We start from the raw sequence: 55,859 nt of genomic DNA, 5'->3' as shown, positions 1-55,859 counted from the left end.
CCAGCTCGGCCGGCGGCTCGGTGACCATGGTCATGAGCTCGGTGAAGGCGTAGGAGCCCGCGCCCAGGTGGAAGTCGTCGCAGGCGACCATCGGCCCGTAGAAGGTGCCCCAGCCGAGCTTGACGGCGATCGCCTCCAGCAGCGCGGTCACGTCGGAGTAGCCGACGACAACCTTGGGCGGCGACGACACCAAAGAGAAGTCGACCAGCTCCAGGGTGCGTTGCGCGCCGTACCCGCCGCCCGCGAAGAAGATCCCGGCGTACGACGGGTCGGACAGGGCGCGGGTGAGGTCGGCTGCGCGCAGCGCGTCGTCGCCCGCCAGGTAGTCGTACTCGGTGCCGGACGCCCGCGCGGAGTCGAGGACGTCCACCACGAAACCGGCGTCTTCCAGGACCTGAACGCCGCCGGCCAGCTTGGTCTGATTGCACGGGCTCGATGCGACGATCACCGCCAACCGGTCACCTCGGCGCAGGGGTCGCGGCTGGGCGAAGCGGATCACTGAACAACCTCCAGACAGGCCACGGAGTCGTCCGCGGGCAGAACAGGCAGATCGTGTACGGCGCAGCCGTCCACGCGGATGGGACAGCGCGGGTGGAACCGGCAGCCGCCGGGCACCCGGGTGGGGTCGGGCGGCTCGCCGCTGAGCACGATCCGCTCGGGCGAGGACGGCAGGACCGACAGCAGCGCCTTGGTGTAGGGGTGGCGCGGGCGCAGCAGGACCTCCTCGACGGTGCCGGTCTCGACGATCCTGCCGAGGTACATCACCGCGACCCGGTCGGCGATGTTCCACGCCAGCCCCAGGTCGTGGCTGACGACCAGCGCGGACAGTCCGAGCTCGTCGCGCAGGCCGAGCAGCAGCTTGAGTATCTCGCCGCGCACCGAGGCGTCGAGCGAGGCGACCGGCTCGTCGGCGACGATCACCGACGGGTTGAGCGCGAGCGCCCCGGCGATGACGACGCGTTGCTGCTGCCCGCCGGACAGCTCGTGCGGGTAGCGGCGGAAGTACTCCTCGGGCGGCCGCAGCCCGGCTTTGGCCAGCGAGCCCGCCACGTCGTGGGAGAGCCCGTGCAGCCGCGGCCCTTCGGCGACGGCGTCGAAGACGGTCTGGCGCGGGTTGAGCGCGCCGCCCGGGTCCTGGAGGACGAGCTGCACCTTGCGCCGGTGCTCCTTCATCCGCTTGGGGTCGAGCGGCGCGCCCTGGTGGAGGACCTGGCCGGAGGTGGGTTTCACCAGCCCGACCAGGGCGCGCGCGAGGGTGCTCTTGCCGCACCCCGACTCGCCGATCAGCGCGACGATCTCCCCTGGCCCGACGCGGAGGTTCACGCCGTCGACCGCTCGTGCCCCGCCCGGATACGTGACGTACAGGTCGCGGGTCTCAAGCATGCGGCTCTCCTTCCAATACGCGCAGGCAGGCGGCCGAGCGGGCGTCGCCGCTGGGCCACAACACGACCTCGTCGGTACGGCAGGCGTCGGCGGCGTGCGGGCAGCGCGGGGCGAAGGCGCACCCGGACCCCAGCTCCGACGGCCTGGGCGGATCGCCGGGCAGCCCGGAGGGCGCCAGCCGCGAGACCGGGTCCCCGATCACCGGGAAGGCCCCGGCGAGCGCCCGCGTGTAGGGGTGGTGCGGGTCGCCGATGACCTCGCGCGAGGGGCCGAGCTCCACGATCCGCCCGCCGTACATGACCGCGAGGCGGTCGCACATGCTCGCCAGCACCGACAGGTCGTGGCTGATCATGATGACGGCCACGCCGGAGGAGGCGACCAGCCCGGTCAGCAGGTCCATGATCTGCGCCTGGACCATCACGTCCAGCGCGGTCGTCGGCTCGTCGGCGATGATCAGGTCGGGGCGGCAGGCGAGCGCCATCGCGATCATGATGCGCTGCCGCTGCCCGCCGGAGAACTCGTGCGGGTAGGAGTCCATGCGCCTGGCCGGGATGCCGACGCTGTCCAGCAGCTCGGTCGCCCGCTTCCTGGCGCCCTTGGCCCGGTCGTGCAGGATGATCGGCTCGCACAGCTGGTCGGCGACGCTCATCACCGGGTTGAGCGCGCTCATCGCCCCCTGGAACACCACCGACGCCTTCGACCAGCGCACCGCGCGCAACCGCGACCAGCGCGCCGTGAGCAGGTCCTCGCCCTGGAAGAGCACCTGGCCGGTGACCCGCGCCGAAGGGGGCAGCAGGCGCAGCAGGCTGAGCGCCATCGTGGACTTGCCGCAGCCCGACTCCCCCGCCACGCCCAGCGTCTGGCCGCGTTCCAGGGTGAAGCTGACCCCGCGCACGGCCGGGGCCTCGCCGTACCTGACGTGTAGGTCGACGACCTCAAGCATGCGTCACCATCCTGCTCTCCACGGCGCGGCCGATGAGGGTGAAACCCAGCACGACGAGCAGGATCGCGATGCCGGGCGGCATCAGGTACCACCACGCGCCCGCGGTGACCGCGCCGCCGGAGAACGCGGTCTGCAACATCGAGCCCCAGGTCACGCTGGTCGGGTCGCCCAGGCCGAGGAAGGTCAGCGTCGCCTCCGACAGGATCGCCGAGGCGATCGTCAGCGTGCTGGAGACCAGCACCAGCGGCAGCACGTTGGGCAGCACGTGGCGCACCATGACCTGGCGGTCCCCGGCGCCGAGCGCCCTGGCCCGCTCGATGTACGGCCTGGCCTCCACGGCCAGCGTCTGGGCGCGCACCAACCTGGCGGTCGCCGTCCACGAGGTGACCGCGATCGCGATCGTGATGGAGGCGGCGCCCTGGCCGAGCACGGCCGACAGGGAGATGGCCAGCGGCAGGCTGGGCAGCGCGATGAACCAGTCGGTGACGTGCATGAGCGCCTGGCCGAGCCGTCCCTGGTAGTGACCGGCGACCAGCCCGACGGCGGTGCCGACCAGGACGGTCAGCACGGTCGCGATGACGCCGATCGCCAGCGACTCGCGGCTGCCCCAGATCACCAGGGCCAGGATGGAGCGCCCGGCCAGGTCGGTGCCGAGCGGGTAGTCGAGGCTGGGCGGCGCGAGGCGCGGCCCGTCGACCCTGACGACGTCGAGCTGGTCGGCGCCGATGAACAGCGGCGCGGTCACCGCGAGCACCGCGAAGGCGGCGAGAACCCCGATACCCCACTTCACTGGGCACGCACCCGGGGGTCGAGGAAGCGGTAGGCGACGTCGGCCAGCAGGTTCATGACGATCACGCTCGCGCTGAAGATGATGAAGGTGCCCTGGAGCAGCGGCAGGTCCGGGATCTTCAGCGCCTCGTAGGTGAGGTAGCCGAGCCCAGGCCAGGAGTAGACGGCCTCGACGGTGATCGCGCCGGTCACCAGCGTGCCGAGGTGCATGAAGATCACCGTCACGGACGGCAGCAGCGCGTTGGGGACGGCGTGCCTGCGCCGGACGACGGCGTCACTGAGGCCCTTGGCCCGCGCCGTGAGCAGGTAGGGGCTGCCGAGCTCGTCGATGATGGACGAGCGCATGACGCCCACGTACTGCGCGAAGACCACCAGCACCATGGTCAGCGCGGGCAGCACGAGGTGGCGGCTGACGTCCAGGAGGTGCTCCAGGCCCGAGGCGGCCAGGCTGGGGTCGCTCATGCCGCCGCTGGGCAGCACGCTGCTGAAGAAGATCAGCAGGATCATGCCGAGCCAGAACGTCGGCACCGACCACAGCGTCAGCGACACCCCGGACGACACCCGGTCGAACGGGCTGCCGTGCCGCCAGCCGCTGCGCACGCCCAGCCACAGGCCGAGCGCGATGGAGATCACCGCCGAGGCGCCCATGAGCAGCAGGGTCGGCCCGATCCGCTCGGCCACCAGCGACGACACCGACTGCTGGAACTGCCAGGAGAAGCCGAGCTTGCCCTGCACGGTGTCGCCGACGAAGCTCAGGAACCGGTACCAGATGGGCTCGTCGAGCCCGAGCTGCACGCGGATCTGGGCGAGCTGCGCCTCGTTGGTCGGGCGGCCCCTGGTGAGGGTGCGCACGGGGTCGGACGGCATCAGGCTGAAGATCACGAACCCGATGACGAGGGTGACGAGGAAGCTGACCAGCGCCGCGGCCAGCTTCCTCAGGAGGTACTTACTCACGGTCGTCCTTGGTACGGCGGCGCAGGACCACGGCCCCCGCGACCAGCACGATGAGCAGCCCACCGATCACCCAGATGAGGACATTTCTCGAGTCCTCCACCTTGGCCGACTTCACCACCGGAGCGGCCTTGAGGTAGCTCCAGAAGGCCGTCTGCGCCGGGTAGACGCCGCTCGCGTCCGGCTGCCCCAGCGTGAGGCCGTCGACGGTGTCCTTGCGCGCCACGTCGAGCCCGTTGCCGTAGTAGTAGATCTGGTTGACGTTCGCCTGGTAGAGGATCTCCTGCATCTGCGCGACGACCTTGGCCCGCTCACCCTGGTCGAACGTGGTGAGCTGCTGCTTGAACAGCCTGTCGTAGGCCTCGTCGCAGAAGAAGGAGTCGGTGTTGCCGCCCGTGCCGTCGTCCTTGGGCAGGGTGGCGCAGCTCTGGATGCCCAGCAGGTACGTCGGGTCCGGGCCGGTGGTCCAGGCGTCCATGAGCAGGTCCCAGTCGCCCTTGGCCAGGTCGCTGTTGAGCGCGCTCATGCTGAGCGACTGGATGGTGAGCTTGATCCCGATGTCCTTGAGCCAGCCGGCCAGGTAGCCGGAGATCGCGGCGTCGGCGGAGTCGTCGGAGTGGATGCCGAGGCGGAAGGCCAGCGGCTTGCCGCTCTTGGGGTCGGTGCGCACGCCGTCCGCGCCCTTGGTGTAGCCGGCCTCGTCGAGGACCTTGTTGGCCTGGGCCGGGTCGAACGGGGTGGGCTGCGCGGGCTTCCAGTTCCACTGCGGCCACGCGGGCGGCAGGTATCCGGCGCCGACCTGGCCGACGCCGTCGATCACCTTGGTGACCAGGGTCTGCTTGTCGGTGGCCAGCGCGATCGCCCTGCGCAGCACCGGGTCGGCGAGCGCGGGGTGGCCGGTGCCGATCTTCTTGCCGGTGCGGGTGCGGGCGTTGTGGTTGATCTCCAGGCCCATCCAGCCGTTGCCGACCGTCTGGACCGCCCTGATGTTCTTGTCCGCCTGCAGCGCCTTGAACTGGGTCGGGTTGACGCCCGGCTTGTAGTCGATCTGCCCGCTGCGCAGCGCGGCGACGGCGGCGTCGGCCGACTTGAAACTCTGCAGCACCAGGCGGTCGTAGACCGGCGCGCCGAGCACGAAGTCCTTGGTGGCCTCGAAGGTGGCGTACTGCTCCTGCTTGTAGTCGGTCAGCTTCCACGGCCCGTAGCCGACCAGCGGGAAGGTGTCGTTCTTGGCGTCCTTGAGGTTCTTGGCCAGCGGCTCCCACACGTGCTTGGGCACGATCGGGATGCCCGTGGTGGGGATGCTGACGTACGGCACGCTCGCCTGCGGCGCCTTGGTGGTGATGACGAGCGTCGTCGGGCTCGTCGCCTCGACCTTGGCGAAGTTGGAGACCAGCGAGCCGTTGGCGGTTCCCGCGACGGCGTCGTCCTTGATGAGGTTCAGCGTCCAGGCGGCGTCCTCAGCGGTGATCGGCTGGCCGTCGCTCCACTTCAGGCCGTCCCTGATGGTGAAGGTCCAGGTGTTGCCTTCGCTCTTCCACTCGGTGGCCAGGTAGGGTCCCGGCACGCCACTGGGGTCGAGGGAGTTGAGCGAGGGGTAGACCAGGCCGAACACGTCGAGCGCGCCGTTGAAGAAGGCGAGGAACGGGTTGAGGGTGTCCACGCCTGAGCCGTCCATCGCCGCCCTCAGCGTGGTGCCCTGGGCGGCCATGGACGGCCGTGGGTTCAGCGCCGTCGCGCAAAACACCAGGCTCAGCGCGCACACGATCGCGCCGATCCGCTTGCTCATGAGGGGGTGCTCCTTCCGGTCAGCTGTGAACGAATGCTGACCATGCGGAGTCACGACCCCAACATTCCTGACCGCTTGTGATCCTGAGCAACGAAAAGTTCGTTGCTAGGACAGCGGCTCCTTCGACACGTAGACCTCCTGGTCGTTGGCCGGGTCGGCGTTCGGCGCCGGCGCCGTGCAGACCGCGGGAGCGCACACGAACAGCGCCTTGGCGCGGGTGTCCGACCACACCGGGTAGGCGTGGGCCGCCGTGGCCTCGACGAAGATGTAGTCGCCGAAGAACGCGCCGCCGAACTGGCTGGCCGGGGGCATGCTCGAACTCGTCACGCGCCTGGTCGAGCCGCCCTTGACGGTCAGGGACACGTCGGAGAAGCCGGTCGCGTTGGCGTTGCCGTACTGGCGGTCGTAGTAGGCGGCCACGAGCCTGCCGGTCGGGCTGTAGTCGAGGCCGTGGAAGAACTGGTCGGTGGTGCGCTGGGCGGGCCGGTCGGACAGGCTCGGCAGGGTCCTGACGTCGGCGGCGGTGCCCGCGAAGCTCGCGCCGCCGTCGGACGACTCGGACAGGACGATGTCGTTGTTGCAGCCGCCCGCCTTCACTCCGTCGTACAGGTTGATGCCGGTGGTCGCCGAGAAGCCGGCGGGCGTGCAGCCCTTGCTCTCCTGGGAGTTGCGGTTGATGTAGGAGCCGTAGGCGACCGCGATCTGGGCGGGGTTCCTGGGGTTGACGGCGATGTAGGGGTAGTTGGCCGCGCGGAAGACGGAGTTCTGGGTGGCGCCCTTCTCCGGGACGCACGAGCGGAAGGCGTTGGCGTTCTGGTAGGTCAGGCAGTCCGGCAGCTCGTAGAAGTCACCCGCCTTGACCGGCGGCGAGAACGTGGCGCCGCCGTCGGTGGACTTCGACACCAGCATCTGGTTGCGGTTGTCCGTACCGGTGACGGCGTTGTTGAAGTTGGCCCAGACGACGTACAGGGTGCCGTCTGGCGCGGTCACCGGCTGGGAGAACTGGTTGACGTTGCACCGCCCAGCCGGGGTGGGCAGGCCCAGCGTGTTCTGGCACAGCGCGGAGTCCGTGCTGACCACGACGAGCGGGCTGAAGGTCTCGCCGGAGTCGGCGGAGTGCGAGCTGACGATGTAGGCGGTGCCGTCGGAGTCGAACTTGGTCCACGTCACGTAGACGCGGTCGCGGAACGGGCTCGACGTCGAGGCGTCGACGGTCATGAGCTGCTTGTCGTGCAGGAAGCCGTCGTCGCCCTCTGGGTCGGAGTGCTCGGCCGTCGGGCGACCGGTGAACGTCCATGACGCGCCGCCCGTGGCGGACCTGAACAGGTAGATGCCGCTGGACTGGTCGGCGTTGGGCGACACCGCGGTGCCGCGGTTGAACGACAGGCACGACAGGTAGGCGTTGCCCCTGGAGTCCCAGGCGACGGACGGGTCGCCGCCGCCCTGCCAGTACTGGCGCGGCTTGCCGAAGGCGGTGCCCCTGGTGAATCCGTTGGGGGTGGTGGCGTCCGCCCAGCGCGCGCCGCCGTCGCCGGAGTAGGAGACGCCGCAGGTGCCGTCGCCGCGCCGGTAGTCGTTGTAGGCGGCCAGCAGCTGGCGGGCGTCGCGCGGGTTGGCGGCGATCCAGGTCTCGTTCTGCGCCTGGCCGCGCCCGTGCAGGTCGGCGTCGGTGGGGTTCTGGCAGTTCTGGTTGACCTTGACGTTGTCGGCGATGCGGTTGTCGCAGTCCTGGGTGGCCGGGCGGCCGGCGCCCAGGCTTCTCCTGGCCGAGTGGTCGTCGCCGAGCGCCTCGGTGAGCGCGCCGGAGACGAGGCGCTTCTGCAGCGGGGTGAGGTCCTTGAAGGCGAAGCCCTCCGCCGGGGTCACCGAGAGTCCCGCAGTGACCAGGGCAGCGGCAGCGAGCACGTATAACGCACGTCTGAGGCGCATGACTCCTCCGTCACCGGCGTCATCGCCGGTCCGAGTCGGTTGAGGAATGGGCGCCCAACCTTGGACCATAAAACGGCTCGGAACTGCGGCAAAGGCCCAATAATCAGCAGTATGCGGATCTCGGTTTCAGCGGACAGCCTGGACGGCGTGGCCTCGACCCTCGTGCGAGCCCTGACCGAGCGCGGGCACGACGTGATCGCGCACGGCGCCCTCGGCGACGGCGAGCGGGACGACTGGGCCTGGGCCTCAGAGGCGGCCGCGCGCGACATCGCCTCGGGCAAGGCCGACCAGGCCGTGGTGTGCTGCTGGACGGGCACCGGCGCGTCGATCGCGGCCAACAAGGTGCGCGGCGTCCGCGCCGCGCTGTGCACGGACGCCTACACGGCCTCGGGCGCCCGCCGGTGGAACGACGCGAACGCCCTGGCCCTGAGCCTGCGGCTCACCTCGGAAGTGGTGCTGCACGAGATCCTCGACGCGTGGTTCGGCGGCGAGCCCGAGCACGACGCGAACCTCGACCACCTAGCCGAGATCGACGATCGCGGCGACGGGGCCGCCTCCTGACGGCCCCTGGTGGACCGCGGCGACGGAGACGAAGATCGCCGGGTCGCCGGTGACCGCCGCGGCCACGCCGCCCACGGCCGCCTTGATCTGGCGGTGCCACTGCACGTCGGAGTCGTCGAGCATGATGTTGCGCCGTCCGCGCACCCGGCCGGTCGGGTCGGCCTCGCACTTCATGAAGACGTTCACCAGCCGCCCCTGAAGGTCCGAAGGGTGCGGGCGATCGGGCAGGTCGAGGCCCGCCGAGCGGATCGCCGCCCAGATGCCGTCGGCGTCGATGGCGTCCTTCATCACCGAGTGGCCGACCCGGTAGCGCCCGCCGATGCCGCGCACGTTGCCGACGACCACGATCTGCGCCCGGTCCAGCTCCACGCCGGACGAGCACGAGGCGACGCTGCTGTAGAGCGACAGGTCCTTGTGGATCTGCCCGGCGCTCGGCATCTCGATCTCGCCCAGCGCGACGGCGATGCCCAGCGCGGTCGTGGAGTTCGACAGGTCCATCGACGGGCCGGTCTCCTCGATCGCGGTGTCCTTGCCCCGGCTCTTGGCGTCGGTGATGGTGGCCAGCGTGAGCAGCGGCGTCTTGGTCTGCACGTAGTGCACGTCCGCCGGGTCGTCGATGCCCGCGACCTTCATCGCCTCGCGCACCCCGGCCGCGACCTTCTCCACCATCGCCGGCCGGCCGATGTCCTCGGGCAGGATGACGTCGCTCATCGCGATGCCGACCGAGACGCGCGGCTCGTCCGTGCGCTCATAGGAAGCGGTGGTGGCGAAGATGGTGGCGTGCGGGCTGAGCACGCCGTCGGTGCCGCCCGACCAGACCAGCGGCACGCTGTCCGGCGCCGGGTGGCCGTGCCTGGCCAGCACCTCGCGGAAGGCCCGGTCGGCCAGGATGCGGGTGTAGTCGTTCACGCCGCCGTTGCCCTCGGTCTTGCCGATCACGGCGAGCACGCGGTGCGCTTCGATCTCCCCGTCCGTGATGAGCCGTTCCAGGCCCGACGCGTCGGTCACGCTCTCGATGGCCACTTTGCGCACGTCGATCGGCTCAGGCATCTACTTCTCCACTCTCGTCCCGCTGTCTCCGGAAATGCCGTTCAGTGAGGTGATCACGGCGCGCTCGCCGCCGCCGTGGACGAACCGCAGCGCCGCCTCCACCTTGGGTCCCATGCTGCCCCCGGCGAAGTGCCCCGCGGCGTGCAGGACACGCAGTTCCTGCGCGGTGATCCTGCCGATCGGGCGCGGGTCGGGCCCGCCGTACCCGACGACCGCGTTCTCGACGTCGGTCGCGATGATCAGGGTCGTGGCCCGTACGGCTCGCGCCAGCAGCGCGGCGGCGAGGTCCTTGTCGATGACGGCCTCGACCCCGGCGAGCGAGCCGTCCGCCTGCCGTACCACCGGCACTCCCCCGCCGCCCGCCGCCACCACCGTGTACGCGGCCCGCATCAGCACCAGCACGGCGGGGGCGTCGAGGATCTCCAGCGGCTCCGGCGAGGCCACCACCCGGCGCCAGCCGCGGTCGAAGCGGCGCCAGCTCTGCCCGAGCTTCTCGAACCTGCGCGCCTCCGCCTCGGTGAAGTAGCGTCCGATCGGCTTGACCGGGTCGGCGAAGGCCGGGTCGGCGGGGTCGACGAGCGTGCGGGTGACGATCGTGGCCGTCGTGTACGGCAGCGCGTTCATGATCAGCATGCCGATGGTCGCCTGCGTCTGCGCGCCGCACCAGTCGAGCGGGACCGGCGGCACCACGTCGGCCGCGAGCTGGTTCTTCAGCAGCAGGTTGCCCACCTGCGGCCCGTTGCCGTGAGTGAGGATCACCTCGTGCCCGGCGTCGACGAGGTGGCGCACCTGCGTCATGGCGCTCTCGACGGCCGCCCGTTGCTCCTCGGGAGCCGCGCTGCCGTCGGGGCCGGTCATGGCGTTGCCGCCGAGCGCGATCAGTACCCGTTCACCCACGGTCGCGACGCTACCGAGCGGTTACGCCCGGTTCATGGGCAATGTCTGCCCACTCGGCGAGGGTTCTTCGGCTACAGTCGCCTCGTGAACGGGATCAAGCTCGCCTATCGGACGGCTGGCGAGGGCCCGCCCCTCGTCCTCCTGCACGGCAGGACCGACTCCGGCCTCACCTGGGCGCCCTTCGTCGTGCACTTCGCCCGGCGCTTCCAGGTGATCAGACCGGACCTGCGCGGGCACGGCAAGAGCCCCTACCCGGGCTCCTACGCGCTGCCCGACATGGCAGAGGACGTCGCCCGGCTGCTCGACGACCTGGGTGTGGAGCGGGCGGCGGTGATCGGGCACTCGCTGGGCGGGATGGTCGCCTACCACCTGGCGATGCTGCACCCGTCGCGCGTCTCGCGGATGGTGCTGGAGGACCCGCCGCCCCCGCTGCCGATCATCCGGGCGGCGCCCGAGGTGGACCCCGGCGATCCCCAGGCCGAGATGCTGCTCGACACCGAGCGGCAGTTCGCCGCCCCGGACCCCGCGTGGGCCGAGGGGCTCGGGCGGGTCACCGTACCCACGATGGTTCTGTACGGCGGGCCGTCCACGCACGTGCCGGCCGACCGGACGGCCGCGCTGATCCCCGGGGCGAAGCTCGTCACGATCGACGTCGGCCACCTGATCCACGCCGACGCGCCGCAGGAGTTCCTAGCCGCCGTCGACGACTTCCTTCAGGACCCGCTCGAAGACGTCTGACCATGGCCTGGCCTCGACGACCGCGGCTCCAGCCGCCCTCGCGCGCCCGGCCAGCCAGTCGCCGTACATGCGGCTGACCAGCGCGCGCCCGCTCTGGTCGCCCGCTTCAGGCTCGCGTGCGAGGTAGTTGCGCGCGATCTGCGCCTCGTCCCGCTCGTGCAGGATGACGGTCTTCACCCCTGGGGTGGGCAGCAGGTAGTCGCCCTCGATGACCACCGGCGTGCCCGTTTCCAGGTGGTTGGCGATGACCGCGTCGACCGCGGGGACCAGCGCCTCGGCGATCGCGATCTGCAGCTCCACAATCTGCTGGGGGTCGGTGGGGTGCGGCTGGGTGTTCCAGTAGTGCAGGAGCGGCAGCTGCTCGGGCGTGGTCATCGCCTGGAGCGCCTCGACGATGTCGTCGACCTCGACCAGCGGGACCCCGAGATGGGCGGCGAGCCGGTAGGAGATCTGGCTCTTGCCGACCCCCGACGCTCCCCCGAGCAGAACGATCACCCGCCCCATGATGTCACGCCCGGCGTGGTCTGCTCCGTCTATGTGGTGACTCAGGAGGTTTCCCCATGCCCAGGATCTCGCTCACCCCGCCGCGCGGCCTGATGTACCGCCTCAGCGAGTGGTACTGCAGGCGCTCCTACGGAAAGGTGCCCGACCCGTTCAAGGTGGCCGGCCACAATACGGCGGTCTTCGTCACCTACGGCCTGTTCGAGATGGGCGTGCTGCGGTGGCGCAAGCTCGACCGCAAGCTCAAGGGCCTGGCCGTGCTGGCCTCGGCGGCGAGCATCGGGTGCGAGTGGTGCCTCGACTTCGGCTACTGGGAGCTGCACTCCCACGGGGTGCCCGTGGCGAAGATCGAGGCGATCGCCGGCTGGCGCTCCAGCGAGGTGTACACGCCGCTGGAGCGGCTGGTCATCGAGTACGCCGAGGCGATGACGGCCACCCCGCCGCAGGTCACCGACGCCATGGTCGACGGGCTCAAGGCGCACCTGAGCGAGGCGCAGCTGGTGGAGCTGACCGCGATCGTGGCGGTGGAGAACCTGCGCTCCCGCCTCAACAGCGCGGCCGGGCTCACGGGTCAGGGGTTCAAGGAGTCCTGCGCGCTCTAGCCCGTACGGCCCGGCCGAGGAGGAGGGCCAGCGCCACGAGCCAGGCGGCGACGAGGGCGCGGTTGAGCCCGGTGCCCAGGTCCAGCGCCTTGAAGGCCCACTGCTTGTCGAACCCGGACAGGACGAGCACGGACCACAGGAGGTTCTCCACGACCAGCCCCGCCCCGACCAGCAGCGCGATCGCGCCGCCGACCTTGCTCCAGCGCCACGTGAGCGCGCCGAGCGCGACGAACATGGCCGACTGGACGACGCCGCTCAGCACGCCCACGGCCATGCCGGGGAGCTCGGGGTTGGCATCGAAGACGTACGCCCATCCGGCGTGGAGGACCAGGGCGGGGACGGCGGCCAGCGCGACGAGGGCGGCGGCTCGTCGTGCCCGCCAGAGGGCGATGCACAGGGCGGTCGCGAACAGGCTCAGGGCGCCCAGGCGGACGGTCTCCCAGCCGTTCCAGTCGAGGAAGGCGGTGTAGTCGTCGGTGACCAGGCCGCGCAGGATGACGAGGACGTGGATGAGGCCGGCGAGTGCGGCCAGCCCGGCGAGGGCCATCGCGGCCACGGCGGGCCCGGACGGCACGGCCTCCAGAGCCTCGACCCCGGACGGCTTCCGCGTTGGCTGCCGATAGCCCGGCTGCTGATAGCCGGGTTGCTGATAGCCGGGCTGCTGGGGTCCCGACTGCTGGGGTCCCGACTGCTGGTAACCCGGCTGGTGGTGGCCTCCGCTCTGGCGGGGGTCGGTGGGGTGGTGGGGGCCGGAGTCGTGCCGGGTGTAGGCGCGGGTTTCCGGCGCGGTGCGGTTCTGCGCCGGCGGCGGGTGGTCGCCGGTCAGGGTGGCCAGGAGGCTGGCGGTCGTCGGCCGGTCGGCCGGCGCCTTGGCCAGGCAGGCCGCCAGCAGCTCACGCAGCTCCACCGGCACCCCCGACAGGTCGGGAGCGCGCGTCATGATGGCGTGCATCAACGCCGGCATGCTGTCCCCAGCGAACGCCGGACGCCCCGACGCCGCGAACACCATCGTGATCGCCCAGCTGAACACGTCGGCCGCCGCGCTGAGCTGCGCCCCCTCGAACTGCTCTGGCGCCATGAACGCGGGCGTCCCCAGCACCCCGTGCGTGGTCGTGTGGTCCAGCGCCCGCGCGATCCCGAAGTCGATCACCACCGGCCCCTCGGGACCCATGATCACGTTGCTCGGCTTGAAGTCCCGGTGCACGATCCCCGCCCGGTGGATCGCCGCCAGCGCGGTCAGCGTCGACACGGCCAGCCGTACCAGCCCGCTGCCCGACCGCGGCCCCTCGCGACGGACCAGCTCGTCCAGCGAAGGCCCCGAGATGAACTCGCTCACCAGGAACGGCCGCTCGTCGGCGATCCCGACGTCGAGCACCCGGGCGGTGCTGAACGGCGCGACCCGCCTGGCCGCGTCCGCCTCGCGCAGGAACCTGCGGTGCGCGTCCTGGCCGAGGGCGACCTGGTCGTGCAACATCTTGATGGCCACACGGGCGCCGTCCTGCGTCTCACCGAGGTAGACGGAGCCCTGCCCGCCCCTGCCGAGGACGCCCACCAGGCGGTGTCCGCCCAGCTGCGAGGGGTCCTGAGGTCCGAGCGATTGCACAGAAAAGACCCTATGGCCCGCTATGGTCCTGGGTCCATGACCTATCTGCTCACCGCGGGCCTGGCGGTGTTCGGCCTGCTGTTCTGCGGGGTCGGCGTGAATCATGTCCTGGGCGCGCGATGGCTGGCCGCGAACGGGGTCAGGGCGTACGCCGTGGTGACCCGGCTGCGCTGGCAGTCGAGCGACAACGGCGGCGTGCACTACCCGACGCTGCGCTTCCAGACCCGTGACGGGGCCTGGCTGGAGGTGGAGTCGGACATCGGGTCCAGCCCCGCCCCCGCCGAGGTCGGCCGCCAGGTCGTCGTGGTCTACGACCCGCGCGACCCGCGGCGGGCGCGGGTGGACACCCCGCTGGGCAGCGGGGCGCTGCTCGGGTGGATCTTCACCGTGATCGGCGCGCTGGTCGTGGTCGCCGCGGTGGTCGTCGTCATGGTGACAGGTGCTTCAGCCGGGTGACCGCCTCGTCGATGACCTCGTCCTTCTTGCAGAAGGCGAACCTGACGAAGTGGCTGCCGCGCTCCTGGTGGTCGTAGAACACCTGGGTGGGGATGGCGACGACCCCGGCCAGGGCGGGCAGCTTCCTGGTGAGGTCGAGGCCGTCGGTGAAGCCCAGCGGGCGGATGTCGGTCTGCACGAAGTAGGTGCCCGACGGCTTGAGCACCTCGAACCCGGCCGCGCTCAGCCCCTCCATCAGCCGGTCCCGCTTGCTCTCCAGCTCGGCACGCAGCCCGGCGACCCACTGCAGCTCGTTGCGCAGGCCGTACGCCACGGCGAGCTGCCAGGGCGCCGAAGCGGTGAAGGTGAGGAACTGCTTGACCGTCTGGACCGCCTTGACCAGCGGCGGCGGCGCGCAGATCCAGCCGGTCTTCCACCCGGTCACCGAGAACGACTTGCCCGCGGAGGAGATCATCACGGTCCGCTCGCGCATGCCGGGCAGCGTGGCCATGGGCACGTGCTCGGCGCCGTCGAACGTCAGGTGCTCGTAGACCTCGTCGGTGATCGCGATCAGGTCGCGCTCCTGGCACAGCTCGGCGATCGTGGTCAGCTCGCCGCGGGTGAACACCGTGCCCGTGGGGTTGTGCGGCGAGTTGACCAGGATTGCCTTGGTGCGCGGTGAGACCGCCGCGCGCAGCTCGGCGGGGTCGAAGGTGAACCGCCCGTCCACCGGCCGCAGCGTGACCGCGACCAGGCGCGCCCCGGCCATGGCGATCGAGGCGGCGTAGGAGTCGTAGTAGGGCTCGAACGCGATCACCTCGTCGCCCGGCTCGCACAGCGCCAGCACCGAGGCCGCGATCGCCTCCGTCGCGCCGACCGTCACGAGGATCTCCCCCGCCGGGTCGTACTGCAGGCCGTAGTGGCTCGCCCGGTGCTCGGAGACCGCCTCGCGCAGCTCGGGCACCCCGGGGCCCGGCGGGTACTGGTTGGCGCCGCCCTTGATCGCCTCGACCGCCCGTTCCAGCATCGCCGACGGCCCGTCGGTGTCGGGGAACCCCTGGCCCAGGTTGATCGATCCGGTCTGTACGGCAAGCGCGCTCATCTCGGCGAAGATCGTGGTGCCGAAGGCGCGCATCCTGTGCACAAGGGGTTCGCTCACACGGCCAACCCTAACCAGTGGGACGCAGATGGAAGAAGGACCCGTCGGTACCCCGGGGTTCCGGCGTGGAGACCTCGTCCAGCCGCTCGGTGGCCCAGGCGGGCAGGTCGAGCGCGAACGCGGCCAGGTTCTCGTGGAGCTGCGCCACCGAACGCGGTCCGATGATCACGCTGGACACCCCGGGCCTGGCCGCCACCCACGCCAGCGCCACGGCGGACGGCTCGGCGCCGAGCGAGGACGCTACCTCGGCCACCCGCTCGCCGATCTCCAGGTGGCGCTCGGCGAGCAGCGTCTCGGCCCACCAGACCGCGCCGGGAGCCCTGGACGACAGCAGCCTGCCCATCCTGCTGTCCGGGTCGGGCGGGGTGTCCCTGCGGTAGCGACCGGCGAGGATGCCGCCGCCCAGCGTGCCGTACACGATGGCGCCCAGGCCGTGGCGCGCGCAGGCGGGCAGGACCTCGGCCTCGATGTCGCGCGCGATCAGCGAGTACTGCGGTTGCAATGAGACGAACGGCGTGCCGTTCACGCGGGCGGCGGCCCACTGCGACTCCACGATCTGCTCGGCGCTGAAGTTGGAGCAGCCGAGGTAGCGCACCTTGCCCGACCTGACGAAACCGTCGAGGGTGGCCATGGTCTCCTCGATCGGGGTGACCCCGTCCCACAGGTGGCACTGGTACAGGTCGACGTGGTCGGTGCCGAGGCGGCGCAGGCTGCCCTCCAGCGCCCTGGTGAGGTGGCGGCGCGACAGGCCCCTGCCCTCGGGGAGCAGCGCGCCCTTGGTGGCCAGCACCACGGAGTCGCGGCGGCCCCTGAGCGCGCGGCCGAGGATCTCCTCGGTCTCGCCCCGGTGGTACATGTCGGCGGTGTCGACGAAGTTCCCGCCCGCCTCCAGGAAGGCGTCGACGATCTTCGTCGCCTCGTCCTCGCCGGTGGCCGCCAGGCCGTTCGCGGTGCCGAAGTTCATGGTGCCCAGGCAGGCGCGGGACACGCGCAGCCCGGAGGCGCCCAGCATGACGTGGTCCATGCGGAATCCCCTAGAATCGGAATTGTTGTTCCGCTTGGACGATACGGAACAGTTGTTCCGCTTGTCAACGAGAAAGGGTGACGCATGCGCGCAGACGCCCAGCGCAACCGCGCCCGCGTCCTGGAGGCCGCGGAGGTCGTGCTGGCGCGCGACGGGCTGTCCGCCTCCATGCGCGACATCGCCGACCTGGCCGGGGTCGGGGTGGGCACGATCTACCGCCAGTTCCCCACCAAGGAGGCGCTCTACCAGGCGATCGTCGTCGACAGGAAGCTCCGGCTGATCGACAGGGCCGGCGAGCTGGCCGGGGCCGGCGATCCCGGCGAGGCGCTGTTCACCTTCTTCGCCGCCGTCGTCGAGGACGCGACGGCCAAGAAGGTCTTCACCGACGCGCTCACCAGCGCGGGCATCGACGCCAAGGAGAGCGCGCCCGACGTCAGACCGGCCATCGAGACGCTGCTGACCCGCGCGCAGGAGGCGGGGGCCGTGCGCCGCGACGTGGGGATGCCCGAGCTGCTCGCGCTGCTGGCCGCCGCCTGCCTGGCCGCCCAGCACCACCGCTGGGATCCGGACCTGCGCACGAAGACTCTGGCTGTCATGTTCGACGGGCTGTCCGGGCGCTAGTCTCGTCGGGTGATCACCAGGGTCGCCCTCGCGCTCGCAATGATCTTCCAGCCCGTGCCAGCCCCGCCTCCTTTAGAGGCGACGACCTGCCCGGTGGCCGTCCCCCGCGGCACGAAGTGCGGCTTCCTGGTCGTTCCCGAGCGGCGCGACGCCCCCGGCCGGACGATCAAGGTGGGCTACGCGGTGAGCCCGTCGATCGCCAGGGGGCGCAAACCCGACCCGATCGTCTACACCAGCGGCGGGCCTGGCTCGTCGTCGATCCAGCTGACCGGGTTCCTGCGGCAGATGTTCCCCGACCGCGACGTCATCGCGCTGGAGCAGCGCGGCAGCAGATACTCCCAGCCCAGCCTGGGCTGCCCGGAGACGGTCAAGGCGATGCTCGACCAGCTCCGCACCCCGCGCGGCGACATCGGCGCGGCCGCCACGGCCTGCCGTACCAGGCTGGAGGAGCAGGGCGTGGACCTGCGCGGCTACCGGACGGCCGAGATCGCGGCCGACGTGGTGGCGCTGCGCCAGGCGCTCGGCTACCCGAGCTGGAACCTGTTCGGCGTCAGCTACTCCACCCGCTCGATGCTCGAAGCGGCGGCGGCCGACCCCACGGGCGTGCGTTCCGTCGTGCTCGACTCCTTCCTGCCGGAAAGCGTCTCCTGGTACGGCGACGCCGCCGCCAACTTCACCGCCACCCTCGACAAGCTCGGCGTGCGTGACCGGTTCGAGGTCATGGCCAGGCGGCTCAACAGCCGCCCGGCCTTCGTCGAGACCACCGACCCGCAGCTCGGCACCCGTTTCAAGGCGACGCTGACCGGCGACGACGTGGCCACGATCCTGGCGGAAGGGCTGCACGACCCCCAGGTGAGCGCGGTCGCGCCGGCGCTGATCGACGCGCTGGCCGACGGTCACTACGAGCTGCTGCAGCCGCTGGCCGACGCCGTCGGGGGCGGGCTGACCTCGCACGAGTTCGGGCTCTACCACGCGGTGCAGTGCCAGGACGAGCGGCCCACGGCCAAGTCGACGCTGTTCACGGTGAACGCGGACAAGGCGGTGTGCGACGCCTGGAACCTGCCCGCCTCCCCGCCGGTCAACGCCACGACGCAGGCCCCGGTGCTGGTGCTCGGCGGCGAGTTCGACCCCACGACGCCGACGAGGACCAGCAGGCCGGCGGCCGAGCTGCTGCCGCACGCCAGGTTCGTGGAGCTTCCCGGCCTGTCGCACGCGGTCTTCCTGAGCAGCCAGTGCGCCCGCCAGACGATCATCGCCTTCGTCGGGGACACCTCGTCGGTCTCCGCGCCGTGCGGGCCGGTTTACAGGCGTTTCAGCCCTTCCGATCTGGTCGTCTCGCAGGCGCCCTACCAGGCGCAGACCTCGCCGTGGCTGCTGGCGCCGTTCGCGCTGTTCGCGCTGGTGTCGATCGTGCAGTTCGTCGTGGGCGCGATGCGCGGCAGGGCGCTGACGGCGTTCGGCGGCCTCGCCGGGACGGCGTTCTGCGGGCTGGTGGTCCAGGAGGTCTGGCGGCTGGCGGGCGAGAACGAGGTCGCCCTGGCCGTGGGGCTGCCCGCCTCGGTGGGGTGGATCCAGTGGCTGGCGGTCGGCTCCGACGTACTGACGCTGGCCGCGCTGGTCAAGGCGGCGGGCAAGATCCGGTTGTGGCCGTTCGCCGTCGCCGCCGTCGTGGCCGACGGGTTCCTCGTATGGTGGTGGACCTGGGTGCTGTGACGCGCGTTCGAGAGCTTGACGCGCTCCGCGGGTTCGCGGTGTGCGGCATCATGCTGGTCAACATCTGGCAGCACGCGCCCCACACGGGCGACGGCGTGATCGGGACGTTCTTCCAGGGGCGGTTCTACCCGATCTTCTCGATGTTGTTCGGCGTCAGCTTCGTGCTGGTCATGCGGTCGGCCGGGCGGTGGGTGCTGCTGCGCCGGCTGTTCTGGCTGGCCTGCTTCGGGCTGGTCCAGCACCTGTACTACCCGGGCGAGGTCCTGACCGACTACGCGCTGTACGGCGCCGCCGTCCTGCTGCCCGCCTCCTTCCTGCCCACGCTCGCCGTCCTTCCCCTGGGCCTGGCCGGGGTGGCGTGGGCGACCTGGATGGGCGGCGGCTCGATCCTCATCCCCGGGCTGTTCCTCGTCGGGATGGCGGTCTGGGAGCTCAGGCCGTCCCTGCCGCTCGCGTTCTGGCTGGCCGCGCCGGTCTCCGCTGCGTTCACGGTCGCCTGGCTGGCGCCGGAGGAGCACCGGTGGGTGCTCTACACACTGGCCGCCCTCACCGGCGCGGTCGCCTACGCGGCCGGGTTCCTGCTGCTGCCGCGCTGGCTGACCGCGCTGTTCGAACCGCTCGGCAGGATGGCGCTGACCAACTACCTCACCGGCACGTTCGTGATCTTCCTGGCCGGGCCGCGGCTCGACGGCCTGTCGGTGGTCGCCGTGGCGCTGGTGACGGTGCTGACCCAGGGCCTCCTGAGCGCGTGGTGGCTGAGCCGTTTCCGCTATGGGCCGTTCGAGTGGGCGTGGCGGTGCCTGACATGGTTCCGGCGGATAGATTTGGTCCGTGACGACCATCGCGCTCTGCCAGATACCCGTCTCCCCTGACCCGGCGGTCAACCTCAAACGGGCGCAGGAGGCCCTGGGCAGGGTCCCCGAGGCCGATCTGGCGATCTTCCCCGAGGCGGCGCTCACCCGGTACGGCAGGCGCATCACCGACCTGGCCGAGCCCCTGGACGGGCCGTTCGTCACCGGGCTCGCGTCGTACGCGCGGGAATACGGCACAGCCGTCATCGCGGGCACCTTCACGCCGGGCGAGGGCCGGGTGCACAACACGTGCGTCGCCCTGGACTCCGACGGCTCTCTCCAGGCCGCGTATCAGAAGATCCACCTGTTCGACTCCTTCGGCGCCCGCGAGTCCGAGCTGGTCGCCCCCGGCGCGTCGCCGGTCGTGGTCGAGCTCGCCGGGCTGCGGGTCGGGCTCGTCACCTGCTACGACATCCGCTTCCCCGAGCTGACCAGGGCGCTGGTCGACCAGGGCGCCGAGCTGTTCGCGGTGATCGCCGCCTGGGGGTCCGGACCGCTGAAGGAGGACCACTGGGTCACCCTGGTCAGGGCCCGCGCCCTGGAGAACACCACGTGGACCGCCGCCGTCGGGCAGGCCCCCAACCCGGCCGAGTCGACCGACGGCTTCGGCGTCGGACGCAGCATGTTGGTCGACCCGCTGGGAGTGGTTCGCACCGATCTGGGCACAGGTCCTGGGGTCCAGACAGTGCGCCTCGACCCCGAGTTCACCGCCACGGCCAGGGCCACCCTGCCGTGCCTGGAACATCGCGTACTAGGGGTCAACAGATCGTAAAGTAGGAACGTGAACGAGCGTAGGACGCAGATGCAGAAGGTGGTGCCGCCCCGCCTGCTCGTGCCCTACCTCACCGGCAAGCGGACGGTGATCTCCGGCTACGTCTACCGGGTGCAGGACTGTGCCAGGCTCACCTCGCCCAGGCAGCTGTTCCTGGGGCTCGACCTGGGGTTCGAGGGGTCCGACCTGTTCGCCGAGGTGCCCGAGCTGTACGTCATGCGGTGGTTCGCGCGCGACGTCGACACCTACGCCGTGCCGTACGGGCCGCACATGGGCGGCGACTGGTCCGACAGCGCCCCCTTCGCAGGCAACGGGTTCACCACCTCCCGCGAGCACGTCGTGCCGCAGTTCCACACCATGCCCATGCCCATCCCAGCGGGAGCGGAGATCCAGCACGTGACCGGCGAGGACTGGCGGGCGTTCGCCCACTACGACGGCCTCACCTGGCGGCGCGCCGCATGAACGCCGACCTGGTGCCCGTCGCCTCCGGGTTCGTCGCCCGCTTCCACGACCGCACGTTCCCGGCCGCCCTGGGGCCGGAGAGCGACCAGGTGGTGCTGTTCAGCGAGGAGGAGCTCGACGGGTTCGAGGCCGCCTCAGGCTACTGGCGGCGCGTGGTGGTCCGTACCGACGTCGAGTGGCTGGTGCTGGTGCGCACGGTCGGCGCGTTCGGCGGCGAGCCGTGCATCGTGCTCGACGAGGACGAGGACGGCCTGCACATCGCCTACACCGGGCACAGCGGGATGAAGGCCGAAGCGCTGGGCTACTGGATGGTCGACCACGGCGCCTACGAGGTGGTCGTCCCGCGCGAAGAGGTGTTCTCGCTCAGGGTCGAACGCATACCCGTCTCCTAAACGCTGTCAACCGACGCCATCCTCGGGTGTCTCTAAAGCGTGATGGAGTCCCCCACCGTGGAACGCGAGGTCCCCTCGTTCGCCGAGCTGTTCGCCGCCCAGTACGCCTCACTGGTACGGCTGGCAGGCCTGCTCGGCGCCGACGATCCCGAGGACATCGCCCAGGAGGCGTTCGCCCGCCTGCACTCCAGGCGCCTGCGCGAGGACGGCGCGGCGCTGGGCTACCTGCGGGCGACCGTGTGCAATCTGACCCGCAACCGGCTGCGCCACCTGCGCCTGGTACGGCTGCGACGGCCGGACCCACCCGACCCGGTGCCCAGCAGCGAGCACAGCGTGCTCGTCGCCGAGGAGCACCGGGTGCTGCTCGACGCCCTCGACCGGCTGCCCCGCAGGCAGCGCGAGGCCCTGGTCCTGCGTTACTGGCTGGACCTTTCCGAACGTGAGATCGCCGACGCCATGGGCGTGTCGCCGGGCTCGGTGAAGACCCACGCGAGCAGGGGGCTCGCGGCCCTGAGGGAGATCCTGTGAACGATCTGGAAGAGCGCCTGCGCGCCGCCCTCGACGCCAGGGCGGGCACCTACGAGGCCGGCCCCGACGCGTGGATGGGCGTGCAGCGGCGCCTGCGCCGCTCGCCCGGGACGCGGCGCGCCTGGCTCGTGGCGGTGGCGGCCGTGGCGGCGATCGCGCTGCTGGTGCCGTTCCTGCTGACGCGGGGGCTGAACAAGCAGCCGGCCGAGACGCCGGACGAGGTGTACCGGCGGGCGATGGACGGCAGGACGCCGTACGGCGAGGAGCTGACGCTGGCCAACCCGACGGAGGGCAAGCCACTGCGGCTGTGGTTCGCCAAGAACGCGCAGGGCGCGCCGGAGACCTGCTCGCTCGTGGAGCAGCAGGCGGGACCGCCGTCCGGCGGCTGCCACCTCCCCGAGAACATCCCCGCCAGCTACAACCCCGCGTGGTACGAGGGCACGACCGCGCGCGAGGGCTCCGACGTGGTGATGGACTACGGCGTGGCCACCGACCTCGCCACCGGGGTCTCCGCGCTGGCCAAGGACGGCAGGCGCATCGAAGGCACGATCCACCGGCCGGCGGGGGCGCCGATGGGTTTCTGGAGCGTGACGTTCTCCACCGCCGACGAGGTCGCCAAGCTGGAGTTCACCGGGCCGACGCTCGACAAGCCCGTCGTCTACGAGCGCACCCGCCTGTTCTTCGGGCGGCCGGGCGCGAGCCTCGGCGAGGGCTTCACGATGCCCGGCGGGTTCGTGGCCACGCCGCACACCGACAAGGACGGTCCGATCCTGCTGTGGACGCGCGGTGGCAGGGAGGTGAGCCGCCAGACGCTCGACCCCAAGTTCCTCTTCGCCGACACGCCGGTCGCGTTCGACGACCGCGAGGGGTCGCTGCAGGGCCTCGTGCGCAAGGACATCGCCACCCTCGAACTCATCACCGCGAAGGGCACCCTGACCGCCGAGACCGTGCAGGAACCGTGGAACTACGGCATCAGGCTGTTCTCCGTCCCCTTCTCCGGGCGGATCGACTGGAACGCCGGGGTCACCGAGATCGCCTACGACGACACCGGCAAGGAGGTGTGGCGAAGGGTCCTGCCGCCGAGCGAGGGCAGCTCCTTCCTGAAGGAGCGCGTCGGCGAGGTGCTGACCGTCCCGGGAACCGACGACTTCCCCGAAGGACCGGCCAGGATCTGGTTCATAGGCGAGGGCAGGAACACGATGCTCTGCAGCACCGGCGGCCTCGGGCCGACGGGCGAGCGGCAGGGCGGCTGCGCCAACGCCTCCGTCGACCCGAACGGCTTCTCCTACGACACCCTGCGTAGCTACCTGCCGGAACCCGGCCGGATCGTGGCGTTCGGCGCGCTGAAGGCGGGCTGGCGGTCCGCTGCCGCCGTCACCCCGGACGGCACCCGCATCCCCGCCACGGTGCACCGGGTCGACGGCGCGCCGTACCCGATCTGGACGGTCACCTACCCGCGTGACCTCGACGTGGCCGCGTTCGTCTTCGCCAACAAGGGCAGCCAGGTAGAGAACGTCTACCTCCTGGACGCCGCCGACTGCTGGGACGCCGAACCCCCGGCGACCGGCGGGCAGGCGCTGCCCCACGGCGTCACCGCCTACCTGCGCCAGGACAAGCACTGCCTGCAGTGGGTCAAGGGCAAGGACGACCAGACCTTCGACCGGTTGCCCGGCGCCAAGCTGAGCTCCTTGGTGGGTGAGGGCCGCCCGGTCAGGTGGTCCTCGTTCAAGGGGGTCTGGTACGGCTTCGCCACGGCGGAGACCGCCAGGGTAGTGGGCGAGATGGGGAACGGCACCCGCTTCAGTGCGGACACCGTGCCCGACACCTGGGGCGAGGGTGTGGCCATGTTCGCCGGGCCCCTCCCGGACAAGGCGTCGCCGCCAGCGGAAATCATCGGCTACGCGCGTGACGGCAGCGAGTTGTGGCGGTACGACCCGAAGGAGTACCAGGGCGGTTAGCGGTAGCGGGCGTGGCGGGCCGCGAGGCGGTCCGCCTTGTCCTGCAGCAGCAGCCCGGCGATCTCGTACTCCAGGGCCCGCCCCACCCGCTCGCAGAACGCGCGCGGCTCGTAGGCGGCGTCCGGCTCCTCGGGGATGACGCGGTCGGCGATGCCGCTCCTGCGCAGGTCGGTGGCGCGCACCCCCTGCGCCTGGGCGATCTCCGGGGCGAAGTCGACGCTGCGGTAGAGGATCGCCGACGCGCCCTCCGGCGGCAGCGGCGACAGCCAGGCGTGCTGGGCGCAGAGCACCCGGTCGGCGGGAAGCAGCGCGAGGGCGCCACCCCCGGCGCCCTCGCCGAGCAGCAGGCACACCGTGGGCGCCTCCAGCATCACCAGGTCGGCCAGGCAGCGGGCGATCTCGGCCGCCAGGCCGCCCTCCTCGGCCGCCTTCGACAGGTCGGCGCCCGCCGTGTCGACGATGGTGACCAGCGGCAGGCCGAGCTCGGCAGCCAGGCGCATGCCGCGCCTGGCCACGCGGAGCCCGGCGGGGCCGAGCGGGCCGTAGGAGCGCTGCCTGCGGCGGTCCTGGCCGAGCACGACGGCGGGAGCCGTACCGAATCTGGCCAGGGCCAGCAGGAGGCCTGGATCGTTCTCGCCCTCGCCGGTGCCGTTGAGCGGGGTGACGTCGGTGGCGGCCAGCTTGAGCAGGGCGCGCACGCCTGGGCGGTCGTCGCGGCGGCTGCGGGTGATCGCCTCCCACGCCTCCACGGGGCGCAGGTCCTCGGCGGGCGGCTCGCCCTGGGTGATCTGCGTCCTGTCCGCGGCCAGCACGCCCAGCGCCCTGATGGCGATCTTCCTGGCGTCCTCGGCGGAGACCACGGCGTCGACCAGGCCGTGCGCGTAGAGGTTCTCGGCGACCTGCACGCCCTCGGGGAAGGGGTAGCCGTGCAGGGCGTCGAAAACGCGCGGGCCCAGGAAGCCGATCAGCGCCTCGGGCTCGGCCGCCGTCACGTGGCCGAGCGAGCCCCAGCTCGCGAAGACGCCGCCGGTGGTGGGATGGCGCAGATAGACGACGTACGGCAGGCCAGAGGTGCGGTGGCGCTGCACGGCGGCGCTGATCTTGACCATCTGGACGAACGCGACCGCGCCCTCCTGCATCCGGGTGCCGCCTGAGGCGGGCGCGGCGAGCAGCGGCAGCCGTTCCTCGGTGGCGCGCTCCACGGCTGCGACGAGGCGGCGCGCGGCCGCCTGGCCGATGGAACCGGCCAGGAAGGAGAACTCGCAGGCGGCGATGGCCACGCGGCGGCCGTCCAGCAGGCCCTCGCCGGTGATGACCGACTCGTCGTATCTGGTCTTCGCCCGCGCGGCGGCCAGCTCGTCGGCGTAGGAGGAGCCGGGCTCCGCCGGGTCGACGGGCGGCGTGTCCCATGACTTCCACGAGCCCTTGTCGAGGACCGTTTCGATCAATGCGCGCGCGTCAGGACGGGTCACCATGGCTGTCAGGGTCTCATCCTTCACGTTCTTCGAGCCAGGCCAGCACGGCGTCGCCGTCCTGACCGAGGGCGGGAGGGGCGGTGTGCTGCGCCGCCTGGGCGTTCTCGAACCGCAGGGGCGGGCCTGGCAGCTCGATGGAGCCGAGCACCGGGTGGTCGACCTCGACGAGCAGGCCCTGGGAGCGGGTCTGGTCCCAGGCGTAGACCTCGTCGAGGCTGCGGATGGCTCCTGCCGGCACGCCGAGGTCGCCGAGCGCGGCCAGCCAGTGAGCGCGGTCGTGCCTGGCGAGCGACTTCTCCATGTCGGCGATCAGCTCATCCCGGTGCGCAAATCTCTCCCTGTTTGTCGCATATTTCGGGATATCTGGATCGATGTCTAGGAGGGTGGCCGTCTTTCGCCACTGGTTCTCGTTGGCGACGGCGATCTGCAGCATGCCGTCGGCGCAGCGGAAGGCGCCATAAGGGGCGATGCTGGCGTGGTGGTTGCCGTTGGCCTGGGGAACCTGGCCGCCGACGGTCCACGCGGTGCCGTGGTAGGAGTGCACGCCGGTGACGGCGGCGAGCAGGGAGGTGCGCACCACGTCGCCCTTGCCGGTGCGCTCGCGCTCGTAGAGGGCCGCGGCCACGCCGTACGCGCCGTGGATGCCCGCCAGCAGGTCGGCGATGGACGCGCCGACGCGGTAGGGCTCGTCAGGTCCGGGGCCGGTGAGCGACATCAGGCCCGCCTCGCCCTGCGCGATCTGGTCGTAGCCCGGCCTGCCGCCCTCGGGGCCGTCGTGGCCGAAGCCGGTGATCGACAGGATGACCAGGCGGGGGTTGAGCTCATGCAGCCTGTCTACGGGGAAACCCAGGCGGTCGAGGACGCCGGTGCGGAAGTTCTCGATCAGGACGTCACTCTGGCGGACCAGGCGCTCGATGAGGCGCTTGCCCTCGTCGCTCTTGAGGTCGACGGCGATGGACTGCTTGTTGCGGTTGGCCGCCAGAAAGTACGTGGAAATGTCGTGATCCGGGCCGACGAAGGGCGGGCCCCAGCCGCGCGACTCGTCCCCTCCGTCTGGATGCTCCACCTTGATCACCCTGGCGCCCAGGTCGCCGAGCATCTGCGCGGCGTGCGGGCCGGCGAGAGCCCTGGACAGATCGAGCACGACGACGTCGCCGAGGGGTCCGCGCAAGATCAACCTCCTAGATTGACTTCCAGGTGCGGGGCACCGTACCTCACCCCCGCACCCCCTGGCACCCTTGAGGGGTGAAAGCCCTGGCCGCGCGCATCGCCGCCCTCGCCCCCTCGTGCGGGCCCGTGCGGCTGGTCGCCGTCGACGGGCCTGCGGGATCCGGCAAGACTACCTACGCCGGACGGCTCGCCGACGCGCTGGGCGGCGTTCAGGTCGTGCACAGCGACGACTTCCCCGTGCCGTGGGAGGAGGGGCCGGGCGCGTGGTTCCACGCGCTGGAGTCCCAGGTGCTCGAACCGCTGTCGCGCGGGGTCGACGGGTCGTTCCTGCGTTACGACTGGGTGGCCGGGCGGTACCGCTCGCGGGTGACCGTACCCGTCGCGCCCGTGCTGATCATCGAGGGAGTCGGCACGGCTCGCCCTGCTTACACGGCGTTTACCGTCTGGGTGGAGGCGCCATTTCCCGTCCGTATGAAGCGGGTGCTCGACCGGGACGGGCCCGCGCTGGAGCCGCAGTGGGTGCGCTGGTTCGCCGCCGAGGACGCGTGGTTCGCCGCCGACGGCACCCGGTCGCGCGCCGACCTGATCGTCACCTCAGGCGGGCAGCCAGATCCGTCCGGGTCGCATTGACCTGTACGGCGTGCCTCGCGCGCTCCTCCTTCTCCGCCTCGTCCAGCCTGCGCAGCTCGTCGTCGCCCTCCAGCAGGCTCCTGCGCAACGCCACCTCCGTGCGCTTCTCGTGCGCCCTCCTGCGCATCTCCAGGCGCCTGGTGAACAGCTCGTCGTAGGTGGTGCGCGCGGACAGGAACTTCACCAGTGCGGGCAACACGTCGATCACCACGAAGAACAGCGTGACCAGCCAGATGGAGATCGCCAGCATCGCGCTCTTGCCCTTGAGCACGCCCAGGGCCTCCAGGCGCTCCAGCAGGCCGATGTGGCCCTGCTGCGCCTTACGCTCCTGGACCTTGGCGGCGATCTTCTGGGTGAGCTCCTTGGCGTACGTCGTGGACGCCCCGCCGAGCTGCTCGGTCAGCGTGGTCAGCTTGGCGTTGAGCGCGGCGACCGTCGCGGTGTTCTCGGCCAGCTTGCTGTCGGTCTTGAACTGGTCGGCCTCGGCCCTGTTGCGCGCGCAGTTGGGGCCCTCTCCTGCCTGGCCGGTCAGGCCGGCGCCGCCGGTGCCGTTGCACTCGCGGCGGGCCAGCTCCTCGCGGCGCTTCAGCTCCTTGTTGTCCTGGGCGACCTTCCTGGCGAGCTCGTCGCGCTGCCTGGTGAGGGAGTCGCGTTCCGCCATGCGCTCGGTGGGGGCGCCGGCGGTGGCCAGGGTCATTCCCTCGCAGTTCTTCGGGGTCGCCGGGATGGTGCCTGCGGCGTCGGGGGACGGGTTGCAGCGGCGCAGGCTGTCCTCGTAGGCGGCGTTCTGTATCTGGCGGGTCTGTTTGACCTGCTCCTCCACTGCCGAGCCGAAGATCGACAGGACTACGGGCTCGGCGATGATCACGCCTAGGAGGATGGCGATGATCAGGCGGGGGAACATGACCATGGCCTTCTGGCGCCAGGTCATCACGCCGTGGCCGCTGGAGACCAGCCAGCGGTCGAAGTTCCCCACGAGGGCGGACCACAGGAGGGCTATGGGGATGGCGATCAGGAGGGTCCAGCCGGCGCCGAAGACCATGGTGAGGGCGGCGAGCATGGAGACGAAGGCGATGGCTGCCGTGCCGATGACCACGCCGCCCAGGCCGGTGTAGCGGTTGCGCTCCTCGGGGACCTCGTCCAGGAGGGCCTCATCGACACCGGCCATGACCCTGACCCGCCGCCCGATCCAACCGGCATCCTGCCCGTAGGCCTCCTTACCCCTGACAAACCCCCACCCAGAGTTGCCACTCCCCCAACCCTCACCTGGCCCGACTCCACCGTTACGTGCACCACCGCCTTGCCCGGTCTCACCACCCAGCCCGGCCCCGCCATATTGCCCAGCCTCAGCCCCCAGCCCCGCACCGCCATCCGGCCCGATACCGCTATTCGGCCCGGCACCGCTATTCGGCCCGGCACCGCTATTCGGCCCGGCACCACCGCCTTGCCCGGCATCACCACCCTGCCCGGCTTCATCGCTTCGCCTGGCTTCATCGCTTCGCCTGGCCTCTTGGCCGTCCCAGCCGCCCTCCGGGGCCTCTCCGGCTGCTTGCTCCCTGGGGGGACCACTCACGGGGAAGACATCCGTGCCATGGGCGCCCTCAGGCCGAGGAAGCTCGCGGGTGGGTTCGTCGGGCCAGGTCTCGTACTCACGGGTGCCGTCGGTCACGCTGCCTGCTCCTCGTCCTGCCGCTTCGTCGCCGCCGCCCGACCCCGAGCCAGCCGGGCCAGCCAGCTCTGCCGTACCTCCTGAGACGGTGTCTCCAGGTTGCGGGTCACTTCGGCGATCACGTCCCCGGTGTGCCCTTCCGCGCTGAGCCGCGCCAGCACGTCACGTTTGACCTCCAGCCGCCGCCGCTCCTCCGCCAGGCGCAGCTGCTCCCGATGGAAGGTCCGCTCGCGCTCAGCCTCGCGGCGCTCGGCGGCCAGCCGCGACTCCCACTTGCGTTCCTCACCCTGCTCCGCGGCCTGCGCCCGATCGCGCTACTCGCGCAGGTAGCCGACGATGTCGGACGCCGCCACCTGCCCCTCCAGATGCCCGGCGAGCAACGCGGTCAGCGGATCACCCGCCACCTGACCGGCAAGATCAGCCGCCTCGCGCCAGGCGCGCCGCCTGGCCTCGTAGTCGAGCGCATGGTTGCTCCACCGGGCCTCATCGCGTTCGGCGGGTTCAAGCTCGATGCCGAGCAACTCCACGGCCATCCCGGGAATCTCCACCGGGAACAACGCCAGGAACGCCCTGACATCCGCCTCCGACGACACCCCGGGCTGGGCGCCCTCGAGATGCCCCAGCAGCAGGACCGCCACGTCGGCGACCCCGTCACGGACGACCGTGACGGGGTCGAGGACGGTGCAGGCGAACCGCACCTCGGCCAGGAGGTGCTCGCCTCCAGGGGACGGAAGCCACATCCGTACCGTGATCTGCGCGTTCCTGCGCAGGTCGACCACGCTGACGCTGGTCGCCCGCGACGGCGTCCTGCCTGCGGCGTCCACGCGGTGGTGCCCGCCGCCGATCACGAAGACGAGCGTCTCGTGGCCGAGCGGGATCGGCAGCCCCTCCTGCCCGTCACCCGCACGCCGGAACGCTCGCCTGACCTGTCCGAACAGCGTCCCGAACAGGCTGGACGGCCTGAGCGCGCGCTGCTCGACGATCGGATATGACCTCATCATTCATCCCCCGAAAGATGCAGCCTCAGAGCATAGGTCACATTTTGATATCTTTGGCACGTTTTATAACATTTGCCTGCTCACAACGGGGATTCGAAACCCCCAAACACCCCAACCCAACCCAGCACCCAGCCCCCACAAGCACCACCCGACCAAACACCAAAGCCACCCCCACCCCCGCCAACCCCGCGCCCACCCCCACAGCCGCACCCGCCTCCACCCCCGCCGCCACGTCCGGCGCCACGCCTGGCTCCACCCTCGGTGCCAAACCCGGCGCCACGCCTGGCTCCACCCCCGGTGCCAAACCCGGCTCCCCCCGGCTCCACCGCCGGCGCCAAACCCGGCTCCCCCCGGCTCCACCGCCGGTGCCAAGCTCGGCCCAGTCACCAACCTCATCCCGACCCCGCAGCTGGCGTGACACCCGGAGCAACCACCGCACTCAACCCCAACGCCGCGCCCGACTCCTCCACCACCGGCGTCATGCCCGGCCCAGTCACCAACCTCATCCCGACCCCGCGGCCGGCGTCACACCCGGAGCAACCACCGACCCCACCCCGAGCGACACCAACCCCACACCCGGCAACCCCGCCAGCGGCGTGCCCACCTCCTCGCGCCCTCCCGCGCCAGAACGGCCCCGAAGCCCCACCCCACACGCACACTCAACACGTCGCCCCGAAGCCCCGCCCCACACGCCCAACACCTCGGCCCCGAAGCCCCACCGCACACGCACACCCAAGGAGCGGATCTACTACCGCAACTGCGCCACCGCCCGTGCAGCAGGCGCGACCCCCGTCAGTCGCGGCGATCCGGCCTACGGACGCCACCTCAACCGCGACAGCGACCTCGACGGCCACGACGGCGACCTCGACGGCGACAGCGACAGCGACAGCGACAGCAGGGCTGTGAGTGGAGCCAACCCCTCCTCCGATGCGAGGGGGAACTAACCCTCCTCCGAAAGGGGCACGCAGGTCAGGGGAGGTGGGTGGTGGTGTTGAAGGCTTGGAGAGCGAGCTGGCCGTTCACCGAGTGCCAGGTGGAGATCGACGCGTTGTGGATGGGGGCATGGGCGTCGATGTCGGCCAGTCGCCCATCCGGGGTTCCTTCGATGACGTGGCGGAGGATGAGCACCACCGCGTCGTGGGCGACGATCAGCACCCGGCGACCGTACGCTGCCGTATGGAGGTCTGCCAGGAACGTACGGAGGCGTATGGCGACATCCAGGAAGGACTCTCCGGCTGGGGGTCTGTAGGTGTACTCACCCTCTGCTTGCAGGCGGGCCCATTCCTCCGGGTGGTGGTGCTGGATGGCTTCGTCGTTGAAGTGAGCGAGGGCGCCCCACTCGCGGTCACGCAGGCGTTCGTCGGTGGTCACGGGGAGCGGTGGGTGGCCCCACGCGGCCAGTGCGGCCGTCCAGGTGTCCTGGGCTCTGCGGTACGGCGAGCACCATACGACCTCTGGCGCCTCCCCCTCCGGCAGCCCGCCCAGCCATGCGCCGATCGACGCCGCCTGCCGTTCCCCCAACGGGGTGATGGTCACCTCGTCGTCGCCGCGTTCGTAGACGAGCGGCACGCCGATCGACTGCTGGTAGGCGAGATTGGCCTCGCTCTGGCCGTGCCGTACCGCGATGATCCTCACGGGCGTCATCCTACAATCTTGACCGAACGTTACAGATAGGGCTACGGTCGGAGACATGGCCAGGACCAGAGAGTTTGACACCGATGCGGTGGTCGGGAGTGCGATGGAGGTGTTCTGGAGCCGCGGCTTCGAGGCGACCTCCGTGCAGGATCTCGTGGCGGCCACCGGCATCGGCAGGGGCTCGCTCTATGCCGCCTTCGGCAGCAAGGAGGGGCTCTACGAGGCTGCGCTCAGCCGCTACGCAGCCCGGTCGACGGCCGCCATGGCGGCGAGGCTGGATCGGGACGAACCCGTCCGGGTCGTGCTGCGCGAGCTGCTGCTCGACCTGGTCGACGAGACGGTCGGCGACCCGGCCAGGCGCGGATGCCTGGTTACCAACAGCGCGGTGGAACGGCTTCCGCACGACCGTACGGCGGGCAGGATCGTGGGCGACGCGCTCGACCGCGTGACCGAGGCCGTGGCCGGGGCGCTACGCAAGGGACGCGAACGGGGCGAACTGCCACGAGACGCGGATGTGACGGCGCTGGCCGACTTCGTGGTGACGACGATCCAGGGGCTGCGTGTGCAGGGCAAGGCGGGCGCGGACCGCCGCAGACTGGCAACCGTCGTGGACACAGCCCTCGCCGCCCTCCCGCGCTAACGCCCGCCCCGCGATGGACACGGCACCCGCCGCCCTCAAGGGGCAGCACTCGACCTGTGGTGGACACGACCCTCGCCACCCTCCCGCGACAGCGCCCGACCCGTGGCGCATACGGCCCTTGCCGCACTCCCGCGACAGCGCCCGACCCGTGGTGGTCACGGCCCTTGCCGCACTCCGCGATGGCACTCGCCCCGTGGCGACAGCGCGCACCACGCCGCCCTCGTCGCCCCGGTCGCGATCGTGCGCCACTACACAACTCCTTCGCCATTGCGCCCTCACCGTCGCCCTCACCCTGCGCCCTCACCCTGCGCCCTCGCCTCAAGGGCGCAGGGCAAGCCCGCCGCAGCAGTCAAGCCCGACGCGAGAGCGAGCGGCAATCCCGTCGCAGCGTTCACCCCCACGCGACAGCACGTGTCGTATCCCCGCGACAGCGCTCACCCCTATCGCGGCCCAGCATCTCTCGCGATAATGGAATGACCGATCAAGATAAGGTGGAAAGCAGATGACTGCCATCGCGTTTCTCGGTACCGGAACCATGGGTGCGCCCATGGCCAGGAACCTCGTCAAGGCGGGCTTCCAGGTCACGGCCTGGAACCGTACCCGCGACAGGGCTGAAGGGCTCGTCGCCGACAGCCCCGCGCAGGCCGTCGAGGGGGCGGATGTCGTCGTCACGATGCTGAGCGACGGCTCCGCCGTACACGAGGTGATGGAGCAGGCGGCGCCCGGGTTGCGGCCTGGGCAGGTTTGGGTGCAGATGAGTACGGTCGGGGTCGCGGCGCTGGACCGGCTGGTGGGGTTCGCGGCCGAGCGCGGGCTGGTCTTCTACGACGCGCCCGTGCAGGGCACCAAGCAACCCGCCGAGCATGGGAAGCTCGTCGTCCTGGCCGCTGGGCCCGCGTCCGGGCGGCCGATCGTGCAGCCGATCTTCGACGCAGTGGGCGGGCGTACGCTCTGGCTCGGCGCGGTTGGCGACGCCAGCAGGCTCAAGCTGGCGGGGGTCAGCTACGGCATCACGGCTACGGCCATCGCGGGTGAGGCGATCGCGCTGGCGAAGGCGCTCGGGGTCGATCCCGCGCAGTTCGCCGAGCTTGTGACCGGGGGGCCGATGGACAGCCCTTACTTGCAGGCGAAGATGAAGGCCATCATGGCGGGCGACTTCACGGCCAGCTTCGCCGTACGCAATGCGATCAAGGACATCGGCCTCATCGAGGAGGCGGCGCGGGGGGCCGGGGTTCGGGTGGACATGTCGGTCGCGGCAGGCGAGCGCCTGCGCCGCGCCGAGGCCCAGGGGCATGGCGCGGACGACATGGCTGCTGCGTATTTCGCCAGCTTCGCCTGAGCGCTCGGCGGGCACAGCCCATTCTTGGCTGTACGGCTGCGCAGGCCTTTACAAAGTAGATTCGCCCCTTTTGTATGGCTTCGCGCCCAGCGGTGGGTAGGCGGACTCCAGCGGAACCCCTTCGCCGACGTGGTGCGGCGACCACCCGTAGTGGAGGCGAGGCGAGTGCCCGCGATGGAGGCGGGTGGCCGTGGTGAAGGCGGATCGGCCGTGGAGGCGGGGCCGTCAGCAACGGAGCTGGCAGGTGACCGCGTGGTCGGAGTGCGGGTGGTCGGGTGCCGGGTGGCCGGGGGTGGCGGGTGCCCGAGGCGCTAAGGGTGGCGGGTGGCCGGGGTGCGAGGTCAGGGCGGCGGATGCCCGAGGTAGTAGGGGCGAGTGGCGGGGGTCGGGGTGGTAGGTGCGGGGTGGCGGGTGACCGAGGTGGTTGGGGTGGGCGTTGGCGGGGGTGGGTGTTGGCTGGGCGTCTATGGGTGGTGCTCCGCGAGAATGGCGTTGTGGTCGCATTTGATGGTCGGTCCTGGATCCCCTACTACCTGCCCCAATGGAGTGGCCGCGCCTCCTCTGCCGCCCGGTACGAGTGGGCCGACGGGCAGTTGCATCTGCTGATCGAGGAGGATCAGCCACCCTGGTCTCCCGAGCTTGAGGGCGAGATGCGGGTGTCGTCCCTGCAGACGGGTGTGTTCTCCGGGCCTGTGGGCAGCACCATTGGGCAGCATGGGCGGGGCAAGGCCGTCGTCGTGGAGGCCCAGCGGCCCGAGCGCATCTATACGCCGCAGTACGGTCTGATCGAGATGCGTGCCCGCGCCACCCCCGACCCCACCTGCATGGTGGCCCTCTGGATGATCGGCTACGAGGACGAGCCCGAGCGCTCCGGCGAGATCTGCGTCGCCGAGATCTTCGGCAAGGATGTCGGTAAGGACAGCGTGCGGGTCGGCATGGGCATCCATCCGTTCGGCGACCCGGACCTCACTGACGACTTCACCGTGGAGACCGTGCCGATCGACGCGACCGAGTTCCATCTGTACGCCGCCGAATGGACGCCTGAGCGGGTCTCCTTCTCCATCGACGGCGAGCATGTCCGCACGGTTGAGCAGTCGCCGAAATATCCGATGCAGCTGATGCTGGGCATCTACGAGTTCCCACAGGACCGTACGGGACCGTATCCCAAGCGCTTCATCGTCGACTACGTCAGAGGCGGGCCGTACAGGTGGTCCGCGGGGTGATGAGCTACGGTGTTCTGCGCCAAGAGAGGGCCGCGGTCCTGGAATGCGGACCGGGGTTGCGACAGCCAGGCGAGGGCCCGGCGCTGCACGAGATTGTCAGGCGCGCGCCGTACGGGACTTCGACCCAGCCCCCGAGCGGAGCGGATCACCCGTGCTTGGGAAATCCAAGGCCACCGGTTACCCTTCCGGTCTAGACCGTAATGAAGGAGGCGCAGGTGGGTATCGTCATCGGGGTCGTCGGCCCGCATGATCTGGTCGACGACGTCGCGGCCACCTGCGAGGAGCAGCCGGGCGTCAGCGCCCTCCGCCTCGACTACGACCACGAGTCGCAGGCGCCGTCGATCGTCGAGGCGCATGCCTCCGCCGTCGAGGGCTGGCTGTTCACCGGCATCGTGCCGTACATGCTCTCGCGCGACGCCGACGTCCTGACCAGGCCCGCCGCCTTCGTCGACTACTCCGGCGCGACCCTGCTGTCCGGGCTGGTACGGCTGCTCAGCCAGGGCCAGGACGTCACGACGCTGTCGATCGACACGCTGTCCGCGGGCGACGTGGCCGCGACGTTCGGCGAGGCGGGGCTGGACGCGGCCGAGGTGCGCACGCTGCCCTACCGCGCGGGGATGACGTCCGACAAGGCGATCGCCTTCCACCGGCGCGGGCCGGCGCACGCCGTGATCACCTGCCTGAGCTCGGTGTACGAGGCGCTGCGCGGGCAGATGCACGTGCTCAGGCTGGCGCCTTCCGTGCATTCGGTACGGGTCGCGTTGCGTCAGCTGCTGCTGACCGCCGAGGGGCAGGCGCAGGAGGACGCGCAGATCGCGCTGGGGCTGATCGAGGTGGACGGCGAGGAGGGGCTGCTGCGCGAGGCGACCGCGCTGGGCGGCACGCTGGCCGCCTTCCGCGGGGGCACGCACCTGCTGGTCACCACGCGGGGGCCGCTCCACGACGCGACGGGCGGGTTCTCGTCGCTGCCGATGCTGGCCAGGCTGGCGGGGCACAACTCGGTGGTGCGGGTCGGGTTCGGCCTGGGGCGCAGCGCGGCCGAGGCGGAGAGCCTGGCTCGGCGGGCCCTCGCTCGGGCGCGGCGGATCGGGTCGGTCGCCGCGGTGCTGTCGTTGCGCGCCGACACCGACATCGTGCTGGAGTCGGTCACCGCGGTCCCGGCCGGGGAGCAGAACCTCACGGTGCTGGCCCGGCGGGTCGGGCTGTCGGTGCCGACGCTGGAGAAGCTGGTGGAGGCGAAGGCGGCGGTGGGCGAGGAGCCGCTGACGACCAAGGAGATCGCCGAGCGTCTGGCCGTGCAGCAGCGTACGGCCCGCAGGATGTTGCACCGGCTGGAGCTCGCGGGCCTCGCTGAGCGGACAGGCAACCTCACCAGCGGCTCCAGCGGCCGCCCGCTCACCCTCTACCGCCTGACCCTCTGACCCCCCGTCCCGCTTCTCCACGACCAACCGCTTCGCGGAAACCCACCTAATGGAAACCCACCTAATGGAGACCCACCCCGTGGGGGCCACCCCGCAAAGGGGGGGCCACCCCGCAAAGGGGGGGTGACCCCGCAAAGGGGCGGTTTCAGGGGTGAGGGTCAGAAGAGCCACCGTTCCAGGCCCTCGGCTACGAAGTCGTCGTCGTTGAGCCACGGGTAGGCCGCCTGGACGCGGTCGATCTCGGCGAGTTGTCCCGGAGAGAGGTCCTCCGCCGGGTCCAGGCACCAGCGACCAGCCAGCAACCCTTGGCGGCGGAGGATCTCGTGGATGCCGGGGATGCAGCCGTGGAAGCCGTTGGCCGCGTCGAAGATGGCCGCGTTGGCGTCCGTCAGCTGGCCGTCCAGGCGCAGCAGGCTACGGGTGGCCGCGGCGTCGCCGCCGCGCGCCGCTGAGGCCTCGGCCAGCAGCTCCACCGCTCGCCGCGTCCACACCGCCCACTGGCCCAGCAGGCCGCCGACGAACTCGACCTCCACCTCCCGCCCGTCCACGACGACCTGGTGCGGGGTGATGAGGTCGGCCAGGATGTGGTCGTCGTTGCCGGTGTAGAGAGCGACCTCCCGCCCCGAGCGGCAGACCCCATGCAGAACGTCAAGGGTGCGATAACGGTTGAAGGGCGCGACCTTGATGCCGACCACCGACTCCAGAGACGCCAGACGAGTCCAGAAATTTCGGGACAAGGGGTGGCCGCCCACTGCCGACTGCAGGTAGAAGCCGATCACCGGCAACACCTCCCCCACCGCCCGCGCCCGCTCGACCAGCCCGTCCTCGTCCAGCTCCGCAAAAGGGCTCAGCAACACCATGTCGTACCCGAGCGACCGCGCCATCGCAGCCTCGGCCACCGCCTGCGCCGTCGGCCCGGTGACCCCGGCCACCAGCACCACCTCGCGGGAATACTCCCGCGCCGTCGTGGCGGCCAGCTCGAGGACCGGCCGCAGCAGACCCGTCCCGTGGATGGCGAACTGCGTCGTGTGCACCCCGACCGCCAGCCCACCCGCCCCCGCCTCCACGTAATAGCGGGTGAGCGCGCGCTGCCGCCGCTCGTCCAGCTTCCTGTCCTCGGTCAGCGCCAGCGGGTGCGCCGGGATGGCCAGCCCGCGACGGAACAGTGCGGTACTCGACACGTTCGCCCTCCTAGAACTGGCCGTCGCGGCGTTCGAACCTGGTCGGCTTGTCCAGCAGCGGCCCACCGTCCGCCACCCACCGCGCGGTGTGCTCGATGAGCTCGGCCGGGGTGATCGACGGGTAGCCGAACAGCCGGTGGCACCTGGCCGCGTTCGACAGCAGCGCCGTGGGCGCCTCCTCGCCGGTGAACACCGGCTCCCTGCCGAGCGCGTCACCCAGGGCCAGCGCGGCCTGCCGTACAGAGATCAGCTCGGGCCCCGAGACGTTCAGCGTGTACGGCGGGGCGTCGGCGAGGAGCAGCGAGCGCAGCGTGACCTCGTTGGCGTAGCCCTGCCACACCACGTTCACCTGCCCGGTCGCCAGGTCGATGGGCGTCCCGTCGAGGATCTTCCGCGCCAGGTCGACCAGCACGCCGTACCGCATCTCGACCGCGTAGTTGAGCCGGATCAGCGCCAGCTTCGTGCCGTAGGTCTCGCTGAAGTGCGACATGACCCGCTCGCGGCCCAGGCAGCTCATCGCGTAGTCGCCGACCGGCCCGAGCGGGTCGCCCTCCACCGAGCCGCCGCTGACGACGGGGACCAGCGGGTACACGTTGCCGGTCGACAGGGCCGCGATCCTGCTGCCGCGGTACCGCTCGGCGACCCTGCCGGGCAGGTACGCGTTGGTGTACCAGGTGGCGTGCTCGCGTCCCCGCGTGCCGAACTTGGCGCCCACGAGGAACACCACGTTCGCCGCTTCAGGCAGCGCGTCCACGTCCGCCACGTCCGCCCGCACGACGTCGGCGCCCTCCTCGGCGAGCGCGTCGGCCAGGCCTGGCTCGGAGAAGCGCGAGACCGCGTACACCCTGCGCTTGCCGCGCGTGGCGTTCAGCGCGAGCCGTACGAGGCTGGGGCCCAGCTTGCCCCCGGCGCCCAGGATCAGCAGATCGCCGTCGAGCCCGCCCAGGTCGTCGACCAGGGCCTGGCTCGGCCTGGCGAGGTGTTCCTCAAGTTCCGCTACGGTCCGCACGCCGAACTCCTCTCGGTTACGGTCCAGACCGTAACTTCGCCGGAGATCGCCTGTCAATGGGGGCGACGCGTGTTACAGCTCGTCCACCTCCGCGTGCGAGCGGCCGCCGGAGAGCCTGGGATAGCCGGGGCCGCGGTCGAAGAACGGCCCGCCCGACGGGCGCAGCCGCTCGCGCAGCTCCGCCGTACCCTGCTCGTCGACCCTGCCGTTGTCGAGCACCACCCCGTAGTCGCCCAGCGCGCCCGCGATCGACACCTTGCCGTCGCGCACGTCGGCCGCCACCTTCATCGGGTCCCTGTCGTACGGCGAGCCCCACCCGCCGCCGCCCGTCGTCCTGATCCTGATGACGTCGCCCGCCTTGACCTGGTGGTCGTCGACCAGCCCCTCCATCTCCCTGCCCGCCACCTCGACCCGGAACGGCCGCCCGGCCAGACCGCCGTTGACCCCCCAGCACGACAGGATCGAGCGGTCGGCGATCGACATGTAGGACGCGTCACGCAGCATGCGGATGTGCTTGTCGTAGCCGAGCCCGCCGCGGAAGAGCCCGGGGCCGCCTGAGTCGCAGGCCAGGCCCAGGCGCTCGACGCGGAACGGCCAGCGCGACTCGGCGAACTCCACCGGGATGTTGCGCGAGTCGGGCACGACGTGGATGGTGTCCTCGCCGTCGGCGTACCACCGGCCGCCGGAGCCCCCGCCGAGGACCTCCCTCATGAGGTACGGCACGCCGTCCGCGTCAGCGCCGTAGACGCCGGTGTAGCGGATGGTCTCCTGGTCGGCGGGCATCCGGCCGCCGGTGGCCTTGGCGAGGACCCCGGCCAGGACGCCGAGCAGCCTGAGGATGACGAACGTCCTGGCGTTGGTCGGCGCCGGGAAGATCGGCGTGAGCAGAGTCCCCTTGTCCGGAAATTTCATCTCAATGAGGGGGACGACGCCTTCGTTGACGTCGAGCTCGGCCATGCGCTCCGGGGTGTCGGCCAGGTTGCGCAGGATCGGGGCGAGCCACTTCTTCAGGAACACCCCGTCCGCGTAGTCGCCCGCGTGGTTGATCGGCCCCTTGGCCTGCGGCGACGTCCCGGTGAAGTCGATCGTCAGCGGCTTGTCCGCCGCATGGTCGACGGTGAGCGTGATGCGCTGGGTGTGCAGCCTGGGCTCGTCGACGCCGTCGTGCTCGGCGTAGTCCTCCCACACGTAGGTGCCCGCGGGGATCTTGGTGAGCACCTCCCTGCGGAAGGTCTCCGTGGTGTTGCCGATGATGGCGTCGAAGCAGGCTTCCACGGCTTGCCTGCCGTACCTGTCGAACAGCTCGGTGAGCCTCCTGGCGCCCATGAGGCAGGCCGAGCACTCGGCGTCGAGGTCCCCGGCCAGGGAGTCGGGCATGCGGGAGTTGCGGGTCATGATGCGCAGCGCGGCCTCGTTGGGCACGCCCTGGTCCCAGAGCTTGATCGGGGGGACCATCAGGCCCTCCTCGAACACGCTCCTGGCGTGGGACGGCATGCTTCCGGGTACGGCTCCGCCGATGTCGTCGTGGTGGCCGAACGCCTGGACGAACGCGACGACCTCTTTGTTGTGAAATACCGGCACGGTGACGCACAGGTCGGGCAGGTGGCCGATGCCGCCTTCCGACAGGTAGACGTCGTTGTGGAAGAAGACGTCGCCCTCGCGCATGGTTTCGAGGGGGAAGTCCCTGACGACCGGCTGGACCAGCGCGCTGTAGGAGCGGCCGGTGAGCTTGCGCAGCCTGACGTCGTGGATCCCGGCGCGGAAGTCGTGCGCGTCGCGGATCATCGGCGACCTGGCGGTGCGCGCGATCGCGGTCTCGACCTCCTGCTCGACCGAGGCCAGCGTCCCCTCGACGATTTCCACCAGGATGGGGTCAGTGTTCATGGCCTCGCTCCGCTCGGCTTGAGCCCCTCGCGTTCACGACGGATCTCCAGGTTGCCGTAGTCGTCCACCGCCGCCGTGTAGCCCGGGTGCAGCGGGATCGTGGAACCGTACTCCTCGATGACCGCCGGCCCGGTGAGGGTCTGCCCTGGCTTGAGGGTGGCGCGCTGGTGGACGGGGGTGTCCTCGCGCGTCTCCTCGAAGAACACCCGGCGCTCCCCCGGCTCGCCCTCCTCCACGGCCCGGCGCGGGCCGATGGCCGGGCGGGTGATCGGCCCGATGCCGGAGACGCGAAGGTTCACCCACTCGGCGCCCTTGTCGTAGGCGTAGCCGTACAGCTGCTTGTGGGCGGCGTGGAAGCGGTCGAGCACCTCCGCCTTCCACTCCTCGTCGATCTCGCCGGGCGGCGCGGGGACCCGCACCTCGTAGGCCTGGCCGTAGTAGCGCAGGTCGGCGGAGCGGGCGTAGACGTGCTCGTCGAAGCCCTCGCGGTCGAGCGCTTCTGCCGCCTGGCGCTCCAGGCCGCCGAAGATCTCCGCCGCCGTGTCGGTGGACAGGTCGCGAGTCACGTGGGTGCGCACGTAGTCGTTCTTGACGTCCACGGTGAGCAGGCCGAACGCCGACACGTTGCCCGGATCGGGCGGCACGATCACCGCGGGCAGGCCCAGGATGTCGATCAGGCGGCAGGCCAGCAGCGGCCCCGACCCGCCGAACGTCACGAGCGGGAAGTCGCGCACGTCGAGCCCGCGCTTGACGGTGATCTGGCGGATCGCGTTGCTCTGGTTGAACGCGCTGATCTCCAGGATCCCTGCGGCCAGCCGTTCCGGGGTCAGGGAGAGCTTCTCGGCGAGCGCCTCGATGCCCATGCGGGCCGCGTTCACGTCGAGCGGGATCTCGCCGCCGAGCAGGTGCGGCGGGATGCGGCCCAGGTAGACGTGGGCGTCGGTGACGGTGACCTCGCTGCCGCCCCTGGCGTAGCAGAGCGGGCCCGGGTCGGCGCCCGCCGAGCGCGGGCCGACCTTCAGCGTGCCCTCCGGCGAGATCCACGCGACGGAGCCGCCGCCCGCGCCCACGGTCACGATGTCGATCATCGGGATCTTGCAGGGGTAGCGCCCGATGGAGCCCTCGGTGGTGATGGACGGCTCGCCGTCCACGACCACGGCCACGTCGGTCGAGGTGCCGCCGCCGTCCAGCGTGATCACGGACGGGTGGCCCGCCGTGAAGGCGATCAGCGCCGCGCCCAGCGCGCCGGCCGCCGGTCCCGACAGGACGGTGGTGATCGGCTGGTGCACGACCTCGCGGGCCGACAGTACGCCGCCGTTCGACTTCATGACCGAGAAGGAACGGCCCAGCTTCTCCGACAGCCGGTCGATGTAGCGCCGCATCGTGGGCTTGACCGCGGCGTCGACCAGCGTGGTCACCGACCGCTCGTACTCGCGGTACTCGCGCAGCACGTCGCTCGACAGCGACACGACGGCCTCGGGATGCTCGGCTGCCAGCACCTCCCGCATCCGGTGCTCGTGCGCCGGGTTGGCGTAGGAGTGCAGGAAGCAGACGCCGATCGCGGTGATGCCCCTGGCCTTGAACCAGCGCGCCGCCTCCACCGCCTGCTCGTCGGAGAAGGGCCGCACCTCCTCGCCCAGGTGGTCGAGCCTGCCACCGACGGTCTTGACGCGGCTCACCGGAACGATGCGCGGCGGTTTGACCCAGAAGTAGGAGTTGCCGTAGCCGTCGGGGACGCTCTGCCTGGCGATCTCCAGGATGAACTCGAACCCCTCGGTGGTGATGAACCCCAGGTCCTCGATCCGGTCTTCGAGCAGCTGGTTGGTGGCCACGGTCGTGCCGTGCACCAGCCCGGTGACGTCGAACTCCCCCAGTTTCGCGATCCCCGCCATGAACCCCTCCGCCGGGTCGGCGGGTGTGGACGGGGTCTTGGTCGTGAGGATCTGCCCGGTCTGCTCGTCCACCGCGACGACGTCGGTGAAGGTGCCTCCGGTGTCCACTCCGATACGGACGCTACGCATGGTCTCAGTCTCTACTTGGGTGTACGGCTCAGCGGAACCGGCGAAAGTTGCCGAACGCCGGTCATGGGGTTCGGCGTCGTCCGAGCACCTCGTCGATCACGCGGGGCGCGTTCTCGGTGCCGACGTAGGCCGCCAGCCGTACGACGAGCTCCTGCGACTTGGCCAGCTCGGCCTCCACCCGCGCCTTGCCCGACTGGCCCGCCTGGACGCCGAAGTAGGCGCCCATGATCGTGCCCACCACCCCGGCGACACCGGCGAACAGGGAGGCGAACTCGCGCGTGGCGAACACGGCCGCGCCGAAGGCGATGAGGATGGTGATGATCCCGGCCAGGACGACGTAGAAGCCGTAGCGCCAGCGGGAGGCGTCGGCCTGCGCGGCGGTGATGTCGTCCGTCTTCATCAGGGCGTCGAGGGCGGGGGGCTTCTCTGTGACCACGGTTCCTCCTGTTGCTCAGGGGACAAAATCTCCCATGGCACAGCAAGGCACGCCAACCCGACCGATAGGGTGGCCCCCCGTGACCGAATTGTCTGCCCTCTCCCCCGTTCCGCCCGGCGCCAGAGCCGCCGTCCTGAAGTTCTACTTCGGGCCCATGGACTGCGGGAAGTCCACGCTCGCGCTCCAGATGAACTACAACCACGGCCGCCAGGGCAGGCGCGGTCTGGTCCTCACCAAGCACGACCGCTCCGGCGGGCCGCAGGTGACCAGCCGTATAGGGCTCGGGCTTGAGGCGATCGAGGTCACCGACGGGCTGGACCTCGTGGCGCTCGTCTCGGCGCACGACCGGGTCGACTACCTGATCTGCGACGAGGCGTGCTTCTACACGGTGGAGCAGATCGAGCAGCTCGCCGACCTGGTGGACGAGCACGGGATCGACGTGTACGCGTTCGGGCTGGCGTCGGACTTCAAGTCGCGCATGTTTCCCGCGGCGCAGCGGCTGTTCGAGCTGGCCGACGAGGTGTGCCGGCTGCAGGTCGAGGTGCTGTGCTGGTGCGGGCGGCCGGGACTGCTCAACGGCCGGGTGGTGGGCGGCGTGCTGGTGCGTACGGGGGAACAGGTCGTCATCGGGGACACCGACGCGTCACCGGTGCGCTACCAGGTGCTGTGCCGTCGCCACCACCGCAGCGGCGACCTCGGGGTGGTCTCGCTTCAGACCGCGCAGTAGCCGTCGTCGTCGCAGCCGTCGGCCGCGGGGGCGAGGGGGATCTGGCCGGTGCGCTGGGCCACCTCGTCGAGGACGGCGTCGAACGTCTCCTCGGGCTGCGCGCCTGAGACGGTGAACTGCTCCTCGAACAGGAACAGCGGGACGCCGGTGATGCCCAGCGACCTGGCCCTGTCGATCTGTTCCTGTACGGCTTCCGCGCCCTCGCCGGTGTCCTGGACGCCTACTTCGGCGGTGAGCTTGGCCAGGACGTCGGGGTCGCCGACGTTGAGTCCGTCGGTGAAGTGGGCCTTGAAGAGGCGCTCGGCCATCTCGTGGCCGCGGCCCTGGCGGGTGGCGAGCTCGATGAGGCGGTGCGCCTCGAAGGTGTTGGCGCTGATCGCCTGGTGGAAGTGGGTCTCGATGCCCTCCTGCGCGGCTGTCTGCGTCACACGCTGGGTCATCTGGGACACGTTGGGGCCGAACTTGCGCTCCAGGGCGTCGAGCAGCGGCTCCCCGTCGCTGGTCGCTTCCGGGTTGAGCTGGTACGGGCGGAAGGTCACGTCCAGCTTGCCGCCCTTGGCCCTGAACCGGTCAGCGGCCTTCGCGAACCGCACATGACCGATGTAGCACCACGGACACACGACGTCAGAGAAGATTTCTACTTTCACACCCATCAACAACCATGCATGTGCATGGATGATTCCTCACCCGGCGGCAAGCTCAGCGAGGCGGTGCGGGAGGTAGCCCGAGTCGTCCACCAGGGCGGATGCCCCTCGCCACCACCCGAACCACTCGGCTCCTCGCCACATCCAGTCGACGCGTTCGATCGCCGCCACCACGTGGCCGACGTTGTGCCACTCCTCGCCGAGCTGCTCGATCGTCGCGCCGTGCCTGAGCGCCCAGTCGCGCAGGATCGTGACCGCCTCGTCGGGCACCTCCCTGGCGTACGGGTCGGGGGACTCGCCGGGCAGCGGGTGCGGGCCGAGGCCCGCCGCGACGCCCCAGCTCCACTGCGTCTCGGCAGGTCGGGAGTAGCGCAGGGAGTGGAAGTCGAGGTTCGACCCCAGGTCCTCGTCAGAGCGCCGGGTCACGACGGCGTCCAGGCGTCCGCCAGCGTCGAAGTGCACCACCAGCCGCTCCCCTGCCTTCGCGCCCGGGGGCAGGTCGAAGCGGTCCTCCGCCTGCCAGGAGTCCAGGTCCACCTCGGCCACGGCGGCGCCCCACAGCGCGTCGGCGGCGTCGTCGGCGATCCAGGCGGCCAGCATCTCCAGCACGGTCAGGTCGGTCCAGGGCTCGATCGCGGCCGCTGTGGCGAGCACCTCGTCGGGGGCGGGGAGCTTGCCGCCGCGCTTCTTCGTCCACCATTCCTCGCCCAGCTCGCCCGTGCCTACGAGGAGGGCGGCTATGGAGGCGAGCTCGGCGGAGCGCCTGGTCAGGGAGGCGCCGAGGGCCAGTTCGAGGCAGCGCTCGATGCGCTCGGCACCGATCACGGGGCGGGCGTCGGCGATGAGGGTGGCGGCTGTGGGCTGCTCCTCGCCGAGCAGGTTGCTGATGACTCGTCTGGCCTCTGTCCTGGCGTCTTCCGCGTGTGCCTGGCGCATAACAGCCACGCTACGCCCGGAGATCCTTTTCCGCGAGACCTCCACGTATGGCCCGACGTGCGAGGGAGAGGAGAGGAAGGCGATACGGCGAAGCCCGCGCGGAGCGTCCTCTCGGCGGCGCTCCTTGGGCACCCCACCCCCGCCCCCTGTCCCCTGCCCCCAAGGACCCTCACCTCAAAAGACCCTCGCCCCCAGTGCCCCTCACCACCTCCTCCGCCCCGCCTCCTGCCCCAAAGGACCTTCACCCCCTCAGGGCCCTCGCCTCGTGAAGGTCTTTTGGAGGTGAAAGGCCCTTGGGGGTGACCGCCCCTTGGGGTGAAGGGCACTGGGCGTGAAGATCCTTGCGTGTGGCTGGATGGGGTGGGGTGGGTGACCGGGATGTGACGTGTGGATGGTCAACTGGAGCATGCGACTCACGCCCACAGAGCGGGACAGGCTCCTGCTCTTCAACGCCGCGCAGCTGGCCCGTGCCCGGCGGGCGCGCGGGCTGCTGATGAACGTCCCCGAGTCCATCGCGCTCATCGCCGACGCGGTGTGCGAGGCGGCGCGTGACGGGGCCAGGCTGGCGGACGCCGTCGAGGCAGGCAAGAGGGTCCTCGGACCGGCCGACGTGCTGCCCGGGGTGGCGGACGTGGTGACCGAGGTGATGGTGGAGGCGGTGTTCGACGACGGCAGCCGCCTGGCCGTCGTGAAAGACCCCATCGGTGGTTCCCTGGGCGACCTCGCGCCCGGCGCGATCGCCAGGGGAACGCTCCAGGAAACATTCCCCGAGAAAGGAACGACTGTCGGCGTGGAGAACACCGCGACGGTCCCGATCAGCGTGACCTCCCACTTTCACTTCTTCGAAGTCAACCCCCGCCTGAGGTTCGACAGGAGCGCCGCGTACGGCATGCGCCTGGCCATCCCCGCAGGCTCCACCGTGCGCTTCACCCCGGGCCAGACCACCGAGGTGCCGCTCACCCCGATCGGCGGCAGCCGTACGGTCATCGGCTTCGCCGGGCTCGTCGACGGCCCCCTCGACGCCCCTGGCCAGCGGGAAGAGGCCCTGCGCCGCGCCCGCGCCTGCGGATACGAGGGGGCGTGATGGTGCACGGCCCGACCACGGGCGACCGGGTGCGGCTCGGCGACACCGGCCTCGTCGTCACCGTGGAGGCGGACTCGCAGAAGCCAGGGGATGAATTCCTGGCCGGTTTCGCCAAGACGGCGCGCGACGGGCTGCATCTGAAGGCCGCGAGCGTCAAGGAAACGTGTGACCTGGTGATCAGCAACGTGCTGATCGTCGACGCGGTGCTCGGGATCCGCAAGGCCTCCATCGGCGTGCGCAAGGGACGGATCTCGGCGATCGGCCGCGCGGGCAACCCCGACACCCTCGACGGCGTGGACGTCGTCGTCGGCACGGGCACCACGATCGTCTCCGGCGAGGGCCTGATCGCCACCGCCGGGGTGATCGACACCCACGTGCACCTGCTGAGCCCCCGCATCATGGAGGCCTCGCTGGCCTCGGGCGTGACCACGATCATCGGGCAGGAGTTCGGCCCGGTGTGGGGCGTGGGCGTCAACTCGCCGTGGGCGCTGGCGCACGCGTTCAACGCGTTCGACGCCTGGCCGGTGAACATCGGCTTCCTGGGGCGCGGCTCGTCCTCCGACCCTGCGCCGCTGGTGGAGGCGGTCGTCGAGGGCGGCGCGTGCGGGTTCAAGGTGCACGAGGACATGGGCGCGCACACCAGGGCGCTGGACACCGCGCTGCGGGTGGCCGAGGAGCACGACGTCCAGGTGGCGCTGCACACCGACAGGCTGAACGAGTGCCTGTCGGTCAAGGACACGCTCGCCGTACTCGAAGGAAGGACGATCCACGCCTTCCACATCGAGGGCTGCGGCGGCGGCCACGTCCCGAACGTGCTCAGCATGGCCGGGGTGCCCAACGTCATCGGCTCCTCGACCAACCCGACGCTGCCGTACGGTCGCGACGCGCTGGCCGAGCACTACGACATGATCATGTCGGTGCACGGGCTCGCCCCCGACCTGCCGGGCGACGCGGCGCTGGCCCGCGACCGGATCAGGGCGGGCACGATGGGCGCCGAGAACATGCTGCACGAGCTGGGCGTCATCGGCATCACCTCCTCCGACGCGCAGGGCATGGGCCGGGCAGGCGAGACCGTGCGCAGGACGCTCGCCATGGCCGCCAGGTTCGCCACCGGCGACGACAACGACCGGGTGCTGCGCTACATCGCCAAGCTGACGGTCAACCCGGCCATCGCGCACGGGCTGGCGCACGAGGTGGGGTCGATCGGCGTCGGCAAGCTGGCCGACATCGTGCTCTGGGACCCGGCCTGGTTCGGCGCGAAGCCGCGGCTGGTGCTCAAGGCGGGCTTCCCCGCGTGGGGCGTGACCGGCGACCCGAACGCGGCCACCGACACCTCCCAGCCGCTCGTGTACGGCCCGCAGTTCGGCGGGCACGGCGCCACCGCCGCCGACCTGTCCGTCGCCTTCGTCGGGAAACACTCGGCGCTGACCACCCGGCGCCGCCAGGTGGCCGTGGCGGGCACGCGCGGCATCGGGCCGCGCGACCTGGTGCGCAACACCCGGCTCGGCGAGGTCCTGGTGGACCCGCACACCGGCCTGGTCACGCTCGACGGCGAACCCGTCGCCATGGACCCGGCAGACGAGACGAAGCTCAACCGCCTCTACTTCCTATGACAGGGGGATTTTTCATGACTCCAGCAGCTGACGGGTTCAGGATGCCCGCCGAGTGGGAGCCGCACGCTCGCACCTGGATGGCCTTCCCGACCGACAACCCGACCTTCGACGGCGAGGACGCCCTGCACGAGGCGCGCCAGGCCTGGGCCGCCGTCGCCAACACCATCGCCCGCTACGAGCCCGTCGTCATGCTGGCCAACACCGGCGAGAGCGCCGACGCCCGCTACTACCTCGACGTCGGGATCAAGGTGCTGGAGCGCCCGCTGGACGACGCGTGGATGCGCGACATCGGCCCCACCTTCCTGGTCGACGGCAAGGGCGGGCTGGCGGCTGCCGACTGGGTGTTCAACGGCTGGGGCGCGCAGAGCTGGGCCAGGTGGGAGCTCGACGCCCAGGTCGGGGCGGCCGTGACCGATTTCGCCGGGGCTGTGACGTACCGGTCGAGAATGGTCAACGAGGGCGGCGGGATCCACGTGGACGGCGAGGGCACCGTGCTGCTGACCGAGACGGTCCAGCTCGACCCCGAGCGCAACCCCGGCTGGACCAAGGCCGACGTGGAGCGGGAGCTCAGGGACTTCCTCGGCGTACGGCGGTGCGTCTGGCTGCCGCGCGGCCTCACGAAGGACTACGGCATGTACGGCACGCGCGGCCACATCGACATCGTCGCCGCCTTCGTCAGGCCAGGCGTCGTGGTGGCGCACCAGCAGCCCGACCCGGCGCACCCCGACCACGAGGTGTGCAGGGAGAACATCGCGGTCCTGCGCAAGGAGGGCTTCGAGGTGGTCGAGGTGCTCGCGCCGACCGTCACCGAGGTCGACGGCGCGCCGGTCGACTACTCCTACATCAACCACTACCTGGCCAACGGCGCCGTGGTGCTGTGCGCGTTCGACGACCCGCGCGACCAGGAGGCGGCCGACCTGTTCGGCAAGCTGTTCCCGAACCGCACGGTGGAGCTCGTGGACGCCAGGGAGATCTTCGCCGGTGGCGGCGGCATCCACTGCATCACCCAGCAGCAGCCGGAGGTCAGTCGTCCAGGCCACGCGCGCTGAGCGCCTCGCCGAGCGCGTCGGCGTGCCTCAGCGCGCCGACGACCAGCGGGACGGCGAAGGCCCGGACGCTCCAGGTCACTCCCCTGGCGCGCTGGGCCTCCCTGACCCGGGTGGCCAGGTCGGACAGCAACGGCACGGTGCGCAGCGTCAGCGTGAGCAGCAGCGAGATCCGGAAGGGGTCTATTTTCAGCAGGCGCAGGGGGGCCAGGCCACGTTCGATGGTGGCGAGCATGACCGAGGTGGGGGTGGTGAGGGTGACGAGCCCGGCCATGGCCACCGCGAGGACGATGCGGACCGTGGCCGTGATCGCCGTGGGCACGTCCGCGAAGATCACCTGGGTGGCGAAGAGCGCGACGGCGAACCACCGGATCGGCTTGACCTGTTCCCACGCGCCCTTGATCGATATCCTGGAAATCGCATAAAAAATCACGACAATGAGGACGGCGATCGCCAGCATCACGGGCTCGTGCACCAGCACCAGGAGGGTGCAGAACACGGCGAGCCCGGCCAGCTTGAGTCCGGTCACGTCATCAGCTCGCGGTAGTAGCGCAGGGCGGCCGCCGGCGCGTCGTCGGCCACGATCTTGCCCTCGTCCAGCACCAGCACGCGGTCGAACCCCTCCAGCAGCCCCAGGTCGTGGCTCACCACGACGAGCTGCTGGGGCAGTTCCGGCAGCAGGGCGGCCACCTTGCGCGAGTTGCGCAGGTCGAGCAGAGTGGTCGGCTCGTCCATGACCAGGATGTCCGGGTCGAGCACGAGGACGGCGCAGAGGGCGAGGAGCTGCTTCTGGCCGCCGGACAGGTGGTGGGCCGGGTGGTCGGCATGCCCGGCCAGGCCGTACCTGTCGAGGACCCCGAGCACCTTGGCGGCGATCTCCGCCTTGGTGAGGCCGCTGCGGCGCAGGGAGAACGCGACGTCCTCGGCCACGGTGGGCATGACGATCTGCGCGTCGGGGTCGGTGAACAGGAACCCGACGCTGCGCCTGACCTTCGCGCCCTGGCGGCGGGTGTCGAGACCGCGCACGGTCACGGTGCCCGAGGTGGGGAGGGCGAGGCCGTTGAGCAGGCGGGCGAAGGTGCTCTTGCCTGAGCCGTTGGCGCCCACGACACCTATGCGGCGCTCGGCGAGGGTGAGGGTGAGCCCGCTCAGCACTTCACGCTCGGCGAGCCGTACGGAGACGTCGGTCAGCTGGATCGCATCGCCCTGCTCACTCATCGACCCACCCCGACGAGCTCGCGGCCCTGACCCCAAACCGGACCAACCCGCCCTGATACAACGCGCCGCCCTCATCACTCATGGGACCACCTCGAACAACGCGCCGGGGCACACCAGACCACCTCGGCCAACGCGCCCGCATCAGACCACCTCGAACAGGACCGCGACACCGAGACCGCCACCGACGGCCGCGGTGGCCAGCCCGAGCATGCCCTTCTCCGCTCCGGCAAGCCTGGCGAACAGGCGCGTGACAACAACCGCACCAGTGGCCCCCCAGGGATGACCGAGGGCGATGGCGCCCCCGTCAGCGCACACACGGGCGGCGTCGGCCCCCAGCGGGTCAAGGCCGAGCGCGTCAGTGACCGCGAGCACCTGCGCCGCGAACGCCTCGACGATCTCTATGGCCGCAACCTGATCGAGAGAGACACCGGCCCGCTCCAGAACCCTGCGTACGGCAGGCACAGGCCCCCAGCCCGGCAGCGCCGGATCACACCCGACCACGGAACCCGCCACAAGCCGCAGCCCCGGCAGCCCCAGCTGCTCCGACACCATGGCCACAGCCGCCGCACCATCACTGACCGGCGACGAGTTGCCCGCAGTAACCGTCCCACCCTCGACAAAGGCCGCGGGCAACCGAGCCAGCGACTCACGCCGCATAACCCGCGGCCGCTGATCCCTCTGCCGCGCACCAACCTCCACAATTTCCGGAAATTTCCCAACAAGCGCCTTGGCATGGCTCTGGCAGGCATAGGCATCCTGCCGCTCCCTACTAACCCCGCACTTCACCGCAAGCGCCTCAGCGGCCGGCCCCATGTCAGGATCCAGATACCCATCAGGAACAAAGGCCGCTCGAGAGTACGGCCCAGCCGCCCCTGGATGCGTGCGCAGAGGCGCAGTAGACGCACTCTCCGCGCCACCGGCGACCACACACTCCATCGCCCCACTGGAGATCGCCTGCCCGGCAAGCAGGATCGCCGCCAGCCCACTGCCACACTGCCGATCGACGGTGAGACCAGGCACGTCATGCCCCAGCCCAGCCCGCAACGCAGCCACCCTGGCCACATTGCCACCGGGCCCCATGCAGTTGCCCAGCACCACATCCTCAACCGGCAACCCAGCCGCCACGGCGGCAATCACCGGCGCAGCAAGCTCATCGACGGTGAGCGCCTTGAAGGCATGCCCAGCCGTCCCGATAGGCGTACGGCAAGCCGCCACAATCACCGCCCGCACCCAAACCCCCCAACCCCAACAGGCTCCATACGCCCCCGCACGGACCGCCCGCCACCCAGCAACACCCGAGCCCTGCTCACACGCTCCCGCCCGACCCCCACCAACACCCGACACCTGCTCATACGCGCCCACACGAGCCACATCAACGCCCGAGACCTGCTCGTACACGCCCGCATGGACCCCAGCAGCACACGAGCGTCGCCCACGCACTCCCGCGCAGCACCCTCGCCGTCCCGCACAGGCTCCAGGCCAGCCACCAACACGCGCGCAACGCCCATACGCTCCCGTACGGACCCCACGCCACCCACCGACACCTGAGCGACGTCCATACGCTCCCGTATGGAGATCACCTGAACATCGACAGCGGCCATACGACTGCGTATGGGGCTCATCGGAGGCGCTCGAAGGCGTCGGCTGTCAGGTCGCGGGCAGGTTTGCCGGTCGGGGTGCGTGGCAGGCGCTCGGCTGTGTGCCAGCGTCGGGGGCGCTGCGCCGGGTCGAGACCGGCGCGGGCCGCCTCCTCCAGGGCCGCGCGCGAAGCCGTACCCTCGACGATCGCAGTGACGACGGCGCCCAGATGCGGGTGCGGCGAGCCGACCACCACCACGTCCACCACCCCGGGCACCCGCCTGAGCACCGCCTCCACATCCTCGGCCACGACGGTCGCCCCGCCGGTCTGGATGGCGCCCGCACCCCTGCCGCGCAACCGCAGCACACCACCGGGCTCATACGCACCCAGATCACCCACGGTCAGCCACCCCTGAGCGTCCCTACGCAGGGGACCATCAGCATCGCGGTACAGCGGGCCGTCGGCGGCGCGCCGGAGGGGGTCGCCAGGGTCCCGGAGTGGCGGGTCGTTGGCGTCGCGTTGCAGGAGGCCGTCAGGGTCCCGGGATAGCGGGCTGCCAGTGTCACAGTGCAGGGGGCCGTCAGCGGCGCTGTGTGGCGGGGCGTCGGCGTCCTGGCGCGGCGGGCCGCTCGCGCCGCGGTAGAGGAGGCCGTCAGCGTGGCGGTGCGGCGGGTTGTCGGCGTCGCGGTGGGGTGGGTTGTCGGCGTCGCGGTGGGGTGGGTTGTCGGCGGTGCGGTGGGGTGGGTTGTCGGGGTTGATGAGGTAGCCGTCGGCAACCCACGGTGAGCGGACCCATACCTCGCCTGCCCTCACCTCGATCTCCACCTCGGGAAAGGGGCGCAGGCCCCGACCGTCGACGTCGATGGCGACGAAGGACAGCTCTGTCGCGCCGTAATAGGAGATCACGCGGCTGTCCCTCATGGTGGGGTCCAGGGCGGCGCCGCCGACGATCACGGTCCTGACGTTGGAGGGCAGTACCTGGGGCAGGAGGTGGGGCACTGTGTGGACCACGGTGGCATCGTCGATGTCGGCCAGGGACCAGCGGCCGGGCAGGATGGCGGTCGCGCCGGTGCCGAGCGCGTGGACGGCGGCGAAGCCGTACAGCGAGGAGTTGAGTGGGCCTGGGACTAGCACGGTGTCGTCGGGGCCGATGCCGGTGAGGGCGTTGAGGTGGGTGAATGAGCCGGTCCATGACTCGCGCGAACGGACCACGGCCCTCGGTCTGCCGCTGCTTCCCGATGTGAAACATGCCCAGCCCCCACCCGGACGAACGCCCAAAGGCTCCAGGCCCGTGACACCGCCTGTGGTCTCGGGTTGGGAGCTTCTGGGCGGGGTGTCGGTCCCGAGCTGGGTTCCGGGTGAGGTCTCGGACCCGAGCGGGGTTACGGGACTGGTCCTGAGCGGGGTGCTGCCAAAAACGTCGAGCGCAGTGCCGCCCATGACATGGAGTGGGGTGCCGTCCGAAGCACCGCGCGAGGCATCGCTCCAAGCACTGCGCGGGATATCGCCCGAAGCACTGCGCGAGGTGCCACAAGCGTCAAGCGGGGTCTCGCGAGAAAAAGGGCGCGAGGTCAGGCGGGCGTGCTGGGCGGGGTCGCATACCAAGGGGGTCACGCCTGCCAGATCGGCCGCCAGCGCCATGACCAGCACCTCCACCGGGTCAGCCGCACTGACAAGGAGCACCCCCACCTGCGGAACCCGCGTCCCCTTGATCCGCCTCGCCAGCTCCGCATACGTGAGCGCCCCGCCGGGCCCGCGCACCGCGAGGTGGCGCGGGCGGTCGGCCGCGTGGTTCAGGACGTGGGTGGCGACGGGCATCGGAAGGTCAGCGCTCTCCCGCGGCCCTGAGCCGCTCGCGGTGTACGGCAGGCACGGCGTCCGGGTAGGCACGCTGCGTGGCCCGCACGACGAGCGCCGCCAGCACCACCTTGATCACGTCCCCGGGCACGAACAGGAGGCTGCCGACCGCCGCCTGACCGAGGGTGAGCTCACCGCGTACCGCGACCACCGGGATGCCGAACAGGTAGATCACCGCGATCCCGCCGACGGCGCAGGCGACGAGCAGCCGTACGATTCCCGGCTTGTACCCGCCGCGCTCCACGATCCACCCGGTGACGAACGCGCCGACCGGCCACCCGATCAGGTACCCGGCCGACACCTCGGCGAAGACGCCGAGCCCGCCACGCCCTCCGGCCAGCAGCGGCAGCCCGGCGGCCACGAGCACCAGCAGGACGATGACGGCCAGCGCGCCGCGCCACCGCCCGAGGATCGCTCCGGCGAGCATGACGCCGAACGTCTGCAGCGTGATCGGCACCTGGTTGCCCAGCGCCGTGATAGTGCCAGGCAGGCCGAGCGCGGCGATCAGGGCCGCGAACACGGCGACCCTGGCCAGGTCTCCTGTGGCGAGCGTACGGCGGGCCGGTGGCAACGCTTCTCCCTCATTGGTCATGGTGTCGATCTCACACCAGAATGCGCGGTCACGCTCATGGAGGGATCCCACAAGAATCGGCGCGCAGAACAGGTGTCCAGGTTATGCGCCGGAAACTGCCCACATGTGCGGGGCCCATGCGGCAGGCGTCTCAGCGGCGCCTGCGCCCCAGAAGCCAGCCCAGCGCAACCCCGGCCAGCGCGGCAACCGCGCCGAGGGCGAACCCCGCCAGCACCGCCTCCCGCTCCGCGACCCCAGCGGTCGACACGGTCGCCGGACGCTCATAGACGACGCCGGCGGGCACGGCCGAGGTCGTGCCAGGCGAAGCGTCACCCACAAGGACCGGCGACCCACCGTCGGAAGCGGTGAGGTGGGTCTCCACGGCGGCGAAGAACTCGCCCGCCGTACGCTTGGCCACCGACGCCAGCATCCGCTGCCCGACCCCGCCGATCATCCCGCCGATGACCGCGTCCGCGTCGTAGTCGACGCGCGTCCCCCCGTCGATCTCGCTCAGCCGTACCTCGACCGTCGCGTCCACCGTCCCAGGAGCCCCCTGACCGCGCGCCCGGAGCACGAACCGCTCCGGCTCCAGCGGCTCGGACAGCGCCACCTCGCCCTGGTAGACCCCCTTGATCGAGGCCACACCCGCGGACACGGTCATGCGATATGTGTCCGCCCCCGTCTCCACCAGGCGCTCGCACCCAGGGATGGTGCGCACGAGCACCGCCGGGTCCTGGAGCGCGGCGTAGACGCGAGCCCTGTCGATGCCGATCACGGCACTGCCTGCCACCTTCACAGCGCCCACTGTAAGGTCACGCGGCCCCGCGCTTAAGGGCAACTCACGCCGATTCGCCCGTGGCGAGATCGGCAACCACGCAGACCCTGGCAAGATGGGTCGGCATGGTCGGGGGAAGAGTGGCGGCGGGGGCCGCGGCGTTGGCACTGCTCACAGCTTGTACGGCAGGCCAGGCGGGACGGGCGGCGAGCCCGGAGAAACCGGAGAGCAGCGGAAAGCCGCAGGCTGAACCCTCGCTGGGCCCCGCGGGCGTCATGCCCCGGGAGGGCGAGGTGGGGCGCATCACCGCGACCGGCAACCTCCCAGCCGTGATCAGCTCGATCCCCACCAAGCGCAACGTGGTCTTCCTCACCATCGACGACGGCTGGGAGCAGGATCCGGGCTTCGTCAGGCAGGTGCGCGACCAGCGGATTCCGATCACGGTGTTCGCCATGCGCGACGCCGTCGAGGCCGCGGGGGCGCCGGACCCGGCGGGCGGGGTCGGCAAGTACGTCGGCGCCGGTAAATGGGGATATTTCCGTGAACTGCGTGATGCGGGCGCGCCCGTAGAGAACCACACGCTCACCCACCCCGACCTGCGCCGCCTCGGTTTCGACGGGCAGAAGCGGGAGATCTGCGGCTCGTCCAAGGTGATCGCGAAGGAGATCGGGGCGCGGCCCACGTTGTTCCGCCCGCCGTTCGGCAGTTACAACACCGACACCCTCAGGGCCGCCAAGGCGTGCGGGATCGACCGGGTGCTGCTGTGGACGGCCACCGTGCAGCCGGGCGGCAAGATCGCCTATCAGGTGGCGGACAAGCAGCTGCGTCCCGGCGACATCCTGCTCATGCACTTCCGGCCCAACCTGGCGGCCGACTTCAGGCGCCTGGTCAAGAAGATCAAGCGCAGGGGCTTCGAGCTGGGCAATCTCCAGGCCTACCTGGACGCGGCCACCGGCGCACGCACCCCGTAGAAGCGCCGCGGTTGAGGCCGCGCGCCCATAACTACCCTCCACGGGTTACAGCGGACTCCGCCTGACGGGTGACGCCTGCGAGGGGCATCTCGCGAGATCGTCGGAGATGTCAAAACACCTTCCAAACCGAGTGTGAGGAAGATCGCATAGCGTTGCTCTACAGCGTGTAGTACTACTTTCAGTAGATGCTCTACACGCTGTAGAGCTCGGGGTCCGTGAGGTGGGAAATGGACGCGCTAGACCTGGCTCGGTGGCAGTTCGGGGTGACCACCGTCTACCACTTTCTGTTCGTGCCGCTGACGATCGGCCTCGGCGTCTTCGTCGCGGCCCTGCAGACCGCCTGGCACCGTACGGGCAACGAGCAATACCTGCGGCTGACCAAATTCTTCGGGAAGTTGTTCCTGATCAACTTCGCCATGGGCGTGGTGACGGGCATCGTGCAGGAGTTCCAGTTCG

56 protein-coding genes (2 of these 56 only partly in view) are annotated in these 55,859 nt (G+C 70.7%); 24 read left to right on the top strand and 32 right to left on the bottom strand.

Translation table 11 applies throughout. From position 1 onward, the window contains the following. The 7 genes from ACIBG8_RS32835 to ACIBG8_RS32805 all read right to left on the bottom strand — a co-directional run. Positions 1 to 448: the 5' portion of an LD-carboxypeptidase gene (locus ACIBG8_RS32835; RefSeq protein ID WP_397346930.1), read on the bottom strand. 422 nt of this gene lie to the left of the window's left edge; only the first 448 of its 870 coding nucleotides appear in the window; its start codon is at positions 446 to 448; its stop codon lies off the left edge, out of view. A 47-nt stretch (positions 449 to 495) separates the two neighbouring features. Beyond that, positions 496 to 1,383 carry an ABC transporter ATP-binding protein gene (locus tag ACIBG8_RS32830; RefSeq protein WP_397346929.1) on the bottom strand — a complete coding sequence of 296 codons (888 nt, stop codon included), beginning with the start codon at positions 1,381 to 1,383 and terminating at the stop codon, positions 496 to 498. Then, positions 1,376 to 2,326 carry an ABC transporter ATP-binding protein gene (locus ACIBG8_RS32825; RefSeq protein ID WP_397346928.1) on the bottom strand — a complete coding sequence of 317 codons (951 nt, stop codon included), beginning with the start codon at positions 2,324 to 2,326 and terminating at the stop codon, positions 1,376 to 1,378. Before ACIBG8_RS32825 ends, ACIBG8_RS32830 begins: the two co-directional genes overlap by 8 nt. Next, positions 2,319 to 3,116 (bottom strand): ABC transporter permease, encoded by a 798-nt coding sequence (locus ACIBG8_RS32820; RefSeq protein WP_397346927.1) that lies wholly within the window; start codon positions 3,114 to 3,116, stop codon positions 2,319 to 2,321. The genes ACIBG8_RS32825 and ACIBG8_RS32820 overlap by 8 nt, the downstream gene beginning before the upstream one ends. Next, positions 3,113 to 4,069, bottom strand: coding sequence for an ABC transporter permease (locus tag ACIBG8_RS32815; protein WP_397346926.1), 957 nt, complete (start codon positions 4,067 to 4,069; stop codon positions 3,113 to 3,115). The genes ACIBG8_RS32820 and ACIBG8_RS32815 overlap by 4 nt, the downstream gene beginning before the upstream one ends. Then, complete coding sequence (locus ACIBG8_RS32810) at positions 4,062 to 5,855, bottom strand: ABC transporter substrate-binding protein (RefSeq protein ID WP_397346925.1); 1,794 nt, start codon at positions 5,853 to 5,855, stop codon at positions 4,062 to 4,064. The genes ACIBG8_RS32815 and ACIBG8_RS32810 overlap by 8 nt, the downstream gene beginning before the upstream one ends. Before the next feature lie 105 nt (positions 5,856 to 5,960). After that, a complete protein-coding gene (locus ACIBG8_RS32805; RefSeq protein ID WP_397346924.1) occupies positions 5,961 to 7,784 on the bottom strand; it encodes a sialidase family protein in 1,824 nt (607 codons plus the stop codon). 111 nt (positions 7,785 to 7,895) lie between these two features. On the opposite strand from ACIBG8_RS32805, the gene ACIBG8_RS32800 reads away from it, so the two are divergent. After that, positions 7,896 to 8,345: an RpiB/LacA/LacB family sugar-phosphate isomerase gene (locus ACIBG8_RS32800; protein ID WP_397346923.1), complete on the top strand. Its 450-nt coding sequence runs from the start codon at positions 7,896 to 7,898 to the stop codon at positions 8,343 to 8,345. Here the strand turns inward: ACIBG8_RS32800 and ACIBG8_RS32795 are convergent. Both ACIBG8_RS32795 and ACIBG8_RS32790 read right to left on the bottom strand, forming a co-directional pair. Further along, entirely contained in the window at positions 8,304 to 9,395 is a 1,092-nt protein-coding gene (locus tag ACIBG8_RS32795) for a ring-opening amidohydrolase (RefSeq protein ID WP_397346922.1), read from the bottom strand. The two genes, ACIBG8_RS32800 and ACIBG8_RS32795, sit on opposite strands and share 42 nt — an antisense overlap. Beyond that, positions 9,396 to 10,292 carry a carbamate kinase gene (locus ACIBG8_RS32790; protein WP_397346921.1) on the bottom strand — a complete coding sequence of 299 codons (897 nt, stop codon included), beginning with the start codon at positions 10,290 to 10,292 and terminating at the stop codon, positions 9,396 to 9,398. 84 nt (positions 10,293 to 10,376) lie between these two features. Here ACIBG8_RS32790 and ACIBG8_RS32785 point away from each other — a divergent pair, with 84 nt between their 5' ends. Next, positions 10,377 to 11,030 carry an alpha/beta fold hydrolase gene (locus tag ACIBG8_RS32785; RefSeq protein WP_397346920.1) on the top strand — a complete coding sequence of 218 codons (654 nt, stop codon included), beginning with the start codon at positions 10,377 to 10,379 and terminating at the stop codon, positions 11,028 to 11,030. On the opposite strand, the gene ACIBG8_RS32780 is transcribed toward ACIBG8_RS32785, so the two are convergent. Next, positions 10,983 to 11,525 carry a hypothetical protein gene (locus ACIBG8_RS32780; RefSeq protein WP_397346919.1) on the bottom strand — a complete coding sequence of 181 codons (543 nt, stop codon included), beginning with the start codon at positions 11,523 to 11,525 and terminating at the stop codon, positions 10,983 to 10,985. The genes ACIBG8_RS32785 and ACIBG8_RS32780 overlap by 48 nt on opposite strands. 65 nt (positions 11,526 to 11,590) lie before the next feature. On the opposite strand from ACIBG8_RS32780, the gene ACIBG8_RS32775 reads away from it, so the two are divergent. Then, a complete protein-coding gene (locus ACIBG8_RS32775; RefSeq protein WP_397346918.1) occupies positions 11,591 to 12,133 on the top strand; it encodes a carboxymuconolactone decarboxylase family protein in 543 nt (180 codons plus the stop codon). Here ACIBG8_RS32775 and ACIBG8_RS32770 read toward each other — a convergent pair. Then, positions 12,111 to 13,736 carry a protein kinase gene (locus tag ACIBG8_RS32770; RefSeq protein ID WP_397346917.1) on the bottom strand — a complete coding sequence of 542 codons (1,626 nt, stop codon included), beginning with the start codon at positions 13,734 to 13,736 and terminating at the stop codon, positions 12,111 to 12,113. The two genes, ACIBG8_RS32775 and ACIBG8_RS32770, sit on opposite strands and share 23 nt — an antisense overlap. 36 nt (positions 13,737 to 13,772) lie before the next feature. Between ACIBG8_RS32770 and ACIBG8_RS32765 the strand changes: the two genes are divergently transcribed. Next, complete coding sequence (locus tag ACIBG8_RS32765; RefSeq protein WP_397346916.1) at positions 13,773 to 14,192, top strand: DUF3592 domain-containing protein; 420 nt, start codon at positions 13,773 to 13,775, stop codon at positions 14,190 to 14,192. Here ACIBG8_RS32765 and ACIBG8_RS32760 read toward each other — a convergent pair. Beyond that, complete coding sequence (locus ACIBG8_RS32760) at positions 14,164 to 15,330, bottom strand: pyridoxal phosphate-dependent aminotransferase (protein WP_397346915.1); 1,167 nt, start codon at positions 15,328 to 15,330, stop codon at positions 14,164 to 14,166. The two genes, ACIBG8_RS32765 and ACIBG8_RS32760, sit on opposite strands and share 29 nt — an antisense overlap. Positions 15,331 to 15,340: 10 nt before the next feature. Next, entirely contained in the window at positions 15,341 to 16,354 is a 1,014-nt protein-coding gene (locus ACIBG8_RS32755) for an aldo/keto reductase (protein WP_397346914.1), read from the bottom strand. Between the two features lie 84 nt (positions 16,355 to 16,438). On the opposite strand from ACIBG8_RS32755, the gene ACIBG8_RS32750 reads away from it, so the two are divergent. The 8 genes from ACIBG8_RS32750 to ACIBG8_RS32715 are packed head-to-tail and all read left to right on the top strand — an operon-like array spanning position 16,439 to position 23,651. Beyond that, positions 16,439 to 16,975: a TetR/AcrR family transcriptional regulator gene (locus tag ACIBG8_RS32750; RefSeq protein WP_397346913.1), complete on the top strand. Its 537-nt coding sequence runs from the start codon at positions 16,439 to 16,441 to the stop codon at positions 16,973 to 16,975. Between the two features lie 9 nt (positions 16,976 to 16,984). Next, complete coding sequence (locus ACIBG8_RS32745; protein ID WP_397346912.1) at positions 16,985 to 18,688, top strand: alpha/beta fold hydrolase; 1,704 nt, start codon at positions 16,985 to 16,987, stop codon at positions 18,686 to 18,688. Then, positions 18,685 to 19,560, top strand: coding sequence for a DUF418 domain-containing protein (locus ACIBG8_RS32740; RefSeq protein WP_397346911.1), 876 nt, complete (start codon positions 18,685 to 18,687; stop codon positions 19,558 to 19,560). The genes ACIBG8_RS32745 and ACIBG8_RS32740 overlap by 4 nt, the downstream gene beginning before the upstream one ends. Further along, positions 19,520 to 20,311, top strand: coding sequence for a carbon-nitrogen hydrolase family protein (locus ACIBG8_RS32735; protein WP_397346910.1), 792 nt, complete (start codon positions 19,520 to 19,522; stop codon positions 20,309 to 20,311). Before ACIBG8_RS32740 ends, ACIBG8_RS32735 begins: the two co-directional genes overlap by 41 nt. A gap of 9 nt (positions 20,312 to 20,320) precedes the next feature. Continuing rightward, complete coding sequence (locus tag ACIBG8_RS32730; protein ID WP_397346909.1) at positions 20,321 to 20,773, top strand: hypothetical protein; 453 nt, start codon at positions 20,321 to 20,323, stop codon at positions 20,771 to 20,773. After that, positions 20,770 to 21,165: a hypothetical protein gene (locus ACIBG8_RS32725; RefSeq protein ID WP_397346908.1), complete on the top strand. Its 396-nt coding sequence runs from the start codon at positions 20,770 to 20,772 to the stop codon at positions 21,163 to 21,165. Before ACIBG8_RS32730 ends, ACIBG8_RS32725 begins: the two co-directional genes overlap by 4 nt. Positions 21,166 to 21,222: 57 nt before the next feature. Next, positions 21,223 to 21,693, top strand: coding sequence for a sigma-70 family RNA polymerase sigma factor (locus tag ACIBG8_RS32720; RefSeq protein WP_397346907.1), 471 nt, complete (start codon positions 21,223 to 21,225; stop codon positions 21,691 to 21,693). Continuing rightward, positions 21,690 to 23,651: a hypothetical protein gene (locus ACIBG8_RS32715; protein WP_397346906.1), complete on the top strand. Its 1,962-nt coding sequence runs from the start codon at positions 21,690 to 21,692 to the stop codon at positions 23,649 to 23,651. Before ACIBG8_RS32720 ends, ACIBG8_RS32715 begins: the two co-directional genes overlap by 4 nt. On the opposite strand, the gene ACIBG8_RS32710 is transcribed toward ACIBG8_RS32715, so the two are convergent. Continuing rightward, complete coding sequence (locus ACIBG8_RS32710; protein ID WP_397346905.1) at positions 23,648 to 25,126, bottom strand: carboxyl transferase domain-containing protein; 1,479 nt, start codon at positions 25,124 to 25,126, stop codon at positions 23,648 to 23,650. The two genes, ACIBG8_RS32715 and ACIBG8_RS32710, sit on opposite strands and share 4 nt — an antisense overlap. A gap of 13 nt (positions 25,127 to 25,139) precedes the next feature. Then, positions 25,140 to 26,297, bottom strand: a complete 1,158-nt coding sequence (locus ACIBG8_RS32705; RefSeq protein WP_397346904.1) for a CaiB/BaiF CoA transferase family protein — start codon at positions 26,295 to 26,297, stop codon at positions 25,140 to 25,142. Positions 26,298 to 26,371: 74 nt separating this feature from the next. Between ACIBG8_RS32705 and ACIBG8_RS32700 the strand changes: the two genes are divergently transcribed. Next, positions 26,372 to 26,926 (top strand): uridine kinase, encoded by a 555-nt coding sequence (locus tag ACIBG8_RS32700; protein WP_397346903.1) that lies wholly within the window; start codon positions 26,372 to 26,374, stop codon positions 26,924 to 26,926. Here the strand turns inward: ACIBG8_RS32700 and ACIBG8_RS32695 are convergent. The 3 genes from ACIBG8_RS32695 to ACIBG8_RS32685 all read right to left on the bottom strand — a co-directional run bounded on the left by ACIBG8_RS32695 (position 26,886) and on the right by ACIBG8_RS32685 (position 29,593). After that, a complete protein-coding gene (locus tag ACIBG8_RS32695) occupies positions 26,886 to 28,094 on the bottom strand; it encodes a DUF4407 domain-containing protein (RefSeq protein WP_397346902.1) in 1,209 nt (402 codons plus the stop codon). The two genes, ACIBG8_RS32700 and ACIBG8_RS32695, sit on opposite strands and share 41 nt — an antisense overlap. Positions 28,095 to 28,591: 497 nt before the next feature. Beyond that, positions 28,592 to 28,756, bottom strand: a complete 165-nt coding sequence (locus tag ACIBG8_RS32690) for a hypothetical protein (RefSeq protein ID WP_397346901.1) — start codon at positions 28,754 to 28,756, stop codon at positions 28,592 to 28,594. Positions 28,757 to 28,909: 153 nt separating this feature from the next. Next, positions 28,910 to 29,593 (bottom strand): hypothetical protein, encoded by a 684-nt coding sequence (locus ACIBG8_RS32685; protein WP_397346900.1) that lies wholly within the window; start codon positions 29,591 to 29,593, stop codon positions 28,910 to 28,912. Here ACIBG8_RS32685 and ACIBG8_RS32680 point away from each other — a divergent pair. Beyond that, positions 29,584 to 30,537 (top strand): excalibur calcium-binding domain-containing protein, encoded by a 954-nt coding sequence (locus ACIBG8_RS32680; RefSeq protein WP_397346899.1) that lies wholly within the window; start codon positions 29,584 to 29,586, stop codon positions 30,535 to 30,537. The genes ACIBG8_RS32685 and ACIBG8_RS32680 overlap by 10 nt on opposite strands. A gap of 25 nt (positions 30,538 to 30,562) precedes the next feature. Here ACIBG8_RS32680 and ACIBG8_RS32675 read toward each other — a convergent pair whose 3' ends face one another. Continuing rightward, complete coding sequence (locus tag ACIBG8_RS32675) at positions 30,563 to 31,228, bottom strand: histidine phosphatase family protein (protein ID WP_397346898.1); 666 nt, start codon at positions 31,226 to 31,228, stop codon at positions 30,563 to 30,565. Positions 31,229 to 31,283: 55 nt separating this feature from the next. On the opposite strand from ACIBG8_RS32675, the gene ACIBG8_RS32670 reads away from it, so the two are divergent. From ACIBG8_RS32670 to ACIBG8_RS32655, 4 genes are all read left to right on the top strand, one after another. Beyond that, positions 31,284 to 31,868 carry a TetR/AcrR family transcriptional regulator gene (locus ACIBG8_RS32670; RefSeq protein ID WP_397346897.1) on the top strand — a complete coding sequence of 195 codons (585 nt, stop codon included), beginning with the start codon at positions 31,284 to 31,286 and terminating at the stop codon, positions 31,866 to 31,868. 502 nt (positions 31,869 to 32,370) lie between these two features. Beyond that, complete coding sequence (locus ACIBG8_RS32665) at positions 32,371 to 33,207, top strand: NAD(P)-dependent oxidoreductase (protein WP_397346896.1); 837 nt, start codon at positions 32,371 to 32,373, stop codon at positions 33,205 to 33,207. A 494-nt stretch (positions 33,208 to 33,701) separates the two neighbouring features. Beyond that, a complete protein-coding gene (locus ACIBG8_RS32660) occupies positions 33,702 to 34,430 on the top strand; it encodes a glycoside hydrolase family 16 protein (RefSeq protein ID WP_397346895.1) in 729 nt (242 codons plus the stop codon). 215 nt (positions 34,431 to 34,645) lie between these two features. Beyond that, complete coding sequence (locus tag ACIBG8_RS32655; protein WP_397346894.1) at positions 34,646 to 35,851, top strand: hypothetical protein; 1,206 nt, start codon at positions 34,646 to 34,648, stop codon at positions 35,849 to 35,851. A gap of 158 nt (positions 35,852 to 36,009) precedes the next feature. On the opposite strand, the gene ACIBG8_RS32650 is transcribed toward ACIBG8_RS32655, so the two are convergent. The 5 genes from ACIBG8_RS32650 to ACIBG8_RS32630 form a co-directional block, all read right to left on the bottom strand. Beyond that, positions 36,010 to 37,032, bottom strand: coding sequence for a dihydrodipicolinate synthase family protein (locus ACIBG8_RS32650; protein ID WP_397346893.1), 1,023 nt, complete (start codon positions 37,030 to 37,032; stop codon positions 36,010 to 36,012). A gap of 10 nt (positions 37,033 to 37,042) precedes the next feature. Continuing rightward, positions 37,043 to 38,041 (bottom strand): NAD-dependent epimerase/dehydratase family protein, encoded by a 999-nt coding sequence (locus tag ACIBG8_RS32645; protein ID WP_397346892.1) that lies wholly within the window; start codon positions 38,039 to 38,041, stop codon positions 37,043 to 37,045. Between the two features lie 72 nt (positions 38,042 to 38,113). Next, positions 38,114 to 39,925 (bottom strand): hydantoinase B/oxoprolinase family protein, encoded by a 1,812-nt coding sequence (locus ACIBG8_RS32640; protein WP_397346891.1) that lies wholly within the window; start codon positions 39,923 to 39,925, stop codon positions 38,114 to 38,116. Continuing rightward, positions 39,922 to 41,946 carry a hydantoinase/oxoprolinase family protein gene (locus ACIBG8_RS32635; RefSeq protein WP_397346890.1) on the bottom strand — a complete coding sequence of 675 codons (2,025 nt, stop codon included), beginning with the start codon at positions 41,944 to 41,946 and terminating at the stop codon, positions 39,922 to 39,924. The genes ACIBG8_RS32640 and ACIBG8_RS32635 overlap by 4 nt, the downstream gene beginning before the upstream one ends. Positions 41,947 to 42,007: 61 nt before the next feature. Beyond that, complete coding sequence (locus ACIBG8_RS32630; RefSeq protein WP_397346889.1) at positions 42,008 to 42,382, bottom strand: hypothetical protein; 375 nt, start codon at positions 42,380 to 42,382, stop codon at positions 42,008 to 42,010. A 79-nt stretch (positions 42,383 to 42,461) separates the two neighbouring features. Between ACIBG8_RS32630 and ACIBG8_RS32625 the strand changes: the two genes are divergently transcribed. Next, on the top strand, positions 42,462 to 43,109 hold the full coding sequence (locus tag ACIBG8_RS32625) for a thymidine kinase (protein ID WP_397346888.1): 648 nt from the start codon (positions 42,462 to 42,464) through the stop codon (positions 43,107 to 43,109). Here the strand turns inward: ACIBG8_RS32625 and ACIBG8_RS32620 are convergent. Continuing rightward, on the bottom strand, positions 43,094 to 43,762 hold the full coding sequence (locus ACIBG8_RS32620) for a DsbA family protein (RefSeq protein ID WP_397346887.1): 669 nt from the start codon (positions 43,760 to 43,762) through the stop codon (positions 43,094 to 43,096). The two genes, ACIBG8_RS32625 and ACIBG8_RS32620, sit on opposite strands and share 16 nt — an antisense overlap. 30 nt (positions 43,763 to 43,792) lie before the next feature. Further along, a complete protein-coding gene (locus ACIBG8_RS32615) occupies positions 43,793 to 44,689 on the bottom strand; it encodes a hypothetical protein (RefSeq protein ID WP_397346886.1) in 897 nt (298 codons plus the stop codon). Positions 44,690 to 45,095: 406 nt separating this feature from the next. Between ACIBG8_RS32615 and ureA the strand changes: the two genes are divergently transcribed. Genes ureA through ACIBG8_RS32600 form a run of 3 tightly spaced genes read left to right on the top strand, consistent with a single transcriptional unit; the run spans position 45,096 to position 48,435 of the window. Then, positions 45,096 to 45,773 carry an urease subunit gamma gene (gene ureA, locus ACIBG8_RS32610; RefSeq protein ID WP_397346885.1) on the top strand — a complete coding sequence of 226 codons (678 nt, stop codon included), beginning with the start codon at positions 45,096 to 45,098 and terminating at the stop codon, positions 45,771 to 45,773. Next, complete coding sequence (locus ACIBG8_RS32605; protein WP_397347819.1) at positions 45,773 to 47,386, top strand: urease subunit alpha; 1,614 nt, start codon at positions 45,773 to 45,775, stop codon at positions 47,384 to 47,386. The genes ureA and ACIBG8_RS32605 overlap by 1 nt, the downstream gene beginning before the upstream one ends. A gap of 14 nt (positions 47,387 to 47,400) precedes the next feature. Next, positions 47,401 to 48,435 carry an agmatine/peptidylarginine deiminase gene (locus tag ACIBG8_RS32600; RefSeq protein WP_397346884.1) on the top strand — a complete coding sequence of 345 codons (1,035 nt, stop codon included), beginning with the start codon at positions 47,401 to 47,403 and terminating at the stop codon, positions 48,433 to 48,435. On the opposite strand, the gene ACIBG8_RS32595 is transcribed toward ACIBG8_RS32600, so the two are convergent. The 6 genes from ACIBG8_RS32595 to ACIBG8_RS32570 all read right to left on the bottom strand — a co-directional run bounded on the left by ACIBG8_RS32595 (position 48,410) and on the right by ACIBG8_RS32570 (position 54,453). After that, the gene (locus ACIBG8_RS32595) at positions 48,410 to 48,961 is read right to left on the bottom strand and encodes an energy-coupling factor transporter transmembrane component T family protein (protein WP_397346883.1); all 552 of its coding nucleotides are present in this window, start codon (positions 48,959 to 48,961) and stop codon (positions 48,410 to 48,412) included. The two genes, ACIBG8_RS32600 and ACIBG8_RS32595, sit on opposite strands and share 26 nt — an antisense overlap. Beyond that, entirely contained in the window at positions 48,958 to 49,650 is a 693-nt protein-coding gene (locus ACIBG8_RS32590) for an energy-coupling factor ABC transporter ATP-binding protein (RefSeq protein WP_397346882.1), read from the bottom strand. The genes ACIBG8_RS32595 and ACIBG8_RS32590 overlap by 4 nt, the downstream gene beginning before the upstream one ends. 141 nt (positions 49,651 to 49,791) lie before the next feature. Further along, the gene (locus tag ACIBG8_RS32585) at positions 49,792 to 50,871 is read right to left on the bottom strand and encodes a thiolase family protein (RefSeq protein ID WP_397346881.1); all 1,080 of its coding nucleotides are present in this window, start codon (positions 50,869 to 50,871) and stop codon (positions 49,792 to 49,794) included. A 397-nt stretch (positions 50,872 to 51,268) separates the two neighbouring features. Further along, complete coding sequence (locus tag ACIBG8_RS32580; protein WP_397347818.1) at positions 51,269 to 52,669, bottom strand: AMP-binding protein; 1,401 nt, start codon at positions 52,667 to 52,669, stop codon at positions 51,269 to 51,271. Between the two features lie 385 nt (positions 52,670 to 53,054). Beyond that, positions 53,055 to 53,678, bottom strand: a complete 624-nt coding sequence (locus ACIBG8_RS32575; RefSeq protein ID WP_397346880.1) for a biotin transporter BioY — start codon at positions 53,676 to 53,678, stop codon at positions 53,055 to 53,057. A 130-nt stretch (positions 53,679 to 53,808) separates the two neighbouring features. Next, positions 53,809 to 54,453: a carbon monoxide dehydrogenase subunit G gene (locus ACIBG8_RS32570; protein WP_397346879.1), complete on the bottom strand. Its 645-nt coding sequence runs from the start codon at positions 54,451 to 54,453 to the stop codon at positions 53,809 to 53,811. A 104-nt stretch (positions 54,454 to 54,557) separates the two neighbouring features. Between ACIBG8_RS32570 and ACIBG8_RS32565 the strand changes: the two genes are divergently transcribed. Next, positions 54,558 to 55,403 (top strand): polysaccharide deacetylase family protein, encoded by an 846-nt coding sequence (locus ACIBG8_RS32565; protein ID WP_397346878.1) that lies wholly within the window; start codon positions 54,558 to 54,560, stop codon positions 55,401 to 55,403. 227 nt (positions 55,404 to 55,630) lie between these two features. Further along, positions 55,631 to 55,859, top strand: the beginning of a protein-coding gene (locus tag ACIBG8_RS32560) for a cytochrome ubiquinol oxidase subunit I (protein ID WP_397346876.1). 1,109 nt of this gene lie beyond the right edge of the window; only the first 229 of its 1,338 coding nucleotides appear in the window; the start codon lies at positions 55,631 to 55,633; the stop codon falls past the right edge of the window.

Source organism: Nonomuraea sp. NPDC050556, assembly GCF_044457355.1.
In the GTDB taxonomy this organism is placed as follows: Bacteria; Actinomycetota; Actinomycetes; order Streptosporangiales; family Streptosporangiaceae; genus Nonomuraea.
The sequence above is the reverse complement of the archived record's forward strand: the minus strand, read 5'-3'. Positions and strand labels throughout refer to the sequence as shown.

Excerpts from the sequence above, each read along its gene's own strand:
- ACIBG8_RS32800 (WP_397346923.1), top strand. The coding sequence starts at position 7,896 with ATGCGGATCTCGGTTTCAGCGGACAGCCTGGACGGCGTGGCCTCGACC.
- ACIBG8_RS32830 (WP_397346929.1), bottom strand. The coding sequence starts at position 1,383 with ATGCTTGAGACCCGCGACCTGTACGTCACGTATCCGGGCGGGGCACGA.
- ACIBG8_RS32665 (WP_397346896.1), top strand. The coding sequence starts at position 32,371 with ATGACTGCCATCGCGTTTCTCGGTACCGGAACCATGGGTGCGCCCATG.
- ACIBG8_RS32635 (WP_397346890.1), bottom strand. The coding sequence starts at position 41,946 with ATGCGTAGCGTCCGTATCGGAGTGGACACCGGAGGCACCTTCACCGAC.
- ACIBG8_RS32620 (WP_397346887.1), bottom strand. The coding sequence starts at position 43,762 with ATGGGTGTGAAAGTAGAAATCTTCTCTGACGTCGTGTGTCCGTGGTGC.
- ACIBG8_RS32580 (WP_397347818.1), bottom strand. The coding sequence starts at position 52,669 with ATGGGCGGCACTGCGCTCGACGTTTTTGGCAGCACCCCGCTCAGGACC.
- ureA (WP_397346885.1), top strand. The coding sequence starts at position 45,096 with ATGCGACTCACGCCCACAGAGCGGGACAGGCTCCTGCTCTTCAACGCC.
- ACIBG8_RS32810 (WP_397346925.1), bottom strand. The coding sequence starts at position 5,855 with ATGAGCAAGCGGATCGGCGCGATCGTGTGCGCGCTGAGCCTGGTGTTT.
- ACIBG8_RS32670 (WP_397346897.1), top strand. The coding sequence starts at position 31,284 with ATGGCCAGGACCAGAGAGTTTGACACCGATGCGGTGGTCGGGAGTGCG.
- ACIBG8_RS32765 (WP_397346916.1), top strand. The coding sequence starts at position 13,773 with ATGACCTATCTGCTCACCGCGGGCCTGGCGGTGTTCGGCCTGCTGTTC.
- ACIBG8_RS32775 (WP_397346918.1), top strand. The coding sequence starts at position 11,591 with ATGCCCAGGATCTCGCTCACCCCGCCGCGCGGCCTGATGTACCGCCTC.
- ACIBG8_RS32825 (WP_397346928.1), bottom strand. The coding sequence starts at position 2,326 with ATGCTTGAGGTCGTCGACCTACACGTCAGGTACGGCGAGGCCCCGGCC.
- ACIBG8_RS32755 (WP_397346914.1), bottom strand. The coding sequence starts at position 16,354 with ATGGACCACGTCATGCTGGGCGCCTCCGGGCTGCGCGTGTCCCGCGCC.
- ACIBG8_RS32575 (WP_397346880.1), bottom strand. The coding sequence starts at position 53,678 with ATGACCAATGAGGGAGAAGCGTTGCCACCGGCCCGCCGTACGCTCGCC.
- ACIBG8_RS32615 (WP_397346886.1), bottom strand. The coding sequence starts at position 44,689 with ATGCGCCAGGCACACGCGGAAGACGCCAGGACAGAGGCCAGACGAGTC.
- ACIBG8_RS32805 (WP_397346924.1), bottom strand. The coding sequence starts at position 7,784 with ATGCGCCTCAGACGTGCGTTATACGTGCTCGCTGCCGCTGCCCTGGTC.
- ACIBG8_RS32695 (WP_397346902.1), bottom strand. The coding sequence starts at position 28,094 with ATGGCCGGTGTCGATGAGGCCCTCCTGGACGAGGTCCCCGAGGAGCGC.
- ACIBG8_RS32565 (WP_397346878.1), top strand. The coding sequence starts at position 54,558 with ATGGTCGGGGGAAGAGTGGCGGCGGGGGCCGCGGCGTTGGCACTGCTC.
- ACIBG8_RS32750 (WP_397346913.1), top strand. The coding sequence starts at position 16,439 with ATGCGCGCAGACGCCCAGCGCAACCGCGCCCGCGTCCTGGAGGCCGCG.
- ACIBG8_RS32685 (WP_397346900.1), bottom strand. The coding sequence starts at position 29,593 with ATGAGGTCATATCCGATCGTCGAGCAGCGCGCGCTCAGGCCGTCCAGC.
- ACIBG8_RS32710 (WP_397346905.1), bottom strand. The coding sequence starts at position 25,126 with ATGGTGACCCGTCCTGACGCGCGCGCATTGATCGAAACGGTCCTCGAC.
- ACIBG8_RS32600 (WP_397346884.1), top strand. The coding sequence starts at position 47,401 with ATGACTCCAGCAGCTGACGGGTTCAGGATGCCCGCCGAGTGGGAGCCG.
- ACIBG8_RS32605 (WP_397347819.1), top strand. The coding sequence starts at position 45,773 with ATGGTGCACGGCCCGACCACGGGCGACCGGGTGCGGCTCGGCGACACC.
- ACIBG8_RS32680 (WP_397346899.1), top strand. The coding sequence starts at position 29,584 with ATGACCTCATCATTCATCCCCCGAAAGATGCAGCCTCAGAGCATAGGT.
- ACIBG8_RS32795 (WP_397346922.1), bottom strand. The coding sequence starts at position 9,395 with ATGCCTGAGCCGATCGACGTGCGCAAAGTGGCCATCGAGAGCGTGACC.
- ACIBG8_RS32725 (WP_397346908.1), top strand. The coding sequence starts at position 20,770 with ATGAACGCCGACCTGGTGCCCGTCGCCTCCGGGTTCGTCGCCCGCTTC.
- ACIBG8_RS32640 (WP_397346891.1), bottom strand. The coding sequence starts at position 39,925 with ATGAACACTGACCCCATCCTGGTGGAAATCGTCGAGGGGACGCTGGCC.
- ACIBG8_RS32590 (WP_397346882.1), bottom strand. The coding sequence starts at position 49,650 with ATGAGTGAGCAGGGCGATGCGATCCAGCTGACCGACGTCTCCGTACGG.